At 66.3% G+C, this 57,214-nt stretch carries 50 protein-coding genes (1 of these 50 cut by a window edge); 47 read left to right on the top strand and 3 right to left on the bottom strand.

The features are described from left to right. The 15 genes from AC1DSF_RS27965 to AC1DSF_RS27895 all read left to right on the top strand — a co-directional run. Positions 1 to 694: the 3' portion of an SDR family NAD(P)-dependent oxidoreductase gene (locus tag AC1DSF_RS27965; protein WP_478183846.1), read on the top strand. It extends 35 nt beyond the left edge of the window; 694 of the gene's 729 nt are visible here — the last part of the coding sequence; its start codon lies beyond the left edge, outside the window; it ends in the stop codon at positions 692 to 694. Further along, entirely contained in the window at positions 691 to 1,629 is a 939-nt protein-coding gene (locus AC1DSF_RS27960; protein ID WP_478183845.1) for an alpha/beta hydrolase, read from the top strand. Before AC1DSF_RS27965 ends, AC1DSF_RS27960 begins: the two co-directional genes overlap by 4 nt. A 2-nt stretch (positions 1,630 to 1,631) precedes the next feature. After that, the gene (locus AC1DSF_RS27955; RefSeq protein WP_478183844.1) at positions 1,632 to 3,107 is read left to right on the top strand and encodes a hydroxymethylglutaryl-CoA synthase family protein; all 1,476 of its coding nucleotides are present in this window, start codon (positions 1,632 to 1,634) and stop codon (positions 3,105 to 3,107) included. 3 nt (positions 3,108 to 3,110) lie between these two features. Then, complete coding sequence (locus tag AC1DSF_RS27950; protein WP_478183843.1) at positions 3,111 to 4,313, top strand: acetyl-CoA acetyltransferase; 1,203 nt, start codon at positions 3,111 to 3,113, stop codon at positions 4,311 to 4,313. A gap of 37 nt (positions 4,314 to 4,350) precedes the next feature. Beyond that, positions 4,351 to 5,910, top strand: coding sequence for an acyl-CoA synthetase (locus AC1DSF_RS27945; protein ID WP_478183842.1), 1,560 nt, complete (start codon positions 4,351 to 4,353; stop codon positions 5,908 to 5,910). Positions 5,911 to 5,949: 39 nt separating this feature from the next. Beyond that, positions 5,950 to 6,759 carry an enoyl-CoA hydratase/isomerase family protein gene (locus AC1DSF_RS27940; RefSeq protein WP_478183841.1) on the top strand — a complete coding sequence of 270 codons (810 nt, stop codon included), beginning with the start codon at positions 5,950 to 5,952 and terminating at the stop codon, positions 6,757 to 6,759. Beyond that, positions 6,756 to 7,547 (top strand): enoyl-CoA hydratase-related protein, encoded by a 792-nt coding sequence (locus AC1DSF_RS27935; RefSeq protein WP_478183840.1) that lies wholly within the window; start codon positions 6,756 to 6,758, stop codon positions 7,545 to 7,547. The genes AC1DSF_RS27940 and AC1DSF_RS27935 overlap by 4 nt, the downstream gene beginning before the upstream one ends. A 2-nt stretch (positions 7,548 to 7,549) precedes the next feature. After that, positions 7,550 to 9,061, top strand: a complete 1,512-nt coding sequence (locus tag AC1DSF_RS27930) for a 3-hydroxyacyl-CoA dehydrogenase (protein WP_478183839.1) — start codon at positions 7,550 to 7,552, stop codon at positions 9,059 to 9,061. After that, positions 9,058 to 9,924 (top strand): HTD2 family dehydratase, encoded by an 867-nt coding sequence (locus AC1DSF_RS27925; protein ID WP_478183838.1) that lies wholly within the window; start codon positions 9,058 to 9,060, stop codon positions 9,922 to 9,924. Before AC1DSF_RS27930 ends, AC1DSF_RS27925 begins: the two co-directional genes overlap by 4 nt. 1 nt (position 9,925) lies before the next feature. Next, positions 9,926 to 10,858, top strand: a complete 933-nt coding sequence (locus AC1DSF_RS27920; RefSeq protein ID WP_478183837.1) for an HpcH/HpaI aldolase/citrate lyase family protein — start codon at positions 9,926 to 9,928, stop codon at positions 10,856 to 10,858. Then, positions 10,855 to 12,168: a phytoene desaturase family protein gene (locus AC1DSF_RS27915; protein WP_478183836.1), complete on the top strand. Its 1,314-nt coding sequence runs from the start codon at positions 10,855 to 10,857 to the stop codon at positions 12,166 to 12,168. Before AC1DSF_RS27920 ends, AC1DSF_RS27915 begins: the two co-directional genes overlap by 4 nt. A gap of 11 nt (positions 12,169 to 12,179) precedes the next feature. Continuing rightward, positions 12,180 to 13,883 (top strand): acyl-CoA dehydrogenase family protein, encoded by a 1,704-nt coding sequence (locus AC1DSF_RS27910; protein WP_478183835.1) that lies wholly within the window; start codon positions 12,180 to 12,182, stop codon positions 13,881 to 13,883. Positions 13,884 to 13,894: 11 nt separating this feature from the next. Further along, on the top strand, positions 13,895 to 15,109 hold the full coding sequence (locus AC1DSF_RS27905) for a CoA transferase (protein ID WP_478183834.1): 1,215 nt from the start codon (positions 13,895 to 13,897) through the stop codon (positions 15,107 to 15,109). Positions 15,110 to 15,239: 130 nt separating this feature from the next. Then, the gene (locus AC1DSF_RS27900) at positions 15,240 to 16,463 is read left to right on the top strand and encodes an enoyl-CoA hydratase-related protein (protein WP_478183833.1); all 1,224 of its coding nucleotides are present in this window, start codon (positions 15,240 to 15,242) and stop codon (positions 16,461 to 16,463) included. After that, positions 16,453 to 17,340, top strand: coding sequence for an acyl-CoA thioesterase (locus AC1DSF_RS27895; RefSeq protein ID WP_478183832.1), 888 nt, complete (start codon positions 16,453 to 16,455; stop codon positions 17,338 to 17,340). The genes AC1DSF_RS27900 and AC1DSF_RS27895 overlap by 11 nt, the downstream gene beginning before the upstream one ends. Positions 17,341 to 17,382: 42 nt before the next feature. On the opposite strand, the gene AC1DSF_RS27890 is transcribed toward AC1DSF_RS27895, so the two are convergent. Next, positions 17,383 to 17,985 carry a TetR/AcrR family transcriptional regulator gene (locus AC1DSF_RS27890; RefSeq protein ID WP_478183831.1) on the bottom strand — a complete coding sequence of 201 codons (603 nt, stop codon included), beginning with the start codon at positions 17,983 to 17,985 and terminating at the stop codon, positions 17,383 to 17,385. A 161-nt stretch (positions 17,986 to 18,146) separates the two neighbouring features. On the opposite strand from AC1DSF_RS27890, the gene AC1DSF_RS27885 reads away from it, so the two are divergent. The 19 genes from AC1DSF_RS27885 (at position 18,147) to AC1DSF_RS27795 (ending at position 41,003) form a co-directional block, all read left to right on the top strand. Next, entirely contained in the window at positions 18,147 to 19,403 is a 1,257-nt protein-coding gene (locus AC1DSF_RS27885; RefSeq protein WP_478183830.1) for an NAD(P)/FAD-dependent oxidoreductase, read from the top strand. A 175-nt stretch (positions 19,404 to 19,578) separates the two neighbouring features. Continuing rightward, entirely contained in the window at positions 19,579 to 20,448 is an 870-nt protein-coding gene (locus AC1DSF_RS27880; protein ID WP_478183829.1) for an ABC transporter ATP-binding protein, read from the top strand. Beyond that, positions 20,445 to 21,224, top strand: a complete 780-nt coding sequence (locus AC1DSF_RS27875) for an ABC transporter ATP-binding protein (protein WP_478183828.1) — start codon at positions 20,445 to 20,447, stop codon at positions 21,222 to 21,224. Before AC1DSF_RS27880 ends, AC1DSF_RS27875 begins: the two co-directional genes overlap by 4 nt. Then, the gene (locus AC1DSF_RS27870) at positions 21,217 to 23,091 is read left to right on the top strand and encodes an AMP-dependent synthetase/ligase (RefSeq protein ID WP_478183827.1); all 1,875 of its coding nucleotides are present in this window, start codon (positions 21,217 to 21,219) and stop codon (positions 23,089 to 23,091) included. Before AC1DSF_RS27875 ends, AC1DSF_RS27870 begins: the two co-directional genes overlap by 8 nt. After that, positions 23,091 to 23,963 carry a branched-chain amino acid ABC transporter permease gene (locus AC1DSF_RS27865; RefSeq protein ID WP_478183826.1) on the top strand — a complete coding sequence of 291 codons (873 nt, stop codon included), beginning with the start codon at positions 23,091 to 23,093 and terminating at the stop codon, positions 23,961 to 23,963. The genes AC1DSF_RS27870 and AC1DSF_RS27865 overlap by 1 nt, the downstream gene beginning before the upstream one ends. Then, positions 23,963 to 25,009 carry a branched-chain amino acid ABC transporter permease gene (locus AC1DSF_RS27860; RefSeq protein ID WP_478183825.1) on the top strand — a complete coding sequence of 349 codons (1,047 nt, stop codon included), beginning with the start codon at positions 23,963 to 23,965 and terminating at the stop codon, positions 25,007 to 25,009. The genes AC1DSF_RS27865 and AC1DSF_RS27860 overlap by 1 nt, the downstream gene beginning before the upstream one ends. A 36-nt stretch (positions 25,010 to 25,045) precedes the next feature. Further along, positions 25,046 to 26,209: an ABC transporter substrate-binding protein gene (locus AC1DSF_RS27855; RefSeq protein WP_478183824.1), complete on the top strand. Its 1,164-nt coding sequence runs from the start codon at positions 25,046 to 25,048 to the stop codon at positions 26,207 to 26,209. Between the two features lie 261 nt (positions 26,210 to 26,470). Beyond that, the gene (locus AC1DSF_RS27850; RefSeq protein ID WP_478183823.1) at positions 26,471 to 27,343 is read left to right on the top strand and encodes a branched-chain amino acid ABC transporter permease; all 873 of its coding nucleotides are present in this window, start codon (positions 26,471 to 26,473) and stop codon (positions 27,341 to 27,343) included. 1 nt (position 27,344) lies between these two features. After that, complete coding sequence (locus AC1DSF_RS27845) at positions 27,345 to 28,421, top strand: branched-chain amino acid ABC transporter permease (RefSeq protein ID WP_478183822.1); 1,077 nt, start codon at positions 27,345 to 27,347, stop codon at positions 28,419 to 28,421. Further along, a complete protein-coding gene (locus tag AC1DSF_RS27840) occupies positions 28,418 to 29,221 on the top strand; it encodes an ABC transporter ATP-binding protein (protein ID WP_478183821.1) in 804 nt (267 codons plus the stop codon). Before AC1DSF_RS27845 ends, AC1DSF_RS27840 begins: the two co-directional genes overlap by 4 nt. Next, positions 29,218 to 29,991, top strand: coding sequence for an ABC transporter ATP-binding protein (locus AC1DSF_RS27835; protein ID WP_478183820.1), 774 nt, complete (start codon positions 29,218 to 29,220; stop codon positions 29,989 to 29,991). The genes AC1DSF_RS27840 and AC1DSF_RS27835 overlap by 4 nt, the downstream gene beginning before the upstream one ends. 2 nt (positions 29,992 to 29,993) lie before the next feature. Continuing rightward, complete coding sequence (locus AC1DSF_RS27830; RefSeq protein WP_478183819.1) at positions 29,994 to 31,850, top strand: AMP-dependent synthetase/ligase; 1,857 nt, start codon at positions 29,994 to 29,996, stop codon at positions 31,848 to 31,850. Next, positions 31,847 to 32,956, top strand: coding sequence for a phosphotransferase family protein (locus tag AC1DSF_RS27825; RefSeq protein ID WP_478183818.1), 1,110 nt, complete (start codon positions 31,847 to 31,849; stop codon positions 32,954 to 32,956). The genes AC1DSF_RS27830 and AC1DSF_RS27825 overlap by 4 nt, the downstream gene beginning before the upstream one ends. Beyond that, entirely contained in the window at positions 32,953 to 33,402 is a 450-nt protein-coding gene (locus AC1DSF_RS27820) for a hypothetical protein (RefSeq protein WP_478183817.1), read from the top strand. The genes AC1DSF_RS27825 and AC1DSF_RS27820 overlap by 4 nt, the downstream gene beginning before the upstream one ends. Before the next feature lie 26 nt (positions 33,403 to 33,428). After that, complete coding sequence (locus tag AC1DSF_RS27815) at positions 33,429 to 34,562, top strand: Rv3169 family protein (RefSeq protein WP_478183816.1); 1,134 nt, start codon at positions 33,429 to 33,431, stop codon at positions 34,560 to 34,562. A 44-nt stretch (positions 34,563 to 34,606) separates the two neighbouring features. Beyond that, on the top strand, positions 34,607 to 35,776 hold the full coding sequence (locus AC1DSF_RS27810) for an ABC transporter substrate-binding protein (protein WP_478183872.1): 1,170 nt from the start codon (positions 34,607 to 34,609) through the stop codon (positions 35,774 to 35,776). Positions 35,777 to 35,831: 55 nt separating this feature from the next. After that, on the top strand, positions 35,832 to 37,010 hold the full coding sequence (locus tag AC1DSF_RS27805) for an ABC transporter substrate-binding protein (RefSeq protein WP_478183815.1): 1,179 nt from the start codon (positions 35,832 to 35,834) through the stop codon (positions 37,008 to 37,010). Then, on the top strand, positions 37,007 to 38,191 hold the full coding sequence (locus AC1DSF_RS27800) for a lipid-transfer protein (protein ID WP_478183814.1): 1,185 nt from the start codon (positions 37,007 to 37,009) through the stop codon (positions 38,189 to 38,191). Before AC1DSF_RS27805 ends, AC1DSF_RS27800 begins: the two co-directional genes overlap by 4 nt. Positions 38,192 to 38,237: 46 nt before the next feature. After that, on the top strand, positions 38,238 to 41,003 hold the full coding sequence (locus tag AC1DSF_RS27795; protein WP_478183813.1) for a winged helix-turn-helix domain-containing protein: 2,766 nt from the start codon (positions 38,238 to 38,240) through the stop codon (positions 41,001 to 41,003). Positions 41,004 to 41,015: 12 nt separating this feature from the next. Here AC1DSF_RS27795 and AC1DSF_RS27790 read toward each other — a convergent pair whose 3' ends face one another. Continuing rightward, positions 41,016 to 41,468, bottom strand: a complete 453-nt coding sequence (locus AC1DSF_RS27790) for an ester cyclase (protein WP_478183812.1) — start codon at positions 41,466 to 41,468, stop codon at positions 41,016 to 41,018. Between the two features lie 148 nt (positions 41,469 to 41,616). Between AC1DSF_RS27790 and AC1DSF_RS27785 the strand changes: the two genes are divergently transcribed. Then, positions 41,617 to 43,173 carry a long-chain-fatty-acid--CoA ligase gene (locus AC1DSF_RS27785; RefSeq protein ID WP_478183811.1) on the top strand — a complete coding sequence of 519 codons (1,557 nt, stop codon included), beginning with the start codon at positions 41,617 to 41,619 and terminating at the stop codon, positions 43,171 to 43,173. 10 nt (positions 43,174 to 43,183) lie between these two features. Next, positions 43,184 to 44,317, top strand: a complete 1,134-nt coding sequence (locus tag AC1DSF_RS27780) for an acyl-CoA dehydrogenase family protein (protein WP_478183810.1) — start codon at positions 43,184 to 43,186, stop codon at positions 44,315 to 44,317. Positions 44,318 to 44,342: 25 nt separating this feature from the next. On the opposite strand, the gene AC1DSF_RS27775 is transcribed toward AC1DSF_RS27780, so the two are convergent. Next, entirely contained in the window at positions 44,343 to 44,936 is a 594-nt protein-coding gene (locus tag AC1DSF_RS27775; RefSeq protein ID WP_478183809.1) for a TetR/AcrR family transcriptional regulator, read from the bottom strand. 153 nt (positions 44,937 to 45,089) lie between these two features. Between AC1DSF_RS27775 and AC1DSF_RS27770 the strand changes: the two genes are divergently transcribed. The 11 genes from AC1DSF_RS27770 (at position 45,090) to AC1DSF_RS27720 (ending at position 56,794) form a co-directional block, all read left to right on the top strand. Continuing rightward, entirely contained in the window at positions 45,090 to 46,250 is a 1,161-nt protein-coding gene (locus AC1DSF_RS27770) for an acyl-CoA dehydrogenase family protein (protein WP_478183808.1), read from the top strand. A gap of 58 nt (positions 46,251 to 46,308) precedes the next feature. After that, positions 46,309 to 47,094, top strand: a complete 786-nt coding sequence (locus AC1DSF_RS27765) for an enoyl-CoA hydratase (protein WP_478183807.1) — start codon at positions 46,309 to 46,311, stop codon at positions 47,092 to 47,094. Between the two features lie 50 nt (positions 47,095 to 47,144). After that, positions 47,145 to 47,954, top strand: a complete 810-nt coding sequence (locus AC1DSF_RS27760) for an enoyl-CoA hydratase/isomerase family protein (protein ID WP_478183806.1) — start codon at positions 47,145 to 47,147, stop codon at positions 47,952 to 47,954. A 40-nt stretch (positions 47,955 to 47,994) separates the two neighbouring features. Further along, entirely contained in the window at positions 47,995 to 49,203 is a 1,209-nt protein-coding gene (locus AC1DSF_RS27755) for an acetyl-CoA C-acetyltransferase (protein ID WP_478183805.1), read from the top strand. Between the two features lie 34 nt (positions 49,204 to 49,237). After that, complete coding sequence (locus AC1DSF_RS27750) at positions 49,238 to 51,364, top strand: 3-hydroxyacyl-CoA dehydrogenase NAD-binding domain-containing protein (protein ID WP_478183804.1); 2,127 nt, start codon at positions 49,238 to 49,240, stop codon at positions 51,362 to 51,364. Between the two features lies 1 nt (position 51,365). Next, a complete protein-coding gene (locus tag AC1DSF_RS27745) occupies positions 51,366 to 52,538 on the top strand; it encodes a CaiB/BaiF CoA transferase family protein (RefSeq protein ID WP_478183803.1) in 1,173 nt (390 codons plus the stop codon). A gap of 30 nt (positions 52,539 to 52,568) precedes the next feature. Next, positions 52,569 to 53,186 (top strand): DUF2889 domain-containing protein, encoded by a 618-nt coding sequence (locus AC1DSF_RS27740; protein WP_478183802.1) that lies wholly within the window; start codon positions 52,569 to 52,571, stop codon positions 53,184 to 53,186. Next, entirely contained in the window at positions 53,179 to 53,991 is an 813-nt protein-coding gene (locus AC1DSF_RS27735; protein ID WP_478183801.1) for an enoyl-CoA hydratase-related protein, read from the top strand. Before AC1DSF_RS27740 ends, AC1DSF_RS27735 begins: the two co-directional genes overlap by 8 nt. A gap of 37 nt (positions 53,992 to 54,028) precedes the next feature. Then, positions 54,029 to 54,778 (top strand): electron transfer flavoprotein subunit beta/FixA family protein, encoded by a 750-nt coding sequence (locus AC1DSF_RS27730; RefSeq protein WP_478183800.1) that lies wholly within the window; start codon positions 54,029 to 54,031, stop codon positions 54,776 to 54,778. A gap of 13 nt (positions 54,779 to 54,791) precedes the next feature. Beyond that, complete coding sequence (locus AC1DSF_RS27725) at positions 54,792 to 55,736, top strand: electron transfer flavoprotein subunit alpha/FixB family protein (RefSeq protein ID WP_478183799.1); 945 nt, start codon at positions 54,792 to 54,794, stop codon at positions 55,734 to 55,736. A gap of 77 nt (positions 55,737 to 55,813) precedes the next feature. Continuing rightward, the gene (locus tag AC1DSF_RS27720) at positions 55,814 to 56,794 is read left to right on the top strand and encodes an NAD(P)H-dependent flavin oxidoreductase (RefSeq protein ID WP_478183798.1); all 981 of its coding nucleotides are present in this window, start codon (positions 55,814 to 55,816) and stop codon (positions 56,792 to 56,794) included. Positions 56,795 to 57,214 lie beyond the last annotated feature (420 nt).

Below are 57,214 nucleotides of genomic sequence, written 5' to 3'. Positions count from 1 at the left end.
CGCCAAGGGCATCGGCGCTGCTATTGCGCGGCGGCTGGCGGCCGACGGCGCGCGTGTGATCATTGCCGACCTGGACATCGCGAGCGCGCAGGCTCTGGCTGCTGAGATCGGGGCCATCGCAGTCCAACTTGACGTGGCGGACCTTGAGCGTGTGCAGCGCACGGTGCTCGACACCGGGCCGCATCAGGTCCTGGTGAACAACGCGGGCATCGACCAGCATGCCTACTTCACCAAGACCGCAATCGCCGACTGGCGCCGGCTGCTGGCCGTCAATCTCGAATCGGTGTTCGCCACCACGCACGCGGCCTTGCCCGCGATGCAGGCGGCGGGCTTCGGCCGCATCGTCAATATCGCCTCGGAGGCCGGCCGCATGGGTTCGCGCGGCGCGGCGGTGTATGCCGCGGCCAAAGGCGGCGTGATCGCCTTCACGCGTTCCATCGCGCGCGAGAACGGCCGCAAGGGCATCACTGCCAACGTGATCGCGCCGGGGCCGATCGACACGCCGCTGCTGCGCGAAGCCGTGGCCGCTGGAGGCGACAAGCTGCTGGACGCCATGAAGGGCGCCACGCTGGCGGGCCGGCTCGGCACGCCCGAAGAAGTAGCCGCCGCGGTCGCCTTCCTGGCCTCCGACGCTGCGGCATTCATCACCGGCGAGACCTTGGGTGTTTCCGGCGGCATGGGGTGCGGCCAATGAGCGAGCGCAGGATCACCGCTTCCGACGAACAGCTCGACGGCGTCATCCGCCGCGTGCTGTCGGTCTACCGAAGCTGGGGCCGCAACACCACGGTGGCGCAGATGCGCGCCGATTGGGACGCGCTCTTCGGCGGCCAGCCCGTGGAGGCTGCGGTGCAGCCTGTGACCATCGACGGCCTAAACGCAGAGTGGATCGCCGCAGCAGAGGCGAATCCACAGCGCGTGGTGCTCTACTTTCATGGCGGCGGCTTCCAGGTCGGGTCGGTGCATTCGCACCGCGAGCTGATGGCGGGAATTTCCGAAGCCACGGGCTGCCGCGTACTGGGCTTGGACTACCGGCTCGCGCCCGAGCATCGACATCCGGCGGCGCTCGATGACGCCTGCGCCGCCTACGACTGGCTGATTGCACAGGGCACGCAGCCCGCCGACATCGTCTTCGCAGGTGACTCTGCGGGTGGCAGTCTTGTGCTGACTGCATTGATCAAGCTGCGCGACGCAGGCCGCGCACTGCCCACGGGCGCGGTGTTGATGTCCGCCTGGACCGACATGACGGCCTCGGGCGAGAGCTACGTCTCGCGAGCCCAGAACGACCCGATCCACCAGCGCCCAATGATCCTCGCCATGGCTCGCAATGCCCTCGGCGCCGAGGGCGATCCCCGGCATCCGTGGGTGTCGCCGCTGTTCGCCGAACTGCACGGACTGCCGCCACTGCTGATCCAGGTCGGCGACCGCGAGACGGTGCGCAGCGACTCGGTCGACTTCGCCGCGAAGGCGAAGGCGGCCGGCGTCGATGTGCGTCTGGAGGTGTGGGACCGAATGATCCACGTCTTCCAGCAATTCCCTGATGACCTGCCCGAAGCGCGCGACGCCCGGCGCGCCATTGGCGCCTTCGTTCGAAGCCTTTTTTCAAACCCTTCCATCACGAGAAAGTCCTGACCATGTTCGGAATCGTCGGATACGGCGGCTACGTGCCCCGCCTGCGGCTTGTTCGCCGCGCGGCGGCCGAGGCCAACGCCTGGTACGCCCCTCAGTTCGTCCACGCTGCCAAGGGCACCCGTGCCTTTGCCAACTGGGACGAAGACAGCATCACGATGGCGGTGGCCGCGGCGCGCGACTGCCTCGGCACTGCGGACGACCGCTCGCGCATCGCCAGCGTGCTGCTGGCGTCGGGCACGCTGCCCTTTGCCGAGCGGCTGAACGCCGGCGTGGTGTGCGAAGCGCTCACCCTGCGCGACGACGTGCAGGCGGCCGATGTCACTGGCTCGCAGCGCGCGGGCCTGTCGGCACTGGCGCAGGCCGTGGCGCAGGTGCGCAGCGGCGGCGGCGATGTGCTGGTGCTGGCATCGGACAACCGCAAGACGCGCGCAGCCAGTTCGCAGGAACTGGACTTCGGCGATGGCGCCGCCGCGCTCCAGGTGGGCCGCGACAAGGTGCTGGCCGAGTACCTGGGCGCTGGCACGGTCACGGTCGATTTCGTCGACCATTTCCGCGCCGCGGGAGAAGACATCGACTACGCTTGGGAAGAGCGCTGGGTGCGCGACGAGGGCATCACCAAGCTGGTGCCGCGGGCCGTGAAGGCCGCGCTGGCCGAGGCGAAGATCGAGGCCGCTCAGATCGACCACTTCATCTTCCCGACCACCTTCCAGAAGATGGACCAGCAACTGGCCAAGGCCTGCGGCGTGCGCGCCGAGGCGGTGGTCGATTCGCTGGCTTCGCGCGTGGGCGACACCGGCCTGCCGCACGGCATGCTGCTACTGGCCCATGTGCTTGAGCGCGCCGTGCCCGGCCAGCTCATCCTTTTGGCCCAGTTCGGCAGCGGGGCGCAGGCGATGGTGTTCCGAGTCACCGACGAGGTGCACAACTTCCGCCCGGCCAAGGGCGTGAGCGAGTGGATCCGCCGCGGCGTCGAAGAAGCGGCGTATACGCGCTTCCTGTCCTTCAAGGAGCAGCTGGACCTCGAGCGCGGCATGCGCGGCGAGCAGGACCGCAAGACCGCACTGTCCACCGCCTACCGCCATCGAGGCGCGATCCTGGGGCTGGTCGCCGGCCGTTGCGAGGTGACCGGCGGCGTGCACTTCCCGCCGTCGCGCATCTCGTACGACCAGGGCAAGCCGCTGCAGGACACGCAGAAGCCCTACAAGCTGGCCGAGCGCCGTGGCACCGTGCTTAGCTGGTCGGCGGAGTTCCTGTCGTTCCACCGCTCGCCGCCGCACCGCTACGGCCAAGTCGACTTCGACGGCGGTGGCCGCGTGCTGATGGAGTTCACCGACACCGGCGACGGCGAGATCGACGCCGGCAGCGCGGTCGAGATGACGTTTCGCATCAAGGACATCGACGACCGCCGCGGCTACACCCGCTATTTCTGGAAAGCCACCCCGGTGCGCGCCGCCGCACCGGAAAAAGGATCGGAGTAAATCATGGCCGCAGGTATCAAGGACAAGGTCGCCATCCTCGGGATGGGTTGCAGCAAGTTCGGCGAGCGCTGGGACGCGAGCCCCGAGGACCTCATGGTCGAGGCCTACAACGAGGCCATGGCCGATGCCGGCATTGCGCCCGAGCAGCTCGACGCCGCGTGGTTCTCGACCCACATGGACGACGTCGGAACCGGCCGCGGCGGCACGCCGATGGGCATTGCCCTGCGCCTGCCCAACATCGGCGTGACGCGCGTGGAGAACTTCTGCGCCGGCGGCTCCGAGGCCATCCGCGCCGCGGTGTACGCGGTCGCGGCCGGGGCCTGCGACATCGCGATCGCGCTGGGCGTGGAAAAGCTCAAGGACACCGGCTACGGCGGCCTGCCGGTGGCCACGGTCGGCACCTACATTCCGCAGTGGTATCCCAATGCGGTGGCGCCGGCCAACTTCGCGCAGCTGGCGTCGGCCTACCGCAGCAAGCATGGCGTCGATGCGGCGCTGCTCAAGCGGGCGATTGCGCATGTCTCGGTCAAGAGCCATGCCAACGGCGCGAAGAACCCCAAGGCACACTTCCAGAAGGCAGTCAGCGAAGAGACGGTGCTGAAGGCGCCGATCATCGCCGAGCCGCTGGGCCTGTTCGACTGTGCGGGCGTGTCCGATGGCGCCGCCGCCGTGATCGTTACTCGGCCCGACATTGCGCGCAGCCTGGGCAAGCGCGACCTCGTGACCTTCAAGGCGCTGCAGATCGTGACGTCCAACGGCTGGGAGCTGCAGTCCAACGAATGGGACGGCAGCTACGTGCACACCGCGCGCATCGCGGCGCAGCGTGCCTATGCCGAGGCCGGCATCACGCGGCCGCGCGAGCAGATCAGCATGACCGAGGTGCACGACTGCTTCTCGATCACCGAGCTGGTGACGATGGAAGACCTGGGCCTGTCCGATGTCGGCGGCGGCGTGAAGGACGTGCTCGACGGCATGTTCGATGCCGACGGCAAGATCCCCTGCCAGATCGACGGCGGCCTCAAGTGCTTCGGCCACCCGATCGGCGCCAGCGGCATCCGCATGCTCTACGAAATGTACCTGCAGCTGCAGGGCAGGGCGGGTCCGCGCCAGTTGAGCAATCCCTCGGTGGGCCTGACCCACAACCTCGGTGGCCAGCCTTCGCAGAACGTCTGTTCGGTTTCCATCGTCGGCCTCGAAGGCGCCTGAGCACCCGCCGTTCGCCCACCTCGTCCACGCGCAGATCATGACCGTCAGCATCACCCAATCCATCCACCGTGCCCTGCAGCAGAACCCGCAGCGCATCGCGACGATCGCCTATGGGCGCCGTCAGACCTACGCCGAGTTTGTCGGCCGTGTCCAGCGCCTGGCCGGCGGCCTGCGCAGCCTCGGCGTCAAGAAGGGCGACCGAGTCGGCATCCTGTCGCTCAATTCGGACCGCTACCTTGAAGTCTTCATGGCGGTGTTCTGGCTCGGCGCGGCGATCAATCCGGCCAACACACGCTGGAGCGCGAAGGAGCTCGCCTTCTCGTTCAACGACTGCGAGACCACGCAGCTCTTCGTGGACGACGCCCATCTGCCGCTGATGGACGAGGTGCGGGCCGAGTCGCGCACGCTGCGCGACATCATCTATCTCGGCAATGACGCATGCCCCGCGGGCATGATCGACTACGAGCAGTTGATGGCGCAGTCCGAGCCCGTGGACGACGTGGGCGCCGGCGGCGCCGATCTGGCCGCCGTGTTCTACACCGGCGGTACCACCGGCTTCCCCAAGGGCGTGATGGCCTCCCACGACAGCCTGATGGGCGCGGCTTTGAACCGGCTGGCCATGGGCTACCCCGTGGGACCGGTGTACCTGCACGCCGCGCCCGTCTTCCATCTCGCGGGCGCCATGGGCGTCTGGTGGCAGTTCATTGCCGGCGGCACGCATGTGCTGCTGCCTACCTTCAATGCGCTGCAGTTCATGGAGACGGTGCAGAACGAGCGGGTGACCGACACGCTGCTCGTGCCGACCATGATCCAGATGGTGCTGGACCACCCCGAGTTCAGCAAGTTCGATCTGAACAGCCTGAAGTTCATGGTGTACGGCGCGTCGCCCATCGCCGAAACGCTGCTCGATCGCCTGACCGTCGCCTTCCCGCAGCTGGCACTGATGCAGGGTTACGGCATGACCGAGCTCTCCGGCTGCGTGAGCTACCTGCCGCCCTACTACCACACGGCCGAGGGGCGAGCCCTGGGCAAGCTGCGTTCGGCCGGGCGTGCGGCCGCGCTGGCCGAGATCAGAATCGTGGCCGCCGACGGCAAGGAACTGCCACGCGGCGTGGTGGGCGAGATTGCCGCACGCGGCATGTCCGCCATGACGGGTTACTGGAATCGTCCGGCAGACGACGCCAGCACCCTGCGCGACGGCTGGGTGCATTCCGGCGACGGCGCCTACATGGACGACGAAGGCTTCATCTTCATCGTGGACCGCATGAAGGACATGGTGGTCAGCGGCGGCGAGAACGTCTACTCGGCCGAGGTCGAGAACGCCGTCCTCAAGCACCCGGCCATCGCGGCGTGCGCCGTGATCGGCGTCCCGAGCGAGAAGTGGGGCGAGAGCGTGCATGCGGTCGTGGTGCTCAAGCCGGGCCAGAGCGTGTCGGAAGCGGACCTGATCGCCCATTGCAAGACGCTGATCGCTGGCTACAAGTGCCCGCGCAGCGTCGAGGTGCGCGCGGAGCTTCCGCTGTCGGGCGCAGGAAAAATCCAGAAGAACAAGCTGCGCGAGTCGCACTGGGCCGGCCGCGGCCGCCAGATCGCCTGACCGGGCGCGCCGATCCTTTCATTTGAAACGCCAAGGCATATGACTGTCCCTGCGAATCCGAATCCGGTGGTGTTGCTGGACCGGCCGGCCCCCCACGTGGCGCGCCTCCTGATCAACCGCCCCGACAAGCGCAACGCGATCGATCATGACGTGCGGCAGGCGCTCACCGCTACGATCGCCGGCATCCGGGACGACGCCAGCGTGCGCGCGCTGGTGTTCGGTGGAACGGCGGGCGTGTTCTCGGCCGGCGGCGATGTGCCGAGCATGCTGGGCCTGGACGAGGCTGGCGCGCGGGCACGCATGCAGCACGTCGCGGTGCTGTGCCGCATGGTCGCGGCCTTGCGCATCCCCGTGGTCAGTGCCGTCGAAGGCATCGGCGCCGGTGCGGCCGTCGGCCTGGCGCTGCTCGGCGACCACATCGTCGTGGGGGCGGGCACCCGCATCCTGTTTCCCTTCCTCCAGCTCGGACTGGTGCCGGACTGGGGGCAGATGCTCACGCTGCCGCGCCGTGTCGGCGTGCGTGAAGCCAGGCGCATCCTCACGGCGGGCGAGCCTGTGCGCGGCGAGGAAGCGCTGCGCATCGGCCTGGCCGACGTTCTGGTGGCCGACGACCAGGTGATGGCCAGTGCCGTCGCGAAGGCGAGTGAACTCGCGCGGCTTCCGATGGGGGCCTTCGCGCGGATGAAGGACCGGCTCACGCGTGTGTCCTCCTCGCTTGACTTCGAGTTGCAACGCGAGGAAGACGATCAGGCGGTGAGCCTGACCGGCGACGAATTTCGCGAGGGCTATGATGCCTTCAAGAACAAGCGGCCCGTCGATTTCATCGCGATGCCGGGAGTGAATGCATGACGGGCGGCGGCATCGGGCCGGCACCGGAGGGCGTGCGGGTCGAGCGCGACGGCGCCGTCGGCATCGTCGTACTGAATCGGCCGGAGAAGCGCAATGCGCTCGACATCGCCATGCGCCGCGCGATTGCCGAGGCGGTCATGGCCTTGGACCATGACGACGCGATCCGGGCCATCGTCATCACCGGCGGCACCGTGTTCGCGGCCGGCGCCGACCTGAACCTGTTGGTCGACAAGGGCGCGCAGCAGGTGGCCCGCATCGACCTGGGCCAGTACTGGGCGCCGGTGGCACAGTGCGGCAAGCCGACCATTGCGGCGGTCGCCGGTTTCGCGCTCGGCGCGGGCTGCGAGCTGGCCATGATGTGCGACTTCATCGTGGCGGACCCGACGGCGCGCTTCGGCCAGCCGGAACTGGCGGTGGGCATCATGCCCGGCGCCGGCGGCACCCAGCGCTTGCTGCGTGCCGTGGGCCGGCCGGTGGCCGCGATGCTTTTGCTGACCGGCGAGCAACTGACGGCCGAACGTGCCTTCCAGCTCGGCCTCGTGGCCGAACTGGCCGAAGAGGGGCAGGCACTGGAGCGCGCGACGGCGTTGGCCCGGAAGGCGGCGCGCATGCCGCCCAAGGCGGTCGCCGCCACGCGCCGGATGCTGCGCCAGGGCCCCGACCTGCCGCTCGACGCGGCCCTCGCATTGGAGAACCGCGAGTTCCTGCTGCTCTTCGACACCCCCGACAAGACCGAGGGCATGCGTGCCTTCCTCGACAAGCGACGCCCGGAATTCACTGGCGAATGACCATGACAGACACACTCAAGATCGCCGTCATCGGCGCCGGGACCATGGGTCGCGGCATTGTTCAGCTCTTCGCCCAGGCCGGGCACCGGGTGCATTGCTTCGACAGCTTCGAAGGCGCTGCGGACAAGGCGGTGGAATTTGTCGTCGGCATGATCGGTCGCGGTGTCGCGAAGGGCCGCATCGATGCCGATGAATTCGAGCGCATCCGCGGCCGGATCCATGCCGCGGCGTCGATGGAGGATCTGGCGGATTGCGACGTCCTGATCGAAGCCATCGTGGAGGACCTGGAGGCCAAGCGCGCGCTGTTCCGCAGTCTCGAGGCGGTCGTGTCGCCCCAGGCGATCCTGGCGAGCAACACCTCGTCGCTCGTCGTGGCCGAGATCGCGGCCGCGTGCGCGCATCCGCAGCGGGTGGCAGGACTTCATTTTTTCAATCCGGTGCTGCTCATGAAGGTGGCCGAAGTGATTGCCGCGGTGCGCACCGCACCGGCGGTGGTGGCCACCTTGCGCGGCCTGGTCGCGGGGGCGGGCCATCGCGCGGTGGTTGCGGCGGACCAGCCGGGGTTCCTCGTGAACCATGCGGGTCGCGGCCTGTACACGGAAGGGCTTCGCCTGCTCGAGGAGCAGTCGGCCAGCGTGGACCAGATCGACCAGGTCCTGCGCGAGGCGGCCGGCTTTCGCATGGGCCCTTTTGAATTGCTCGACCTCACGGGCCTGGACGTGTCGAGCAAGGTCATGAGTTCGATCTACGAGCAGTTCCAGCAGGAGCCGCGCTTTCGTCCTTCGTCGCTGGTGCCGCCGCGGGTGGCGGCAGGGTTGTTCGGTCGCAAGACAGGCCAGGGCTGGTATGCCTACGACGGCGATGCGCGACAGGTTCCGGCCGCACAGCCAGTGCCGGCGCTGCCGGCCGGCCTCCAGGTCTGGGTGGCGCCAGAGGCCACGGAGCGCGACGCCTTGAAGGCGCTGGTGGAGGCCGCCGGCGCGCAATGGGTCGAACACCCGACGCCCGACGCGCTTCTGATCGTCCAGCCCTGGGGCGGGGACGCCACCGGCGAAGCGGTGGCTCTCGGGCTCGATGCGACGCGTTGCGTCGCGATCGACCCGCTGCCCGGCCTGGGGCGCCATCGCACCCTCATGCTCACCGTGGTCACTGCCCCGGCCATGCGCGACGCCGCGCACGCGCTGTGCGCACACGACGGGGTCGGCGTCACGGTGATCAACGACAGCCCCGGCTTCATCGTGCAACGCGTGCTGGCGACGATCGTCAACATCGCGGCGCAGATCGCGCAGCGCGGCATCGCGTCGGTGGACGACATCGAAGACGCGGTGAAGCTGGGGCTCGGTTATCCGCAAGGCCCGCTGTCCTGGGGCGACCGCATCGGCGGTGCACAGGTGCTCGCGATCCTGCGGCGCATGCTGGCGGTGACTGGCGATCCGCGCTACCGGCCCAGCCCCTGGCTCGAGCGGCGCGTGGCGCTGGGCCTGTCCCTGTGCACGGCGGAGGCGGCACGTTGACGACCGCTGTGCCGGAGATAGCCATCGCTCACCTGCGCGAGTGGGTCGGGCGGCGGCAGGAAGCCGAACAGCGCATCGATCCATTCCCGGCGCGCGCCCTGGCCGGCCTGCTCGATCGCGCAGAGGCGCCGGCGGTTGGCGATGCGCTCCCCTTGCCCTGGCACTGGCTCTATTTCCTGGAGATGCCGGCGCGTGCAGCCGTCGGCGTCGACGGCCATCCGGAGCGTGGCGGCTTCTTGCCGCCGGTGCCGTTGCCCCGGCGCATGTGGGCCTCGGGTGAGATCGAGGTCGAGGCCCCTCTTCGGATCGGCGACGACGCACGCAAGGTGTCCACTGTGCAGTCGGTGGAACTCAAGCAAGGGCAGAGCGGTCCGCTGGTGTTCGTCACCGTCGAGCACCTGTTGTCCCAGCAGGGCCGCACCTGCCTGCGGGAACTGCAGCACATCGTCTACCGCGAGGCGCCGACCGGCGCCGCGCCGCTGCCGCCGGGCACGCCGGCGAAAGACACGGCGACATGGCGAAGCAACTGGAAGGCCGATCCGGCGACGCTGTTTCGCTACTCGGCGCTCACCTACAACGGGCACCGCATCCACTACGACCGGGACCATGCGACGCAGCAGGAGCACTACCCGGCGCTGGTCGTGCACGGCCCTCTGCTGGCAACGCTGCTGCTCGATCTGGTTCAGCGCGAAGCGCCGGCATTGCGCATCGCCCGTTTCGACTTCCGCGCGCTGCGCCCCGCGTTCGACACGGACGCGCTGACCCTGAACGGCAGTCCCACGGAAGAGGGCCAGGGGGCTCGCCTGTGGACGGCAGACAGCCACGGCGCGCTGGGCATGCGTGCCAACGTGAGCTGGAGCTGACATGGACGCAACCCCATCCCTCGGCGAGCTCGCGCGACCGATCTGGCGCTCGATGCTTTTCGTGCCCGCGCATGTCGACAAGTTTGTCGCGCGCGCCCATGAACGCGGCGCCGATGCCGTGATCCTCGACCTCGAAGACAGCGTGCCGCTGGCGCAGAAGGTGCAGGCGCGCGAAGCGCTTGCTGTCCGCGCGGCCGCCGTGGCCGGCCACGGCACGGCGGTGCTGGTGCGCGTGAATGCGGAGGCCGGGATGGCGATGCAGGACATCGACGCCGCGGTCGGGCCTTCCGTGCGCGCTATCGTGCTGCCCAAGGTCGATACGCCGCAGCAGGTGCTCGCGGCTGCGCGGCAAGCGGAGGCCTGCGAGCAGAAGCTGAGCTTGCAGCCAGGCCATACCTGGCTGATCGCGCAGATCGAAGACGTGTCGGCGCTGCCGCACCTCGACGCCATTGCCACCAGTTCCCCGCGCCTGCTCGGCATGATTCTCGGGTCCGAGGATTTCTGCGCGAGCGCGGGCATGGTGCCGACGCCGGCCACCTTGTTCACGCCCAACCAGATGGTGGCCTTTGCGTGCCGCCGTGCCGGCATCCTGCCGCTGGGCTTTCCTTCTTCCATCGCGGAGTTCTCGGACCTCCAGGCCTTTGCGGCGCAGGTCGGCCTGGCCCGCGACCTGAGCTTCGTGGGCGCCTTCTGCATCCATCCGGCACAGGTGCCTGTGCTCAACGAAGGCTTCTCGCCTTCGACCCGCGAGCTGGCGCACGCCGAAGGCGTCGTCACGGCCTTCGACACCGCGCAGCGCGAGGGCCGGGGCGCCATCGAGTTCGCCGGAAAGATGGTCGATCTACCCGTGGCGCTGCGCGCGCGCGAATTGCTGCGCCGCGCCGCCGCCATGCCCCACCCAACGATTCCATCCACAGGAGAAAAATCATCATGAGCGAGACCGTGATTCACCCCATCAGTTACGACGCCGTCGTGATCGGCGCCGGCGCTGGAGGCCTCAGTGTGGCCGCGCGCCTCGTGGCCGCAGGCAAGAAGGTGCTGGTGGCCGAGAGCCTGAGCCGCGTTGGCGGCCGCGCCTCGAGCGAACAGATCGACGGCTTCACCGTCAACATCGGCGCCATCGCGATCGAGAAGGGGTCCACCTTCGAAGAAACTTTCGCGTTGCTCGACGTCGAACTCGACCTGCGCGAGCCCAACCCCGCGACCGTCTTCCTGATCGACGGCAAGATCATCAACGTCGCCAAGGGCGGCTGGGGCATGCTGCTGGGCGGGTTCACCAAGCAGGCGGCGAAGATCGGCGCCAAGTTCGCGGATGCGCGCGGCGGAGACCTGCCCGAGGCCAAGCTCACCACCAAGGAGTGGTTGTCGCAGTACACCAGGAACGAGACGGTGCATGCGATCTTCCGCAACCTGTGCGCGGCCATCTTCGCGGCCAACTCGGATGAACTGCCCGCGCGGGCCTTCCTGACCTACTTCGCAGTCAAGGGCGCGTTCAAGCGCTTCGGCTTCTGCCCGCGCGGCACGGTCGGGCTGTGGAACGACCTGACCGATGCGATCCGCCGCCGCGGCGGCGAGGTCTGGCTCGATGCGCCGGTGGCGGCGCTGAACATCGAGAACGGCCGCGCGACGGGCGTCGACCTGGTCAAGGACGGCGTGACGCTGCGCGTCAATGCGCGCGCCGTGATCAGCAACATCGGCCCGCACGCCACGGCCCTGCTGCCGGGCGCTGAAGCCTTCGGCGGCGAGTACATCGCGCTGGCGACCACCGGGCCGAAGCCGGCCGCCAACATCGTCATCAACTTCGCGACGCGCGAGCGCCTCTACGATGCGCCGGGCCTGGTCACCTTCGGGCGCACGCGCCGCCTGTGCAACATCGGTGAGCTGACCGCCACCTGCCCCGAGCTGGCGCCCGCAGGCTGGCACCAGTACGTGGCCTATGCCGTGCCGCACCCCGCGCTGGGCGACTTCGACAACGACGCCGAGGTCGAAGCCTCGCTGCAGGACCTGCGCGATCTTTTCCCCGGCTTCGCGAACGCGAAGATGCTGTCGGTGCGCGTCATGCGCGACGGCTGGCCCGCCCAGCGGTCTTGCGGCGGCTACGACCTGCCGCAGACCACGCCACTGCCGAACGTCTGGCATGTGGGCGATGCGGTCAAGCCCTACGGCGATGGCGGCACGCAAGCCTGCGCGGACACGGGCCGTTCCGTGGCCAAGCTGGCGCTCGATGCGCTGGCCGCGGCTTGAGGCGCCACGCCATGGCCCCGAACCAAGATATCCCGGCCTGCGCATCGCTGCTGGCGCGCTTGCGCCCGCTCTTCGAGCAGGCGATGCAGGCGCTGGCGCAATCCTGCGCCGAAGATGGGGTCTTCAGTGGGCGTCGCTTCGATGCGCAGCAGGTCGCCAGCTATGAACTGGCCTGGGCCAGCGCCGATCTGCTCGCGGCCGAGACGGCCATCCAGGGCGCCGGCAGCGCCGCGAACCCGCTCGAGACCGGGTTGGCGCTGGTCTTCGGCGTCGATGCCATCGGTTCGGTGCTGGCGCGCACGGAAATGCTCTTCCTCGAACTCGGACTCGACATCGCGCCCGTCCAGGCCTTTGCATCGGATGCCGCATGGGCGGCCTTGCGCCGTTCAGCCGGCAGTGCGGCCGCGCTGCAGGCGACCGGCCGGGCGTTGGCCAATGCCGAAGGCGAGGTCGGGGGCGTGGTGCTCGACGAGGCCCATGCGATGGCGCAGGATGCCTTCCGTCGTTTTGCCGCCGATGTGGTGGCGCCGCAGGCGGAAGCACTGCACCGCCACGACCTCACGGTGCCCGAGAGCCTGCTGCAGCCGCTGCGGGAGATGGGCGTGTTTGGCCTTTCCGTACCCGAGCGCTTCGGCGGTCACGCGCCGAACGACCGTGACGACACGCTGCTGATGGTGCTGGTCACCGAGGCTCTCTCTGAAGCGTCGCTGGCGGGCGCCGGCAGCCTGATCACGCGGCCCGAGATCCTGAGCCGCGCGCTGATGGCCGGCGGCACCGAGGAACAGAAATCGCATTGGCTGCCGCGCATTGCAGCGGGCGATCCGCTGTGCGCGATCGCGATCACCGAGCCGGACTACGGCTCGGATGTCGCCAGCCTGATGCTGCGCGGCACGCGTGTCGAAGGCGGGTGGCGCCTGGACGGTGCCAAGACCTGGTGCACCTTCGCCGGCAAGGCAGGGCTGCTGATGGTGGTGGTGCGCACCGACCCCGATCGATCGGCCGGCCATCGCGGGCTGAGCCTGATGCTGGTGGAAAAGCCTTCTGACGACGGCCATGCCTTCGCCTATCGCCAGAGTGAAGCGCAGGGTGGCGGGGGACTGACCGGCAAGGCCATCGCGACCATCGGCTATCGCGGGATGCATTCGTTCGAGTTGTCGTTCGACAACCTGTTCGTGCCGGACAGCCATGTGATCGGCGGCGCAGCGGGTCTGGGCAAGGGTTTCTATTTCACGATGGCCGGCATGATGGGCGGGCGCATGCAGACCGCAGGGCGGGCGTCGGGCGTTATGCGCGCTGCCATCCGCGCGGCCTTGCGCTACACCGAGGATCGCAAGGTCTTCGGCGCGCCGTTGCTCGACTGTCCGCTGACGCTCGCCAAGCTGGCGCGCATGGGCGCCCGCTTTGCCGCATGCCAGCGGCTGGCTTACGCCGTGGCGCGAACGCTCGACGAAGGCGGCGGCCGCATGGAGGCCAGCCTGGTCAAGCTGCTGGCCTGCCGCTCGGCCGAGTGGGTGACCCGTGAGGCACTGCAATTGCATGGCGGTAATGGCTATGCGGAAGAGAGCCCGGTGAGCCGCTACTTCGTCGACGCGCGTGTGCTCTCGATCTTCGAGGGCGCGGAGGAGACGCTGGCGCTCAAGGTCATCGCACGCAGCCTGCTCGAGCAGGCGCTGGCCGACGCCACCCCCGCCCGAGCGGTCGCCCCCGTGCATTGAGGATCGGCGCGATGGACAACGCCAACCTGCTGGAGGGCATGCGCGTGATCGAGGCCGCCGCCTTTGTGGCGGCGCCGCTCGGCGGCATGACGCTGGCCCAAATGGGAGCGGAGGTGATCCGCATCGATGCGCTGGGCGGCGGCCTGGACTACCGGCGCTGGCCGGTCACCCAGGACGGCACCAGCTTGTTCTGGGCCGGGCTCAACAAGGGCAAGAAATCCGTCACGCTCGACCTCGGCTCGCCCGAGGGCCGGGAGTTCGCGATGGCACTCATTGCTGCCCCCGGCGAGGATGCGGGCGTGCTGCTCACCAACTTCCCGCCGCGCGGCTGGCTGGACCACGAGCGCCTTCGCGAGCGGCGCAGCGACCTGATCCAGCTGACGGTGCAGGGCGACCGCCATGGTGGTTCGGCCGTGGACTACACGATCAACCCCCGCATGGGGCTGCCTTACCTCACTGGCAGTGGAGCGGCCGAAACGGCCGTCAACCATGTACTGCCGGCCTGGGATCTCGTGACGGGACAGATGGCGGCCGCAGGGTTGCTGGCGGCGGAGCGGCATCGGCGGCGCCGGGGCGTGGGGCAGCACGTAAAGCTGGCGCTCGAAGACGTGGCGCTTGCAGCCGTAGGCAGCCTGGGCTTTCTGGCGGAGGCGCAACTGGGGCAGGCGAGGGGCCGCCACGGTAACCATCTTTTCGGTGCGTTCGGCCTCGACTTTACGACCTCAGACGGCGTGCGTGTGATGGTGGTCGGCCTCACAGGAAAGCAATGGCGTTCGCTCTGCGGCGCGCTGGCGATGGGAGACGAGATGGCCGCGATCGCGCAGCGCACCGGGCTCGATCTTGCGCGCGAGGGCAACCGTTTTATCGCGCGCGAAGAGATCGCGGCCGTGGTCGCACGCTGGATGGGCGCACGGCTGTTCGCGGACGTGGCCGCGCAGCTCGATCGCCACGGCGTCTGCTGGGGCAAGTACCAGACTGTGACCCAGCTCGTGGAGGGGGACGAATCCTGTTCATTGGCCAACCCGATGTTCGGCGAGCTCGAGCAGCCCGGGGTGGGCCGCTTGGTTGCGCCAGGCCTGCCGCTGGATTTCTCGGCCGTGCCGCGACGTCCCGTGCGGCCGGCCCCGCGGCTGGGTGCAGACACGGAGCAGGTGCTGTGTTCGGTGCTCGGCTTGGGCAGCGCCGAGTTTGGCCGGCTGCACGACAAGGGCGTGGTCGGCGGTTGATGCTCGCAGTCAACGACGCGCCGCATGGCGCCGACCTGAAAATTAAGTACTGTTTTAATAAACCGACTAGACGGTCTATATACTGATGCCCATCGGACCTCGATGGCCGGTCGATTTTTGGAGTGAACACATGCAACAACACATGGACGACGCCGCCCGCATTGAACGCGCACACCAGTTGTACCAAGCCTTGGCCAAGGGTGACCGCGAAGCTCTGGATGCGCTCTTGCATCCCGAATTCACGGGCCGGACCACCGAGGGGCTGCCGTTCGGCCTTGGTGGAACCTACCAAGGCGCGAATGCGATGCGCCGGGAATTCTGGGGTCAGATCGCGAAGAATTTCATTGCGCAGGCCCGACCGACGAGCTTTCATGGGCTCGACGATGGGCGCCTCCTGGTGCAGGGCAGGTACACCGGCGAAGCCCGCAATGGAGGCGGAAGGCTCGACGCCGAGTTCATCCACATCCTGAGCTTCGCCGACCGGAAGATCAAGGGACTGAGCCAACTCACGGACAGCGAACGATGGGTTCAGGCTTCGGTGAGCGGCGCACCGCCGTTGCCGCAGGCCTTGCGTACCTTGACGTTCGACGTGCAGGATGGGCTCGCGACGATCTGCTTGAACAGGCCGGATGCCCACAACGCGATCAATGCACACATGGCGGACGAACTGCGCATCGTGGCCGAGCGATGCGCCAACGACCTGTCGATCCGGGCCGTGCTGCTGCTTGGCAACGGAAAATCATTCACGGTGGGAGGCGACCTCGCCTTTCTGTCGAAAGCCAAGGACGGCGAACTGCCGGGCCTGCTGCGTGCAATGACCGGCCCGTACCACGAGGCCTTGCGCACCTTCAGCCGCCTGCATGTGCCCATCGTGGCTGCCGTGCATGGCGCGACCGCCGGCGGCGGCCTGGGGCTGATGTACTGCGCCGACATCGTGGTGGCCGCGGAGAACACGAAGATTGCGCTGGGCTTCGGCGCACTCGGGCTGTCCATGGATGGCTCGAATTCCTGGTTCCTTCCTCGGCTGGTGGGCATGCGAAGGGCGGCGGAGCTGTACCTGGAAGGCCGAGTTCTCAGCGCGGCCGAGGCGCTGGACTGGGGCCTGGTCAATCGGGTGGTGCCGTTGGCCGATCTGCTGCGCGACGCACGTGCCACCGCGGAACGCCTCGCAGAGGGACCGACGCAAGCCTATGGAGAGGTGCGCCGCCTGTATCGGGAATCCCTGGGAGCCACCTTGTCCGAACAGCTCGGCGCTGAAACGGAGGCCCTGCACCGGACCGCCGCCACCACGGATGCGACCGATGCCATCGCGAGCTTCATCGGCAAGCGCAAGCCTGTGTTCCATGGTCGATAGGCTGCAGCCCTGGAACGAGGCCGACCTGCCGGCGCTGCTGACGTTGACGCAAGCGGGCGACGAGCAACGGCACTATCGCAACTGCCATGGGGATGCGAACCTCCACGGCCGGTCTTTCGGCGGGCAAAGTTTGGGGCAGGCGTTGATGGCGGCATCGCTGAGCGCGCCAGCTGACCGCCAAGCGACAGCGATGCAGTTCATGTTTCTGCAGGGCAGCGTGCCAGACCAGCCCATCGACTTCGAAGTCACGGCCTTGCAGGACGGAAAGCGCTTCACGTCGCGCCACGTTCGTGGCACGCAGGACGGTCGCCTGTTGTTCGATGCGCAGGTCACCTTCGGACTACCACTGGACGCGCCTGAGCATCAGACGTCGATGCAGATGCTGGCATCGAACCCCGACGAGTTGCCTCCACTTCCCGACGTGCCGCTGCCTTGGGAGCGAATCCTGCATGGGCCAGGCGGCTACCCTCTTCGGGGCAAGGCATGCATTGACTTCCGCGTGCCCGATCTGGAAGCGCAGCTGGCGCTCGCTACGCCGACCCCGCGTCTACGATACTGGATCAAGGCGCGCCATCTTCTACCCGCGAACCATGTCATGCATGCCGCCGCCCTCGCTTATCTGTCGGATTGGTGGCTCACCCTGAGCAGCCTCGGCTCGCGCGTGCGAGACCTCGACAGTGATCGGCAGCTGTACGTCGCAAGTCTCAATCATTCCATCTGGTTTCATCGTCCGTTCACCGCCGATGACTGGTTGCACTTCGACAGCTACAGTCCTTGCGCTGCGGCGGGACGTGGCCTATCAATTGGCAGCGTCCACGATCGTAACGGCGTCCTGGTGGCTTCGGTGACCCAGGAATGCCTGATGAGTTACGCCTGAATCCAGGTCGAACGCCAGCAGCCGTTCGACCAATTAAACGGCCTATGGAAAATTGCCATCCTTGAAACCATGCACGAACAGGTGGGAGATGCGTGCGGCGAGTTCGTTGGGAGCAATCGCGCCACTCTTCTGGTACCAGGTCAGGGTCCAGATGATCATGCCAAACAGGAGCATGGCATAGGGGGCCTGCACCTTGTCCGGCAGCATCAGCTTGGGGTTTATTTCCTTGAGCAGTCCGATCATCAGGTCGACCAGTTGCGTCTCGAGCTTTCGCACCTGCTTGCGATGCGGCGAGGGCAGGAACTTGAGGTCGTTCATCAGCACCAAGTGCTCGTCGCGCGACTGTGCAGCCCGCCTGACAAACGCATCCACATAGCGCTGGAACCGCTCTTCCGCGGACAGTGGCATCGCCACAATGTCGGTGAGTTCGCTTGCCTGGCCGGCAATGTGCTCACGCACGATTTCGAACAGTAGGTTTTCCTTGCCGGGGAAGTAGTGATACAGGTGCGACTTGGACGTGCCGCACGCGGTGGCCACATCCACCATGGTTGTCAGTTCGAATCCCTTGCGGGCGAACAGCGCGGCCGCACGGTTGAGGATGGATTGCTTCTTGTCGCCGTAGTCGTCAGCTCGTACTCGTGTCATGCCATGGCTGGTTGGTTGCGAATGCGCCTCGTATCTGGAATCGACCATCGTTGACGGCAAGCAGGCGCATCCCCGCTTGCATCAAAGTCCTTGCCTCTTTATGCTTAGACCGACCAGTCGGACTATATACCTTGCAACGTACCGAGATCCTAGGGACAACCATGCAATCAACCGATACCTTGTTGATCATCGGCGCCGGCAGCGCCGGATCGGAACTCGCCATCAGCGCTCGGCAACTTGGCTGGCCAGGACCGATCGTGCTGCTCGGTGAGGAGTCCTGCCTGCCCTATCACCGGCCGCCCCTGTCCAAGGCTTTCCTCCATGGCACGGCGACACCGGAGTCAATGACGATGCGACCGCAGGAGGCTTACGAGAAGGCGCACATTGACGTGCGACTGGGCACCCGGATCGCGTCGATCGACCGGGCCGCGAAGGCGGTGCGGCTGCAGGACGGCTCGACGCTGGCCTACGCCAAGCTCGCGTTGTGCACCGGCGGCCGCCCGCGTCAGCTGACGGTCGACGGCCTCGTAGCGGATGTGACGCCCGCCAACCTGCATGTCCTGCGCACGCAGGCCGACGCGAACGCGATTCGCGAGGCGTTGACCGAAGGCACCCGCCTGGTGGTGATCGGCGGCGGCTACGTGGGCCTGGAGGTCGCCGCCTCGGCGCGCAAGCTGGGTGCCCACGTTACGGTGCTGGAGGCCCAGCCGCGCGTGCTGGCCCGCGTGACGGGTGAGACGTTGTCCACGTTCTACACCGAGGTGCACCGCGAGGCGGGCGTCGACATCCGGGTTGGCGTCGTCGTGCAGGGTATCGAATGCGATGAGCAAGGGCGTGTGCGGGCGGTGATCTGCGGCGACGGCCTGCGGCTGGTGGCCGACTGCGTCGTGGCGGGTGTGGGCATGCTGCCCAATGCCGAGCTGGCAGCGGATGCCGGACTGGCCGTCGACGGTGGCATCGTGGTGGATGCGCTCGGCGTTACCTCCGACCCTGAAATCGTCGCGGCCGGTGACTGTACGGTGCACGACCATGCGCTCTACGGCCGGCGCGTGCGGCTGGAGTCGGTGCCCAATGCGCTCGAGCAGGCGCGTGCGGCGGCCTCGGCCCTGTGCGGCAAGCCGAAGCCCAACCATGCCGTGCCCTGGTTCTGGTCCGATCAGTACGACCTGAAGCTCCAAATGGTCGGCCTGTCGGCTGGCTTCGAGCAGTGCGTACTGCGCGGCACGCCGCAGGAGCGCAGCTTCATCGCCTTCTACCTGCGCGACGGCTGCGTGATCGCCGCCGATGCAGTCAATCGGCCGGCCGACTTCATGGTGGCCAAGCGGCTCGTGGCGGCGGCGTCCCGCATCGATCCGGCCCAGTTGTCCGATGTGTCGCTGCCACTCAAGCAACACTTGGCGGCGCCGCTTTCCGCCTAGCGATTTTCATTGCAGCGCTGGTGCAATCTCGATCCCTCCGACTCGGGTAAGCACTAGTACCGACCGTCACGTACCACGACACAATCGGCACATTAAAAGACCGACCAGACGGTCTAACAAAAAAGAAAGCGAAGTGTTTCGCTTGCCGCCCACATAGCAAATGGACTTAACGCCCATGACACTTCATCCCGCAACGCCGGGCCCGCTTTCATTACGGTCGCCGAGCCCCGCATCGCATGCGACGCCGACACCGATGCTGGCTATCCGCAACATCCAGGTGGTCTACGGTGGTGCCATCGAGGCGGTGCGCGATGTGTCGCTCGAAGTGCCTGCGGGACGTATCGTGGCCTTGCTCGGCTCGAACGGCGCCGGCAAGTCCACCGTGCTCAAGGCCGTCTCGGCCGTGCTAGATGCCGAGGACGGAAAGATCGAAAAGGGTTCGATCCAATTGCTGGGTCAGTCGATCGAAAGTGCCTCGGCACACGGCATCGTGGGCCTCGGCCTGGTGCAGGTTCCAGAAGGTCGACGGCTGTTCGCCACGCTGACGGTCGAGGAAAACCTGATCGTCGGCGCACACCTGCAGGACCGAAGCAGCCTTGTCGAAGCGCGCGATTACGTGTTCGGCCTGTTCCCGCGACTGGTTGAGAAACGGAACCAGATTGCTGGGTACCTGTCGGGCGGCGAACAGCAGATGGTCGCCATCGGCCGCGCGCTGATGAGCCGCCCGAAGATGCTGGCGCTCGACGAGCCTTCACTCGGTTTGGCCCCGCTGGTGGTGTCGGAGATCTTCGAGGCGATTCAGACCCTTCGTGACCGCAGCGGGCTGACCATCCTGCTGGTCGAGCAGAACGCCAGCCGCGCCCTGGCCATCGCCGACTACGCCTACATCATGGAGAACGGTCGTGTGGTGCTCGACGGTACATCCGAGGCTCTGGGCCGCAACGCCGATGTACGCGAGTTCTACCTCGGCCTGAGCACGCAGCAGGGCCACACCAGCATGCGGGACGTGAAGCACTACAAGCGTCGAAAGAGGTGGTTGTCATGAGCGGACCCGTCCTCGATGTGCGTGGCGCATCCCGCTCCTTCGGCGGGGTGAAGGCAGTCAACGACGTCAGCCTTCACGTCATGCCCGGCGAGATCGTGAGCCTGATCGGACCCAACGGCGCCGGTAAGACCACCACCTTCAACTTGATCAGCGGCGTGCTGCCGCTATCGGCGGGGCAAATTCTCTTCAAGGGCGAAGACACGGCGCGGCTGAAGTCGTCGGACTATGCGGCTGCGGGCATCGGTCGCACCTTCCAGAACCTGGCGTTGTTTCGCCACGGCACGGTGGTCGAGAACCTCCTGATCGGCCGTCACGTGCACTTCGACTACAGCGTGCTGGAATCACTGCTGTACTGGGGCCGCCCGCGCAATGCCGAGATCGCCGCGCGCCGCAAGGTGGAGCAGATCATCGAATTTCTGGAGATCGAGGAACTGCGCGACAAGCCGGTGTCACAGTTGGCCTACGGGCAGCAGAAGCGGGTGGAACTAGGCCGCGCGCTGGCCTGCGAACCGGCGCTGCTGCTGCTCGACGAGATCGTGGCCGGCATGAACCGCGAGGAGAAGGAGGACATCGCCCGCTTCACGCTCGACATCCGCGACGAGTTCGGCGTGTCGGTGTTGATGATCGAGCACGACATGCAGGTGGTGATGGACCTGTCCGACCGCATCTACGTGCTCGACTTCGGCAGCTTGATCGCCGAAGGCACACCACAGCAGGTGGCGGCTGATCCGCGTGTGCTGGCGGCCTATCTCGGAGGAGAACCGACCCATGCCTGATTTCATGATTTCGGACGAACGGCTCGCGCGCGGCGAGGCCACGCTACCGCAGCTGCTGCAGACCCATGCCCGCACGCGAGGCGACCAGGTCGCCCTGCGCGAGAAGAACCACGGCATCTGGCAGGGCACGACCTGGGCCGGCTATGAAGCCGCGGCCCGACATGTGGCGCTGGGCCTGATGAAACTGGGCCTCGTGCGCGGCGACCGCATCATCATTGCGGCGGAAGACGTGCCGGCTTGGTTCTTCGCCGACCTCGGGGCGCAGATGCTCGGCGTGCAGGTGGTTGGCATCTACCCGACCAACCCCTGGCCCGAGGTGCAGTACATCGCGCGCCATTGCCAGGCGAAGGTCGCCATCACCGGCGACCAGGAACAGACCGACAAGGTGCTCGATGCGATGAAGCAGGGCGATGGCCTGCCTTTCCTCGAACACGTGTTCTGCGTCGACATGAAGGGCCTGCGCCGCTACGAACCTGGCAGGCCGCGCAGCTTCGAGGCACTGATCGAATTCGGCCGGTTGCTGGCGGCGGAAGACCCGCTGGCCGCGCAGCGGCTGGACGCGTCGATCGCGTCGCTGCAGCCGGACGACGTCAACATCTTGGTCTACACCTCGGGCACCACCGGGCCGCCCAAGGGCGCCATGCTGACGCACCGCAACTTCGTCTACGGCGCCCATGCCTATGCAGCCGCGCGCGGGATGTTGGGCAAGCGCTTCGAGTCGGTTTGCTATCTGCCACTGTGCCATGTGGCCGAGCGCAGCTATTCGACGGTCATGCACCTGATGACGGGCGGCTGCGTGAACTTTGCGGAATCGGTCGATACGGTGTCGGCGAACATCCGTGAGATCGCGCCGTCGTTCTTTCTCGGCGTCCCGCGCATTTGGGAAAAGCTGCAGCAGAACTTCGAGTTCCGCATGAAGGACAGCGGGCGCATTCCGCACGCAATCTTCCGCAAGGGCATGCAGCGCGGGCGCTTGCTGTCGGACCGAAGAGCCGCCGCAGGCGGGCGCGTTGGGCCGGCCGACCGGCTGGAGTTCGGCCTCTGGTATGCGCTGCTCTTTCGCAACATGCAGCGCCACATGGGGTTGAACCGCAGCCACACGCGCATGTGCGGCGGCGCCTCGGTGTCACCTGAGACGCTGCGCTTTTTTGACATCATCGGCCTACCGGTGGGCCAGGGCTACGGCCTGACCGAGTGCGGCGGACTCGCCTTCGTGCAACTGCCCGACCGGCCCAACGTCGCCGGCAGCTGCGGCGTGCCGCTGCCCGGAACCGAATGGAAGCTGGGACCCGACAACGAAGTGTTCGTGCGCTCGCCGGGCGTGTTCAAGGGCTACCTGTTCGACGACAAGGGAACGCAGGATGTGCTGGACGCCCAAGGCTGGCTCGCGACCGGCGACATCGTCGAGGTGCGGCCCGACGGCGAGATCGCGGTGGTGGACCGCAAGAAGGCCATCATCATCACCAGCGGCGGCAAGAACATCGCGCCGTCCGAGATCGAGAACGCGCTCAAGGACAGCCCCTTCGTGCGCGAGGCCATCGTCGTGGGCGAGGGTAAGAAGTTCCTCGGCGGGCTGATCCAGATCGACTTCGACAGTGTGGGTCGCTGGGCCGGCGAGCGCGACCTGCAATACACGACCTACAAGTCGCTCGCCAGCCTGCCGGAGGTGCGCGAACTCGTGCAGGGCGTGGTCGACGCGGTGAACGCGCGTTTCGCGCGGGTCGAGAACGTGCGCCGCTTCGTGATCTTCGATAAAGAACTCGACCACGACGACGGTGAACTCACGGCCACGCAGAAAGTCCGACGTGGGCTCATCAACCAGAAGTTCGCACGCGAACTCGAGCAGATCTATGGAGGGGCTGCCTGATGGGTTATTTTTCTGAACTGGTGATCTCGGGGCTAGTGATCGGTGCCATCTACGGACTGATCGCGATGGCCTTCTCGGTCATCTATAAGGCCACCGGCCTGGTCAACTTTGCGCAGGGTGAGGTGGGCATGCTGATCGCGTACCTGTCGTGGTCATTCAACACCACCTTCGGCACCGGCGCGCTCGGTGTGGTCGCGATGGCCGTCGTTGGGGGCATTGCGGTCGGGCTGCTGATCGAGCGCATCGTGATGCGGCCGATGCTGGGCGAGCCGGTGTTCTCGGCGGTGCTTGTCACTATCGGCCTGGCCGTGGTGCTGCGCTCGCTCGTCATCCTGGTCTGGGGCGCCTCGCCGCAGAAGCTGGACGGGGGCGCGGCCGATGCGGTGCTGCGCTTCGGTGGGATCGGCATGCGCAGCAGCCAGATCGGCGTGGTGGGGGTGCTGCTGCTGTGCGTACTGGGCGTGTGGTTCTTCTTCCAGCGCAGCCGCTTTGGCATCGCGATGCGGGCGGTGGCGGCTGACGAGAAGACGGCGCGACTGATGGGCGTGTCGACGGCGCAGGTTCAGGCGGTGGCCTGGGCGGCCTCGTCGGTCTTCGCCGGGCTCGCAGGCGTGTTCTTCGCCGTCATCTACAACCTGTCGCCCGAGTTGTTCGCGCTGGGCCTGAAGGCCTTCCCCGCCACTGTGCTCGGCGGACTCGACGCGGTGATCGGCTCCGGCATCAGCGGCTTGGTGATCGGCGTGGCGGAGAACCTGGTCGGCGGCTATGTGTTGTCGACGCTTAAGGAGGTGGCGGGCTTCCTGCTGATCCTCGTGGTGTTGATGGTCCGACCCTTCGGCCTGTTCGGTGAACGTGAGATCGAGAGGGTCTGATGCGCAGTGGTTTCTTCAAACAGGACTTCAGCGCGTTGGTCGCGCTGACGGATTCCCGCCTGGTCAAGACCTGGGTGGCGATCATGCTGGCCGCGCTGGTCGTGCTGCCGTGGGTGGCAAATGCCTACGTGCTGTCGCACGTGACGGTGATCCTTTTCAGTTTGGTTGCAGTGCTGGGGCTCAACGTGCTGACGGGCTTCACCGGGCTGATCTCGCTCGGCCATGTTGCTTTCCTGATGCTCGGGGCCTACGGCTATGCCATCGCGGTGAGCCGGCTCGGCTGGCATCCGCTGCTGGCTTTCGGCATGGCGGGCGTGGTGCCGGCCGTTGCAGGGCTGGTGGTGGGGGTGCCTTCGCTGCGGCTCAAGGGGCTGTACCTGGCGATCACCACGCTCGCGTTCTCTTTCATCGTGAGCGCGGTGATCCTGGCGGGCGGCAAGTTCACCGGCGCGGCGCGCGGCATCCAGGTGCCCAGGCCGACGCTCTTCGGCGTCAGCTTGGCCGACGACAAGGCGCTCTACGGCCTGTGCCTGGCCGTTGCCGTGCTCACCGTCCTGGTCGTGCTGAACATCCGCCGCACGCGGCTCGGCCGCGCCTTCGTCGCGATCCGCGACAACGACATCGCCGCGCGCGCCATGGGCATCAACCTGTGGCGCTACAAGCTGGTCGCCTTCGTCATCAGCGCCTTCATCACCGGCATTGGCGGCGCTCTCATGGCGATTTACATCAACTTCGTGACGGTGGAGGGCTTCCCCTTCCTGCTGAGCATCGAGGCGCTTGCGATCATCGTGGTGGGTGGGGTTGGCTCGGTGCTGGGCGCCGTGTTGGGCACGGTCTTCATCGTCACGCTGCCCGAAGTGGTCGCATCGCTGTTCGGACTGCTCGGCGGCCGCTATGCCGAGGTGCTGACCACCAGCGCGCACGAGGTCAAGAGCATGTTGTACGGCATCGCCATCATCGCCTTCCTGCGCTTCGATTCACGCGGGTTGCTGGGCATGTGGCATGACCTGCGGCATCGCTGGATTCACTGGCCGCTGCGCTACTGAAGGCGCAGCCTTTTTCGAACCACAACGGAGACACCCATGAGATTCAAGAAGACCGCCATTGCCGCCCTCTGCCTTGCCTGCACTGGCTGGGCGCTCCCCGCGATCGCGCAGCAGCAAGGCGTAACCGACACCGAGATCGTGGTCGGCGACATCCTGCCGCTGACCGGGCCACCTGCGCTGTTGGGCGTGGCGCACAACATCGGCGTGAAGCTCGCCGTGGCCGAGGTCAATTCCGCCGGCGGCATCAACGGTCGCAAGCTGAGGCTGATCTCCGAAGACGACGGCTATGTGGTCTCACGCACTATCCAGGGCGTGCGTAAGCTGGTGACGGTCGACAAGGTGTTCGCGCTGACCTCGCTGTCGGGCAGCGGGCAAGGCCAGGCCGCGCTGCCGCTGGTCAAGGAGCTGGGCGTGCCGGCCATCAGCACCATCAGCTTCTCGGACGACCTGCACACGCCGGTGGTCAAGAACGTGTTCGTATTCGGCACCAAGCATCCGCTGGTGGCCGAGCAGTTGACCGAGGCGCTGGCCTCCCGCTACCCGGGAAAGAAGTGGGCGGTGGTGACGCAGGACGACGAGTACGGCGACCTGTCGCGTCAGGGCTTTGAGGCAGCGCAGAAGGCGAAGAAGCTCAGTGTCGTCTCGACCGCGGTCTACAAGAAAGGCCAGGTCGACTTCTCGTCCGAGATGCTGCGCACCAAAGAGGCGGGTGCCGAGGTGCTGTATGCCGGCGGCGTGGTCGGCGAGAACGTCGCCATGGCCAAGGAACTGGAGCGCCTGGGCCTGAAGATTCCGATGGGCATCTCGTACGTGTCGCGTGTGCCGGTCGCGCTCAAGCTGATGGGCGCGGCGGGCGATAACGTCTACGTGCTCGACTACGTGGTGGCGGAAGAGAGCGACAAGGGCAAGGCCTTCCTGGCAAAGGCCAAGGCGTTGCTGAGTTCGGACGACTTCGCCAAGGTCAACCGTTTCACCTTCACTGGCTACGCAGGCGCCAAGACGATGTTCGAGGCCTTCAACCGCTGCGGCAAGGCATTGACCTGGGCTTGCACCGTGACGCAGCTCGATGGGCTCAAGGAGTACGACACCGGCGTGATGTCATCGCCGGTGTCCTTCAGCCCGAGCAACCATCTCTCCCTGCAGAAGCTGGTGCTGCTGAAGGCGAACCCCGGCACGCTGTCCTTCAAATCTGTCGATTGACGCTGACGACGTGCCATGTGCACGGTCCGTCGAAGTCAGGCAAATGCAGTCTGTCGCCGCAAGGCGCCAGGCTGTTTTTACTTGGGATTCGACTACGGGAATACGTGCATGCACGCAGGCCATGGATCGTCGGATCGGACGATATCGGGCACTCCTCGAAACCTTAACTTAAGGTGGTCTGCATGGCGTCCGTCGTGCAGCACCCAAAACGACAGCCAGTGCTCCTCGAAGTCGCCGGCGCATCTTGAAGGAGACATCCGTTTGCTGCTGCAAATCATCGTCGCAGGACTGGCGCAGGGGTGCGTCTACGGGCTTATCGCGCTCGGGTTCGTGCTGATCTACAAGGCCACCGAGACGGTCAATTTCGCGCAGGGCGAGTTGATGATGCTTGGCGCGTTCGCCGGCTTCGCCTGCATGAGCGTCTTCCATATGCCGTTTTGGCTGGCTGCGGTGCTGTCGGTGCTCGCGATGGGTGCCTTCGGTGTGCTCGTCGAGCGGCTCGTCATCCGCCCGGTGCTGGGGCAGCCGGCCTTCTCGATCGTCATGTTGACTTTCGGCATCGGCTACGTCGCACGCGGTGCAATCACCATGCTGCCCGGCGTGGGCACCGACACCCACACGCTATTGGCGCCCTACAAAGGCGTCGCGTTCAGCGCGGGCGGCGTCGTCCTCGCTGGCGAGCAGTTGGTGGTGATTGCTGCCACCGCGCTGTTGTGCGGTGCGCTGTGGCTGCTGTTCCGGTTCACCCGCATCGGCATCGCGATGCAGGCGGCCTCGCAGAACCAGCTCGCGGCGTACTACATGGGCATTCCGGTGCAGCGCCTGAACGGCCTGGTTTGGGGCCTGGCGGCCGCTGTGGCCGCGGCGGCCGGCCTGCTGCTGGCGCCGATCACTTTCGTGCACGTGAACATGGGCTTTATTGGCCTCAAGGCATTTCCCGCAGCCATCGTCGGCGGCTTCGGCAGCTTGCCGGGGGCGATCGTCGGTGGCCTCGTCATCGGTCTGGTCGAGTCGCTGTCGGGTTTTTATCTCCCCGAGGGATTCAAGGACGTGATGCCTTATGCAGTGGTGCTGCTGATGCTGGCGGTCAAGCCGACCGGATTGTTCGGCGGCAGCGCCAGAAAGAAGGTCTGACATGCGCTTCCTCTTCAAGACCGGCTACGACCAGGACATCGACCTGGTACGGCACGGCGGCCAGCGTTTCTGGTACGGGCTGCTGATGATCGCGCTGCTTGCCGCGCCATGGGTGCTGCCTGATTACTGGCTCGCGCAGCTGGTGTTCAGCTTCATCTATGCGATCGTCGCCGTTGGCCTGATGCTGCTGGCAGGGTTCACCGGCCAGTTCTCCATCGGCCATGCGGCCTTCATGGGCGTCGGCGCGTACACCGAGGCGTACCTGATCGCCAGGGGCTGGCCGTTTCCGCTGTCGCTGGCCTGTGCGATGGGACTGTCGGCCGCGGTGGGCGTGGTCGTCGGGCTGCCGGCGCTGCGAGTGAAGGGCATGTACCTGGGCATTGCGACCCTGTCCTTCGGTTTCATCGTCGAGGAGGTTCTGGCCCGCTGGGAAAGCGTGACGGGCGGCAACGCCGGCCGCACGGTGCCGAGCCCTTCCATGTTCGGCTGGACGCTCGACGACTCGACCTCGTTCTACTTTCTCTGCCTGGTCTGCATGTTGGGCTGCACGCTGGCAGTGCTGAACCTGCTGCGCTCACCCACCGGGCGCGCCTTTGTGGCGATTCGCGACTCGGAGATCTCGGCGCAGAGCATGGGCATCCAGCTGGCGCGCTACAAGTCGATGTCCTTCGCCATTTCGGCCGCCCTGGCCGGGCTCGGCGGCGCGCTGTATGCGCACAAGATCCAGTTCATCTCGCCCGAGCAGTTCAGCCTGGTGCAGTCGATCGATCTGCTGCTGATGGTCGTCATCGGCGGGCTCGGTTCGATGCACGGTGCTTTCCTGGGCGCGATCTTCCTCATCGTTATGCCGCAGCTCATCGCGCTTGCGAAAGACATGCTGCCGTCGGCGATCGGCGAGGCCACCGGGCTGCAGAGTGTCGTCTACGGCGTAGTGCTGATTGCCTTCGTGATGCTGGAGCCGATGGGGCTGTACGGTCGCTGGCTCAAGGTGCGCACATGGCTGGAGCTTTATCCCTTCTATCGGCGCGGCATGTTCAAGCGCCAGAAGTCTTTCCAGAAATCGGAGCGGCTGAAATGAGTCAGGTCATGCTTTCGGCCCGCGACCTCACCGTGCGATTCGGCGGAGTGCTGGCGGTCAACAAGGTCAGCTTCGATGTGAAGCGCGGCGAGGTGTTCACGCTCATCGGGCCCAACGGCGCTGGCAAGACGACCGTGTTCAACCTGATCAGTCGCATCTACACGCCGAGTGCCGGCCGCATCGAGTTCGAGGGCCGCTCTCTGGCCGACGTGCCGGCCCACGGCGTTGCCGCGCTGGGTATCGCACGCACTTTTCAGAACATCGAGTTGTTCGAGCATGCGACGGTGCTTCAGAACCTGTTGATCGGCCGGCACATCCATCGTTCGACCTCGGTCTGGGGTGATCTTCTCTTCACGCGCAAGGTGCGCAATGCCGAGCGCGAGACGCGCCGCAAGGTGGAGGAGGTGATCGACCTGCTTGATCTGCAGCACTATCGCGATGCACTGGTGGCCGGCCTGCCATACGGCGTGCGCAAGGTGGTGGAGTTGGCGCGGGCGCTCTCGACCGAGCCGAAGCTGCTGCTGCTGGACGAACCCTCGTCCGGCCTGAACGTCGAAGAGACTGGTGACATGGCCTTTTGGATCCAGGACATCCAGCGCGAACTGGGCGTGACCATCCTGATGGTGGAGCACGACATGGGCCTGGTGTCCAAGGTGTCGGACCGCGTGTTGGCGATGAGCCAAGGCGAGGTGCTCGCGCTCGGCGGCCCAGCCGAGGTACAGGCCGACCCGGCGGTGGTCGAGGCCTACCTTGGCACGGTGGAAGACGTGGCGTCGCTGCGGCGGGAGGTGGCGGCATGACCGAAGCGATTCTCACACTGGCGAACGTCGAGAGCGCCTACGGCCCGATCAAAGCCATCCGCGGCGTGAGCCTGACCGTGACCGAAGGCCAGATCGTCACTGTGCTGGGCTCCAACGGTGCCGGCAAGACCACCATTCTCAAGACCATCTCCGGCATCATCGATCCGCGCAAAGGCAGCATCACCTTTCGCGGAGAGGACATCACGGCGCGCGAGCCGAGCGAGGTGGTGCGTCGCGGCCTCAGCCACGTGCCCGAGGGCCGCGAAGTGTTTCCGCTGCTCTCGGTGTACGACAACCTGCTGATGGGTGCCTACACCCGCAAGGACCGGGACGGTGTGGCGCGCGACATGGAGTCGGTCTTCGGTTACTTCCCGATCCTGCACGACCGCGCCCGGCAGAACGCGGGTCTTCTCTCGGGCGGGCAGCAGCAGATGCTCGCCATCGCCCGCGCCATCCTGGCCGGGCCCGCGCTGATCCTCCTGGATGAGCCCAGCCTCGGGCTCAGTCCCAAGCTGACCAAGGAGATCTTCGAAATCGTCGTGCGCGTCAACCGCGAGCGCGGAACCACCATCCTGCTCGTCGAGCAGAACGCGAACATGGCACTCAATGTGGCCGACCACGGCTACGTGCTGGAAAACGGCCGCATCGTGATGGATGACATCTGCGAGCGACTGCGCGAGAAGGACGACATCAAGGAGTTCTATCTCGGCATGAAGGAAGCGGGCGCACGCGGCGACCGGCGGTGGAAAAAGAAGAAGACTTGGCGGTAAACATGGCAAATCTCTGGAATTTCGATCATTTCGAGCCGCGTCACGACATCGTGGTGCCGGGCGAAACGCTCCCCGCGATGTTCTGGAACGCGGTGGCGAAGCGTGGCGACGCAACGCTCATGCGCCAGAAGGACCTCGGCATCTGGCGCGGCTGGAGCTGGAACCAGGTTGGTACCGTGGTGCGCGAACTGGCGATGGGCCTGGCTGCACAGGGACTGCAAGCAGGCGACTGCGTGTCGATCCTTTCCAACACGCGCATCGAATGGGTGTGGTGCGACCTCGCGGTGTTGTCGGCGGGCGGCGTGGCCAATGGCATTTATCCCACCGATTCAGTGGAACAGGTGCAGTTCCTCTGCGAGGATTCTTCGACCGTCGTGGTCGTGGTCGAAGACGAGGAGCAGCTCGACAAGGTGCTGGAAGTCCGCTCGCGCCTGCCCCGGCTGCGCCGCATCGTCGTCATCGACCCGACGGGCTTGAGCGACTTCACCGATCCGATGGTGACGACGCTCGACCTGCTGCAGGTCGAAGGCAAGGCATTCGACAACGCGCATCCGGGCGAGTTCGAGCGCCGCCGCAACTCACGCAGCGCCGGCGATCTTGCGATCCTGATCTACACCTCGGGCACCACCGGCAAGCCCAAGGGCGCGATGCACTCGCACCTCAGCCTGCTGACGGCGGTGCATGGCCAGAACGCAACGCTGCCGCAGGACGAGCGCGACGAGCGCATGTGCTTCCTGCCGCTGTGTCATGTGGCGGAGCGGGTGACGGGACTGTACGCATCGCTCTACACGGGCACGCGAATGAATTTCGTGGAGAACCCGGACACGGTGCCCGAGAACGTGCGCGAGATCGCGCCGACGGTGTTCGGCGGCGTGCCGCGGTTGTGGGAGAAGTTCTACTCGGCCGTCACCATTTCGGTCAAGGAAGCGGGGGCGGTCCAGCAAGCCTTGTATGCGTGGTCTCTGTCGGTCGGCCACAAGGTCAGCGACAAGGTGCTCAAGGGCGAGACGGTCGGCCCGTGGCTGCGTCTCAAATACCGCATGGCGGGCATCGCGTCGCTCAACAACGTACGGCGCTTCATCGGCATCCACCGGTGCCGCTTTCTTGCGACCGGTGCCGCGCCGATCGCACCTGACCTCATTCGTTGGTACCTCGCGCTCGGCATTCCGATGCTGGAAGCATGGGGGCAGACCGAGTCGTGCGGCATCTCGACCGCAATGCCGCCGCGTGGCATGCGGCTTGGCAGCATCGGCATCGCCAGCAGCTACAACGAGGTTCGCGTCGACGAGCGCACCGGCGAGTTGCTGATCCGAGGACCGAACGTCTTCATGGGCTACCTGAATCAACCGGAAAAGACGGCCGAGACAATCGACGCCGACGGGTGGCTGCACACAGGCGACGTCGGTGTGGCCGATGCGGACGGCTACTTCCGCATCACCGATCGGATGAAGGACATCATCATCACCGCCGGCGGGAAGAACGTCACGCCCAGCGAATGGGAGAACGAGCTGAAGTTTTCGCCTTACGTGACGGACGCGGTCGTCATCGGCGACCGGCGCGCTTACCTCACCGCGATCGTGATGATCGAGCAGGAGAACGTCGAGAAGTACGCACAGGATCACGACATTCCCTTCTCCAATTACGCCAGCCTGACGCGCGCATCAGAGGTGCTGGCGCTGATCCACGCGGAGATCGACAAGGTCAACAAGAAGTTCGCCCGTGTCGAGCAGATCAAGAAGTTCTTCCTGCTGGAGACCCAGCTCGGCGCCGAGGACGAAGAGCTCACGCCGACCATGAAGCTCAAGCGCAAGCTCGTGCAGACCAAATATGCCCAGAGCATCGAGGCGATGTACCGATGAACACGGAAACCGCCACCACCCAGACTGCCGCCTCTGTATCGGCAGCCGCATCCGAATCGTCGGGAGCGCGCCTGCCCGCGGCCGCAGACTGTCGAGCCGACCTCGGTGACGCTGCGATTGCTGCGCGGCTGACCGAATTCCTTGCCCGGCATCTGGAATGCGATGTCCGACTCGACGACGTCGTGCGACTGACCGGCGGGTTGTCGTGGATCACGGTGATGTTCATCGTCCGCGCAGCGTGCGCCCCAGTATTCGATGGCAGGGCACTGGTCGTCAAGATCGGTTCGCCTCAGGGGCTGATGGCGCCATATAGCGCGCTGCCTCAGGCCGGTGCGCTCGAGGCCTGTGACGGCAGCGACGTGCCGGTGCCGAAGCTGCTCTGGTACAGCGACGATCCGAGCATTCTGGGCGCGCCTTTTCTCATCACGGACAAGGTGGCGGGCCGCGAACTCAACCCCTTCGTCCGTGACTATGGGATGCCTGAAGGTGCTGCGCTCGGCGAGATCGGCACACACTTCGCCGATGCGCTGGCCGCGTTGCACAGCCTCCCGCCTGAGCGACTGGCGTTGCCCGACAGCGGCATCGATGCATTGACCCGCGCGGGCGGCGCAACGCAGGTGGAGTTTTGGCGCGGCTGTCGCGAGCGCTGGGCTCGCCGGCCCTATCCGCTGGTCGCGCTCGCCGAAGCCTGGCTGCTACGGCACAGTCCGGAGCCGGTACGCAAGGTGATCGTGCATGGCGACTATCGGGTCGGCAACTTCCTGGTGTGCGACACGCGGATCACGGCCATCCTCGATTGGGAGATGGCGCATCCGGGCGACCCGCACGAGGACCTGTGCTGGGTGCTGCTGCCCGAGCTGCGGTTGCGTGGCCTGATTTCTCCGACCGACTTCCTCGCGCGCTACCAGGCGCGCAGCGGTATCGAAGTGCAGGCCGAAGCGATGCGCTACTACGGAATATTCACGCTCTACAAGATGGCGGTCATCAACATGGGTGGCACCGCCGGGCTGGAATCGGGCAGCAAGGATCTGCGCATGGCCTGCCTGGGCTTCAACGTACCGATGTACCTCGATCACCTCGGTAAGGCGCTGGAGGAGGCACTGTGAGCCGGTCTCTCGATCATTTGCTGAACGGCGCCACCGCGACCTTGCGCGAGGCCGTTCTTCCGCAGCTCACCGATTCGAATGCGCGCGCCAACCTGTTCGCCGTCTTGCAGGTGCTCGACCTGCTGGTGTTGCAGGTGGACTGGGCCGAAGCACCGCTACAGGCCCAGCTGAACGTGCGTCGACAGGCGCTGGCCGAAATGCCGAGCGCAGCGGCAACGTTGTGTTCCGCGCAAGTTGACGGCGGGGGCGCGCTCCTCGACGCCATCGATGCTCTGGATGTACGGGTGGTCGAGCTGGTTGACAGACTGGCCAACACGCTGGACATCGAGCCGACACAACGTGGCGAGATCGAGCGCTGGACGCTGGCGTATGGCATGGCAGCCAACGCGGAAGAGCTCCGACGCATACCGCGCAGCCGGATCGGCCAGCTGACCAGCACCACTTAACAACCGACGCCATTGAAAGCCCGCTCATGCTGACACCCCAAGACGACCTGTTCGGTCATGTGACCAGCGACACCCGCGATGCCAGCGTCGGCGCCGAGCCGATGGGCGATGTGGCGCCGGCGATCTTCACGGAGCGCTTCTGGTACATGGGCGCGACGGTGCCGACGTCCGACATCGTCTTCAACATCGGCATGGCGTGCTACCCCCACCGTGGCGTGCTCGACGGCTACGCGGGGGTGAGCATCGCAGGCGTGCAACATGACTTCCGAGCGTCGCGCCACGCGGGCGACGCACCGCTAGACAGCCGCATCGGCCCGCTGCACATCGAGGTGCTCGAAGGTCTGGCCACCCATCGCATTCGCCTGGAACCCAATGACTCGTCCATCGCGCTCGATCTGACGTTCTCCGGCCGGACGGCCCCCAACGAAGAGGGCAAGGAAGTCATACGTGTGAAGGGCAGGGTTCTCTCCGACCTCAATCGCTTCGTCCAGATGGGCCGCTACGCCGGCTGGATCGAGGTGGCCGGCCAGCGGCACCAGGTCGACGAGGCTCATTGCTGGGGTGCGCGCGATCGGTCCTGGGGCCTGCGCATCGAGGCGCGCAGCGACGAAAGCACGCCGCCCGTGACGGCTTTCTCGCCCATGCTGTGGGCCTTCGTCTGCGCCCAGTTCGAAGATCGCGCGGTGCATTTCTTCCTCAAGGAGCGGGCGCCGGGCGCGCACCGCTTTCTGGGTGGCAGCGAGACCGCTGCAATCGGTGCAGATGCGCCGGCCCGAACGATCGTACAGGTCGACCACGACCTGCAGTGGGAGCCGGGCCCGCACAGCCAGGTGCTCGCGGGCGGCGAATTCCGGCTGCAGTTCGAGGACGGCCGGCAGAGCACGCTCGAAATGCGGGCGTTGCCCAACCGGTATCACCTCAAGGGCGGCCTCTATGGTGGCCTGCAGGGATGGTTCCAGGGCGACGACCGAGGCCCGCTGCACACCGATCACGGCACCTGGAACCTCGCGGACCCGGCGCATCGCCGCCTGCTGCGCACGGTGGCGGACCAGCCGATGGAGTTCCGCTGCGACGGCGTGGTCGGCTACGGCACGGTGCAGGCGGGCGTGAGCGCCGGGTACGCGCGCTACGGCAGCGTGCAGCACCTGCCGCCCCTGTGAGTCCTGATCAAACCAACAACCAACGAGGCACTTCGATGAGCGATATGACAAGGCAATGGATTTTTATGCGGCCCGGTGCCGTCTGTGTCGCGGCCATGCTGCTTGCGCCGGCGTTGGCCGCCGCGCAGACGCCGGGCGTCTCGCCGACCGAGATCAGGCTCGGTACCTTGCAGGATTTGTCGGGGCCGCTGGCGGGTCCGGGCAAGCAGGCGCTCAACGGCATGCGCATGCGCGTGCAGGAAATCAATGCCGAAGGCGGGATCGCCGGGCGTCAGATCAAGCTGCTGGTCGAAGACCATGCATACGATCCTAAAAAGGCCGTGCTGGCCACGCAGAAGCTGGTGGACCGCGACGGCATCCTGCTGATGATCGGCACACTCGGCACGGCCACCACCTTGGCGACGGTGCCGCTGCTGACGCAGAAGAACATCATCAACTTCTTTCCACTGACGTCGGCACGTGAGGCATACGATCCGCCGACGCCGCTGAAGTACGCGTTCGTTTCCCCCTATTTCGGGCAGATGCGAACAGAAATCCCTCGACTGGCGAAGGAGAAAAGCATCAGGAAGCCGTGCTCGGTCTACCAGGACGACGAGTTTGGCCTGGAGATCCTGCGTGGCGCCGAAGCGGGCCTGAAGGACGACGGCAAGGAACTGATCGAGAAGACCAGCTACAAGCGCGGTGCCACCGACTTCTCGTCGCAGGTCGCGCGGCTGTCGGCGGCGGGCTGTGACTTCGTGGTGCTAGGGACGACGGTCCGGGAGACGGTGGGCGTGATGACCGATTCGCGCAAGATCGGCTTCAATCCGGTCTTCGTCGGCACCGCAGGCGCCTACAGCAGCGCGGTGCCGCAACTCGGTGGCAAGGATGTTGAAGGACTCTACGCAACCATGTCGGTCGAGCAGCCGTATCTGGACATCGGCCCGCCCGAACTGCGCAAGTGGGCAGCGCGTTACAAGGAAAAGTACGGCGAAGATGCGACGGTCTTCTCGTCTTACGGCTATGTCGTGGTCGACCACTTCGTGCGGGTTGCCCGCAAGGTCGGCCCGCAGCTTTCCACCGAGAGCTTCGGCAAGACCCTCGATGGCATGACCTTGCCCGCGACCTACTTCGGCTCCGGCGAACTCACTTTCTCGGCGACCAAGCGGCTCGGTTCCGAGGTGGCGCGGCTTTCCCAGATTCGCGACGGGCGCTGGCGTGTCGTCGATCGGTGAAGCGCGGCCATCGTTCATGCATTCATTCACGCATCTCGACACAAGGAGAGACTCCATGAAAAAATTTCGAAGAATCGCGCTCGTGCTCGGCAGCTGCGTGTTGTTCGGCCAGGCGGCGACGGCCCAACAACAGGGCGTGACCAAGGACGAAATCCTGGTCGGCACCATCCTCGACCTTTCGGGGCCGCTCGCCTCCTACGGCAAGGACCTGCGCAACGGCATGAACCTGCGGATCGCCGAGGCCAACGAGCAGGGCGGCGTCAACGGCCGCAAGGTCAAGCTGCTCATCGAGGACAACGGCTACGACCCGAAGCGCGCGGTGCTGGCCACGCAGAAGCTGGTGACGCAGGACAAGGTCTTCGTCATGGCTGGCCTGCTCGGCACCGCGAGCAACAACGCCGCGTTGCCGGTGCTGATGCAGCGCGGCGTCATCAACTTCTTTCCGATGGCGCTGGCACGCGACATGTACGAGCCGGTCAGCAAATACAAGTTTGCGTTCATTTCGTCCTATGTCGAGCAGATGGTGAAGGCCGTGCCCAAGCTCTATCGCGAGACGAAGGCGACCAAGGCCTGCACGATCTACCAGGACGACGAGTTCGGCCTGGAAGTGATGCGCGGCGCCGAGCTCGGACTGAAGTCGATCAACGTTGAGTTTGCCGAACGCACGACCTACAAACGCGGTGCCACCGATTTTTCTTCGCAGGTCGCGCGCATGAAGGCCGCGAACTGCGACTTCATCGTCATGGGCACGCTGATCCGCGAGTCCGTCGGCACCATCGCCGAGGCGCGCAAGCTGGGCTACAACCCGACCATGGTCGCCTCGGTATCTGCCTATACCGACTTGATCCCCAAACTCGGCGGCAAGGCGATGGACGGCTTCTACACCACCATGACCGCGCAGCAACCCTACGAGGACGATGCCTCCGCACCGCTGCGTTTCTGGGCCAACAAGTACAAGACCAGTTTCACCGATTCGCCATCGGTGTTTTCGGTTTACGGCTATGTGATCCTCGACCGTCTTATCGGCGCCATGCAGAAGACGGGGCCGAACCTCACGACCGACAGCCTTGCAAAGACCGTGGAGTCTATGCGGGTGCCGTCCGACATCTTCGGCATGCCCGAGATGAGTTGGTCGCCGACCAACCACCTGGCCTCCAGCGAATCGCGCCTGTCGCAATTGCAGGACGGCCGCTGGAAGGTGGTGCTCGACTACGCACAGATGAGCGCCAAATGAGCCGGGCCGTGCACGTGGCCGGCGTCGGCATGATCCCCTTCGCAAAGCCGGGCGCCAGCGACCCGTACCCACTGCTCGGCGCGCGTGCGGCGAAGGCGGCGCTGGCGGATGCGGGCGTTGACTACCAGCGCATCGAACAGGTCTACGCGGGCTATGTGTACGGAGATTCCTGCAGCGGCCAGGCGGCGGTCTACCACCTGGGCCTAACCAGCGTCCCGGTGATCAACGTCAACAACAACTGCGCCACCGGCTCGACCGCGCTCTACCTGGCGCGACAGGCGATCGCCAGCGGGGCGGCCGAATGCGTGCTGGCGCTCGGTTTCGAGCAGATGCAGCGCGGCGCTCTCGGCACGCATTTCGCCGATCGGCCGGACCCGTCGCAGCGGCTGCTCGATGCGATGCAGGCCACGCAGGGCACCGATCCGCAGGCGCCGATCGCAGCACAGCTCTTTGGGGGCGCGGGCCGCATGCACATGCAACTCTACGGCACGCTGCCCGAGACCTTCGCTCGCATCGCCGTCAAGGCGCGCCGGCATGCGCAGCACAACCCTAACGCCATCTTTCGCGAACCGCTCACACTCGATGAGGTGATGACGTCGCCAATGGTGTTCGACCCGCTCACGCGGCTGCAGTGCTGCCCGCCGACTTGCGGCGGCGCGGCGGCGGTGCTGTGCTCCGAGGACTTCGCGAAGCGGCACCGGCTTGACCGCAGCGTGGTCATCCGCGCTCAGGCGATGACTACTGATGGCAACAGTAGCTTTGACGAAAGCGACATGCGCAAGCTGGTCGGCTACGACATGGCGCGCAGCGCCGCGCGGCAGGTGTACGAAGCGGCCGGCATCGGGCCGGAGGACATTCCGGTGGCGGAACTGCACGACTGCTTCACTGCCAACGAACTGATCACCTACGAAGCGCTGGGTTTCGCACCCGAGGGCGGTGCGGAGAAGTTCATCGCCGATGGCGACAACACCTATGGGGGCAAGGTGGTGACGAATCCGTCGGGCGGCTTGCTCTCGAAGGGTCATCCGCTGGGTGCGACCGGGATCGCACAGTGCGCCGAGTTGGTGTGGCAACTGCGCGGGCAGGCAGGCGCGCGGCAGGTGGAAGGCGCGCGTTGGGCGCTGCAGCACAACCTCGGGCTTGGAGGTGCCTGCGTGGTGACGCTCTATGCGCGCACCTAGGGATGGCCCAGTGCCGGTTTGTAACGGCCGCGCGTAAGCTCTTACCATGGCCGAGCCAGTCCCCCTTCCCCTCTTCGAACCGCTGATGTCGCGGCGTGAGACCGGTTCGGCGTCACCGCTCGCATCCAAGCTCAACGCGCCGCAGCCGACGCCTTTCGAGGTGGCCCGCACCGAGATCTGCGAGGCCATCTTCAATGCGGGCGCGGCCAAGCTGGTGTTGCTGCGCGCACCCGCCGGCTTCGGCAAGACCACCGTCATGTTGCAGGTGCGGCGCCGCTTCGACGAGGCGGGCGTGCCCACCGCGTGGCTCACGCTCGATCGCGCTGACAACGACGTAGGCCGCTTTCTCGCCGTGCTGGCCTCGGCACTCGATCCGCTGGTGCCCGGGCTCGCCCAAGCTGCTTCCGCCACAGCGGGCGCGGGGCCGGACGGCATGGCCTTTGCGCTGATCGACCGCGTGGCCGCGCATCCGACGCCTTTCGTGCTGTTCCTCGACGACTTCGAGGTGCTGCAGAGCCCGGCGGTTGTCGGGCTCGTCAACGAACTGATCGACCAGCTGCCGCGCGGCGTGCAGGTGGCGGTCGGCTCGCGCGGCGTCCCCGAACTCAGCCTCGGCCGCCTGCGCGCGCGCGGCCGGCTGCTGGAAGTGCAGCCGAAGCAGCTGCGTTTCTCGGTGGCCGAAACCGATGGCTTCCTGCGCCAACGCCGCGGCCTGGTGCTGGCGCAGGAAGACGTGGTGCGCCTGCATCGCAGCACCGACGGCTGGGCGGCGGCGCTGTGGCTGGCGTCGGTGTCGCTCGAACACCGCGAGCAGCCTGGCCGCTTCATCGCCGGTTTCTCGGGCTCGAACGCGGCGGTGGTCGATTACCTGGTTGAAGACGTACTTTCGCGCCAGACCGAGGACGTGCGCGGCTTCCTGCTGCGCACCAGCATCTTGAGCGACTTGAACGCCACGCTGTGCAACGTGATCTGCGCCCGAAGCGACAGCGCCGTTATGCTCCACGCGCTTGATGAGGCCAACCTGTTCCTGATTCCGCTGCAGGCCGATGGCGGCGGCTACCGCTACCACGCGATGTTCGCGGAGTTCCTGCGCGCCGAGTTGCTGCGCCAGCATCCGCAGGAAATTCCGGCGCTGCATCGCGCCGCCTCGCAATGGTTCCTCGACCAGGGGCGTCCCGTCCCGGCGATCGAGCACGCGCTCGCCGCGCAGGACCTGTCGCTCGCGATGCCGCTGCTCGCGGTCCATGCGCAGGGCCTGCTCGACCAGGGCCGGGTTCGGCTGCTGTCGCGCTGGCTCGACCCGCTGCTCGAACGCGGCCAGCTCGATGCGCATCCGATGCTGCAGGTGGTGCATGCCTGGGCCGTGTGCTTCGCGCGCGGGCCGCGCGCCGCCGCCATGCTGCTCGATCGGCTCGAAGCGCGTGCCGACCGGTCGGCGGAGGTGCGTGCGCACCGCGATGCCATGCGCCCGCTGTTCATGGTGTTGACCGACCGCACCGACGAGGCGATGCCGCTGGCCACAGCGCTGCTCGACGGCCTGCCGCAGAGCGTGGCCTTCGTCCGCGGCTTTCTCCAGGTCATTCTGGCCAACCTGGCGATGATCGCCGGGCGCTACCACGAGGCGCTGCGCTTCGCTGACGCCGTGCGCAGCCATCAGCCGGAGCACAGCAGCAGCTTCAACTTCACGCTGTCGGACGCGGTCGAAGGCGCGGTGGACCTCACGCAGGGCCGACTGCGCAAGGCGATTCCGCGGCTGCGGCTGGCGGTGAGCGCCGGCACGGTCGATGCGTCGCGTGCCACCAACGGCAACGCGATGGCCGGCGTGCTGCTGGCCGAAGCGCTGTACGAAGCCGACCAGTGCGCGCAGGCCGAGCGCCTGCTCGCGGTCTACATCCCGCTGATCCGACGCGTGGGCATTCCGGACCAACTGATCATCGCGCACGTCGTGATGGCCCGCATCGCCCACAGCCGTGGCGACGGCGACCGCGCGCAGCAATTGCTGACCGAACTCGAGCACATCGGACACCGCGACAGCTTGCCGCGGGTGGTGGCGTCGGCACGGCTGGAGCGCGTGCGCATGCTGGTGGTGGAAGGCCGTCTTGCGCGGGCACGCACCGAGCTCGACCGTTGCGGCGACAAACTGTTGTGGACGCGCGTGTCGCAGCTGTCGCTGCGCGCCAACGAGGTCGAGACACACGAGCTGGCGGTGGCGCGCTGGTCGGTGCAGAGCGGCCATGCTGCCGAGGTGGTGCACAGCCTGCGCAGCGAACTTGACGCGGCCGAGCGGGCGCAGCGCGAGCGCCGCGTGCTGACCCTGCGCCTGCTGCTGGCGCAGGCGCTCTACCGCGACGAACAGCGCAACAAGGCGATGCGGGTGCTGGCCAAGGCGGTGCGCTTCGCGGCGGCGGAAGGCTATGTGCGTGCTTTTCTGGACGAGGGGCGTCTGCTGCTCGCGATGCTGCGCGAACTGCGCGCCGTACCGACGGTGCTGCTGGAGGAGGGCGGCGATGCGGCGACCGCCTTTGTCGACCAATTGCTGCGAAATGCCGCGCCCGACGGTGCGCAGCCCGCCGCCAATACGCCGGTGCGCCAGCCTGCGACCACGGCCAGCGCCAGCGAGTTGCTGACCCGCAAGGAAGTGCAGGTGCTAGGGCTGGTGGCCGAGGGCCTGTCCAACGACCAGATGGCCGAACGCCTTTTCGTCGCCGAGACCACGGTGCGCACCCATCTGCGCAACATCAACGTCAAGCTCGACGTGCGCAACCGCATGGAGGCGATTGCGGTTGCGCGCCGCCGTGGCATGCTGGTCTGAAACGCTGCCAACTCAGCTGGCCGCCATCGCAATCCCCAGTTGCCGCACCAGCGTGAGCAGGTCGTAGTAGTCGCGGTGGTAAGTGATCTCGCCTTGCGCGTTCGCACGGCAGAACGCCGCGCCGGGAATTTCGTAGCGCTTATGGGCCGCCGGGTAGACCACGCCGTCGATGCGGATCGGGCCGTCGGCCAGCCCGCTCCAGACCCATTCGAGCGCGAAGCCGTCAGCGGTGCCGCATTCGCTCACATATTCGATCTTCACGCCGCTTGAGAACGCATGCATGAACTTCGAAAAGCGCATGATTTCCCCGCGCCCGTCGTAGCTGTGCTGGTAACTCGATTCGACGTAGCGGCCGTCTTCGCTGAAATAGGTGCCGAGCAGCGCGGCATCGCCGCTGCTCCACACGTCGCCGTATGCAGCCAGGAAGCCGGGCTGGCCGTAGGGGATCATCTTGGGGGTCTGCATGGACTCGTCTCCAATTTTGGGTTGAGGGCGTCGGTTCGACCCATCGATTCTTGCAAGCCCGCTGCGCCGCAATGTCGTCGGATGCGACGATATGGCGAGGCGCTTTGGCGTAGAAACTGTGTTCTCGCACAGAAAGAGAGACATCCCCATGCACCTGACACAGGCCCTGCACAAGGCACGCCGCGAACATCCCGGCCGCACCGCCCTGGTGTGCGCGCAGCGTCGCACCAGCTATGCCGAACTCGGTGGCCGCGTCGAGCGACTCGCCGGCGCGCTGCAATCGCTTGGCGTGCAGCCGGGCGACCGGGTTGCCTTTCTCGGTTCCAACAGCGATTTCGCCGTCGAAGCGTTCTACGCAAGCTGGTGGGCCGGTGCCGTGCTGGCACCCGTCAACTGCCGATGGAGCATTGAAGAGGTGGCCTTCTCGCTGGTCGACTGCAGCGCGCGCGTGTTGGTCGTCGACGAACCGTTCGCTCCCCTGGTGGAGCCGCTGCGGGCCCGCGTGCCGACGCTGGAGACCGTGGTCGGCGTCGGCACCACGCACGCGTTCAACGGCGCCATGTCTTGTGAGTCGCTGATCGCCGGTGCCGCGCCCGTGGCCGATGCGCGGCGCCATGGCGACGATGCCGCGGTGCTGTTCTACACGGGCGGCACCACCGGCCGTTCGAAGGGGGTGCTGCTGTCGCACGGCGGCCTCTACATCAGCACGCTGGCGTCGATCTCCATCGGGCAGCGCGCGCCGGGCGTCGCCTGCCTGCATGCCTTGCCGATGTTCCACGTGGCTGGCTTGGCGATGATGCTGCAGGCCATGGTAGCGCAGGACACGCAGATCCTGCTGCCGGCTTTCGACCCGGCCGCCTTCATCGAGGCGATTGAATGCGAACGCGTGGTGGAGGCCGCCCTGGTGCCCACCATGATCCGCCGCCTGATCGACCATCCGGCACTCGCCGGCCGCACGCTCGACAACCTGGAGCGACTCTACTACGGTGGCTCGTCGATCGACGGCACGCTGTTGGAGCAGACCGTCGCGCGGCTGCCGCACGTCGCGCTGACGCAGTTCTACGGCATGACCGAGACCTCCGGTATCGCGGTCGCGCTGCCGGCCTGGTGCCATGGCGAGGATAGCCGCGCCCAGGGGCGGCACCTGGCGGCTGGGCTGCCGACCGCCTGCATGGAGGTCCGCATCGCGAGGCCGGACGGCAGCGAATGTGCACGGGGCGAAGTCGGGGAGGTCTGGCTGCGCGGCCCCGGCGTGATGCTGGGCTACTGGAATCTGCCCGAGGCCACGGCACAGGTGCTGCAGGACGGCTGGATGCGCACCGGCGACGGCGGCCGTGTCGACGCCGAGGGGATGCTCTACATCGTCGATCGGCTCAAGGACATGATCATCACCGGCGGCGAGAACGTCTACTCTACGGAGGTGGAGAACGCCGTGCTGTCGTTGCCCGGCGTGGCGCAGTGCGCAGTGCTGGGCGTGCCCGACGAGGACTGGGGGGAGCGGGTGCATGCCGTGCTGGTGCTGCAGCCGGGCGCGGCGGTCGATGCGGCGGCCGTCGTCGCGCACTGCAAGCAACTGATCGCTGGATACAAGTGCCCGCGCAGCATCGAGTTCCGCGCGGAACTCCCGGTTTCGGGCGCTGGAAAGCTGCTCAAGTACAAGCTGCGCGAGGCCTATTGGACAGGTCGCGAGCGCCAAGTCGCATGAAGAAGACACCATGAAGCGCCAAATCTACACCCCCGAGCACGAACTCTTTCGCGACAACGTGCGCCGTTTCCTGCAGCGTGAAGTGGCACCACACATCGAGCGTTGGGAGGCACGCGGCGGCTTCGAACACGGTCTGTTCGCAGCCGCGGGCGAGGCCGGGCTGCTGTGCCCCTCGGTGCCGGAAAACTACGGCGGGCCGGGCGCCGACCTGCTCTATTCGGCGATCGTGCTGGAGGAGGGCGCAGCGCACAGCAACTTCGGGCTGTCGCTGGCCATGCATTCAGAGATCGTCACCAACTACCTGTTGCATTTCGGCAGCGAGCATCTGAAGACAAGCTATCTGCCGAAGATGGTGAGTGGACTTGCGGTCGGTGCACTGGCGATGACTGAGCCGGGCACCGGCTCCGACGTGAAGGCGGTGCGAACCACCGCCGTGCGCGAGGGTGATCACTACGTGCTGTCGGGCGCCAAGACCTTCATTTCCAATGGCACCGTGTGCGACCTGGTCATCGTTGTCGCCAAGACCGATCCCTCGGCCGGCGCCAAAGGCGTCAGCCTGCTGGTCGTCGATGCGGGCTTGCCGGGCTTCACCAAGGGCGCGCCGCTCAAGAAGATGGGGTTGAAGTCGCAAGACACCGGCGAGCTGTTCTTCGATCGGGTGCGGGTGCCGATGGAAAATCTGCTGGGCGAAGAGAACAAGGGCTTCTCTTACCTGATGGCCGAACTGCCCTGGGAGCGCCTGCAGATCGCCATCTCGGCCGTGGCGGCCGCCGAATCGGCCTATCGCCTGACGGTTGACTACGTGCGCGAACGCCGTGCCTTCGGCCAAGCCGTGATGGACTTCCAGAACACCCGTTTCGTGCTGGCCGAACTCAAGACCGGGATCGCGATCGGCCAGACCTTCGTCGACCGCTGCATCGAGCTCTTGTTGCGGGGCGAACTCGATGCTCAGGCGGCTTCGATGGCCAAGTACTGGTGCACCGACATGCAAGGAAAAGTGGTCGACGCCTGCGTGCAACTGCACGGTGGCTACGGCTTCATGGCCGAATACCCGGTTGCCCGGGCCTACGTGGATGCGCGCGCGCAGCGCATCTATGGCGGCACCAACGAGATCATGAAGGAGCTGATCGGGCGCGACTTGTAGCGGCCGCGCTCTGGCGGTCAGCCCGTCATCTCTTCTCAGCGAGAAAGCCGGTCAGGAACAGCCTGGAGATCCGGTCGCACAGTTCCTGCGGCTTCATGGTGCCGGCAGGCTTGTACCAGGTGTCTGTCCAGTTGAGCATGCCAAGCAGCAGCATGGTGTAGGGCTTGTAGGCGGCTTCGGAAAGCTTGGGATTGAGCTCCCGAAGCAGGCCGGCCGCCAGTTCCGTGACCCGGGTTTCCAGCGCGAGAAGGGGGTTCTGCAGGTTTTTCGGCAAGAACTTGACGTCGTTCATTGCGCTCAGGTGGCGGCGGCGCGACTGCGCTGACTTCTGGACATAGACCTCCACGAAGGCGGCGAAGCGTTGCTGTGCGGTTCCAGCCTGCGCCACGATCTCCTCGATGCTGGCGATCAGATTCTCCAGATGCTCTTCCAGCATGGCGAACAACAGGTCGTCCTTGGCCGGGAAGTAGTGGTAGAGCATCGACTTCGTGGCACCGCAGGCTTTGGCGATGTCCTGCATCTTGGCGTTCGGATACCCCACCTTCGCGAACAGGCTGGCGGCGCTGTCCAGGATCGATTGGGTCTTCGCATCGTAGTCATCGGCGCGAATGCGTGGCATGTGCTTTTCTCATGGAGGTCTTCGAGGTGCGGGCAGGTGCAAGGCGACAGATGGTAACTGCTGGTTCTGCCATTCGCACGAGCCACCGATCAGCAAGTTAAACATAACCCGACGCGTCGGTCTATAATAAAATATTGAACCTCAGGATGCTCCATGAACGATTTCGAATTCAACGAACCCGATCTCCTCGATGAAGACATGCGCATGGTTCGCGCCCAGGTGCGCCGCTATGTGGAAGAAGTGATCATGCCGCAGGCTGACGCCTGGGAGCAGGCCGGCGAGATTCCCCGCAAGGCTTTCCGCGACTTCGGCGAGCTCGGCTTCCTGGGCATGCGTCACCCGGTCGAGTACGGCGGCGGCGGGCTGGGGGCGATGAGCTCGGTGATCCTTGGCGAAGAGCTTTCCCGTTGCACCTTCGGCGGGGTGGCAAGCGCCTTCACCGTTCACAGCGACATGTCGATCGGCCACATCGCGCACCGCGGCACGCACGAGCAGAAGCAGCGCTACCTGCCGGCCGCCTGTGCGGGCGAGAAGATCGGCGCGGTTTGCGTGACCGAGGCGCATGCGGGAAGCGATGTGGCGGGCATCAAGACGCGAGCCGTACGCACCGCCGACGGATGGACGATCAACGGCTCCAAGACTTACATCACAAACGGCGTGTACGGCGACATCTACATTGTCGCCGCGCGCACCGAGCCGGCCGCCAAGGGCAGCCGCGGCATTTCGCTGTTCATCGTCGAGAAGGGCAATCCCGGCCTGAAGGTCACACGCAAGTTCGACAAGCATGGCTGGCGCGCGTCCGACACGGCGGAGCTGTTCCTCGACGACCTCAAGCTGCCCGAGGACGCGCTGCTGGGGGAGGAGGGCAAGGGCTTCTACTACATCATGAGCACCTTCCAGAACGAGCGGCTGGTGGCAGGTGCGATGAGCGTGGGCCAGATGGTCAAGGGTATCGAGCTGACGCTCGACTACGTCAGGCAGCGGCAGGCTTTCGGCAAGTCGCTGTGGGAACAACCGGTGGTGCGGAACAAGCTGGCCTCGATGGCATCGAAGACCTTTGCCTGCCGCAGCATGGTCTATTCCTGCGCGCAGATGATCGACGAGGGCAAGGACGTCGTCCGTGAGGTCTCGATGGTCAAGGCGTTCGTGTGCGAGAGCCTGCAGGAGGTGCTGTACGGCTGCCTGCAGTTGCATGGCGGCACGGGTTACATCACGGGCACGCCGATCGAGCGGATGGCGCGGGACGCACGCATCCTGACCATCGGCGGCGGCGCCACCGAGGTCATGCTCGAGGAAGTGGCCAAGCGCATGTGAACCCGGTCGGCTTGCCCGACTGCGGCTCACGAAAGGACAAGCACAAAGGAGTTGATCCATGGCCCGCTATCCGCTGCAGGGCGACAGCCTGCGCGTCGAAGTCGCTGAAGGCATCGCCACCATCACGCTCAATCGGCCGAGCCAGCATAACGCGCTCTCGCGCGAGTTGCGCGTCAACCTGCTGACGGCACTTCGCGCCTTGCAGGACGACGACGAGGTCGGCGTCGTCATCCTCACCGGCGCGGGTGACAAGTCCTTCTCGGTTGGCGCGGACCTGAAGGAAATGCAGGTCGCCCAGCTCGGTGCTGACGAGCTGGGGCCAGCCGCGCCCATGATGCAGGCTTTCGCTGCGTTGACGAAGCCGACGATCAACGGCTTTGCGATCACCGGTGGCTTCGAACTGGCCATTCACTGCGACATCCTTGTGGCTTCCACGCGGGCGCAGTTTGCCGACACGCATGCCCGCGTCGGGCTGGTATCAGCCTGGGGCCTGTCGCAGTATCTGCGCGAACTCATCGGGCCGGTTCGTGCGCGCTACCTGAGCTTCACCGGCAACTACCTGGATGCCGCCACCGCCAAGGCGTGGGGCCTGGTGTTCGACGTGGTCCCGCCCGAGGAGCTGATGCCGTTCTGCCACCGCATTGCGCAAGACATCCTGGAATGCGACTCGGCAACCGTTCGCGACCTGAAACGCGCCATCGATGGCGGCCTGCACGGTACGCTGGACGAAGGTCTTGCGCTGGAAGGCGAGCTGGCGCGGGCCTGCCTTTCGCGGTTCGACGCGGGCGGCTTCGGCGAGCGCCGTGCCATGGTGATGCGCCGCGGCAAGCGTCAGGCCACTTGAAGGATTCGTCGGATGCGACGATACCTCCCGCAGCCGCCGCAGCGACAGTCATGGCCATGACAGAAACATCGCATCAAGCCAGCGCAGCCGTCGCCAAAGCCGGCATCGAGCTGCATCGGGACGGCGACGTCGCCACCCTGCTGTTGGACCTGGCGCAACCCAAGAACAGCTTTCGCGCGCCCGACGTCGAGCGTCTCGACGCGATGCTCGACGAGGCGGTGAAATCCGGGGCGCGCTGTCTGGTGATCCGCGGCGCGGGCGGCGTCTTTTCCGCCGGGTGGGACATCGGCTCGATCGATCCGGCCGCCGACGACCCGATGGCGGTGATCGCCAACGTCGTCGGTCCCTTCTGCCGCAAGCTGCGTGAGCTGCCGGTGCCCACTATCGCCGCGGTGGCCGGCCCGGCGCTCGGCTTCGGGCTTGGTCTGGCGCTGTGTTGCGACCTTTGCCTGGCCGACGACGATGCGCTCTTCGGCAGCCCGTTCCGTCACATCGGCATGGTGCCGGACACCGGGGCCCATTACTTCCTGCTGAGCCGCCTCGGCTATCCGATGGCTGCGGAGCTGATCTACACCGGCCGCATGGTCGGCGGGGAGGAGGCGGCCCGGCTGGGGCTGATCAACCGCGCCGTCGCCAATGGCGGGGTCGCCGCAGAGGCGCATGCGCTGGCACAGAACATCGCCAGCGGGCCGACCGAGGCGTTCCGATTGTCCAAGGAGATCCTCCTGCAGCGGGGGGACTTCGAGGAAATGGTTGCCCACGAAGGGCGCCAACTTCGCAAGGTGTTCGCGACCGCTGACCTGCATGAAGGCATCGCCGCCTTCCAGCAGCGTCGCAAACCCCGTTTCACTGGCGCCTGATGGCGCCGCACCGCATTCCCAACCCAAAGGCAAATTCCAGATGACAGAAGCCTACATTCTCGACGCCGTGCGCACGCCACGCGGGCGTGGCCGCGCCAGCGGCAGCCTGCACGAAGTGGCGCCCGTGCGTCTGGCGGCTGGCGTGCTTCAGGCGCTGCGCGAGCGCAACGGACTCGACACGTCCAAAGTGAACGACGTGATCCTCGGCTGCGCCGGGCCGGTGATGGAGCAGGCGGCCGACATCGGCAAGGCCGCGGTGTTCGCTGCCGGCTACGACGAGGCCGTGCCGGGAATCCAGATCAACCGCTTTTGCGGCTCGGGCCTGGAAGCCTGCAACTTCGCGTCGGCGCTGGTCAAGGCGGGGCAGGCCGAGCTCGCCATCGGCGGTGGCGTCGAGAGCATGTCGCGCGTGCCTATGGCGGCCGCCGGTGGTCCATGGATCACCGACCCGCAGATCACCATCGCGAACCGCATCGTCCCGCAGGGCGTGTCGGCCGACCTGATCGCCACGCTCTACGGCTACAGCCGCGAGGACGTCGACCGCTATGCGGTCGAGAGCCAGCGCCGCGCCGCCGCCGCCTGGGCCGAAGGCTACTTCGCGAAGTCGGTCGCGCCGGTGCGGGACATCAACGGGCTGCTGATCCTGGGCCATGACGAGCACGTTCGGGGCGACACCACGTTGGCATCGCTCGCCCAGCTCGAACCGTCTTTCGGCACCCTGGGCGAGAAGATGGGCTTCGATGCCATGGCTCTGCACCGCTATCCTCAGCTCGGCGGCATCGCGCACGTCCACCATGCCGGCAATTCATCCGGCGTTGTGGATGGCGCCTCCGCAGTGCTGATCGGCACGAAGGAAGGTGCCGCGCAGCAGGGCATGCGGCCGCGCGCGCGGGTGCTGTCCTTCGGTACGGTCGGCTCCGAACCGACCATCATGCTGACCGGCCCGGCGCCCGCGGCCGAGGCGGCGCTCAAGCGCGCCGGCATGTCCGCCAAGGACATCGACCTGTTCGAGTGCAACGAGGCCTTCGCGGCCGTGGTGCTGCGCTTCATGGAAGCACTCGACGTGCCGCACGGCAAGGTGAACGTGAACGGCGGCGCCATCGCCATGGGCCACCCCCTGGGCGCGAGCGGCGGCATGCTGCTGGCCACCCTGCTCGACGAACTCGAGCGGCGCGACTTGTCGACCGGTTTGGTCACCATGTGCGTCGGCGGCGGCATGGGTTCGGTGATGGTCATCGAGCGCGTCTGATGACCGTGCACCTCATCTGCAGGAAAGAAATTCAATGATTGATTACCAGACTGACGCCGACGGCATCGCCACGCTCACGTGGAATGTGGCCGACCGTCCCATGAACGTGTTGAACCTGGCGTCCATCGCCGCCTTCGACGAGGCGGTCCGCAAGGCCATCGCCGACTCGCAGGTCAAGGGCGTGATCGTCACCTCGTCCCGCCCCGAGTTCGTGGCCGGCGGCGACCTCGGGCTGATCCGCGACATCCGCACGGCGGAAGAGTCGATGGCGAGTTCCGGCCCCTTCAGCCGCACGTTGCGCCTGCTGGAGACCTCCGGCAAGCCCTTCGTGGCCGCCATCAACGGCACCGCGCTGGGCGGCGGCCTGGAGATCTGCCTGGCCTGCCATCGCCGCATCGCAGTGGACGATCCGAAGGCACAGCTCGGCGTGCCCGAAGTGACGCTGGGCCTGCTGCCCGCGGCCGGTGGCACGCAGCGGCTGCCGCGCATGATCGGCATCAAGGCGGCGTTGCCCTTCCTGCTCGAAGGCCGCAAGGTCGCACCCGCGCAGGCGTTGGCGGCGGGCATCGTCGACGAGGTGGTGCCTGCGGCGCAACTGCTCTCGCGCGCGAAGGCGTGGCTGCTGGCCGACGGCCCGTCGGCCGTCGTCAAGCCCTGGGACGCAAAGAACTTCAGGTTCCCGGGCGGCACGCCGCAGGAGCCCGGCGCTTCGCAGATCTTCTTCGGCGTCTCCGCCCATCTGCTGGGCAAGACCCAGGCGCTGTATCCGGCGCCCGAGGCGATCCTGGCCTGCGTGTACGACGGTTGCCAGATCGACATCGACAACGGCCTGAAGATCGAGCAGCGCCAGTTCGCACGGCTGGCGACTTCTGCGCAGACCAAGAACATGATCCGCACGCTGTTCTATTCGATGGGCGATGCGAACCGGCTGGCCGACCGGCCCAAGGACGCGCCGACCCGCAAGTTCACGAAGGTGGCCGTGCTGGGCGCCGGCATGATGGGTGCGGGGCTGGCCTACGTGAGCGCGCAGGCCGGGCTGCAGGTCGTGCTGCTCGACACCACGCTCGAAGCGGCCGACAAGGGCAAGGCCTACGGCGCGAAGCTGCTCGATGCGCAGGTTGCAAAAGGTCGCCTGTCGGCCGAGCGCCGTGACCAGGCGCTAGCCCTGGTCACGCCGAGCACCGACTATGCATTACTGGCCGGCTGCGAGATCGTCATCGAGGCGGTCTTCGAGAGCCGCGAGGTGAAGGCCGATGTCACCCGCCGTGCCGAGACGGCGATGGACCCCGACGCGATCTTCGCGACGAACACTTCCACGCTGCCGATCACAGGGTTGGCCGAAGTGTCGGTGCGGCCCGGTCTCTTCGTCGGGCTGCATTTCTTCTCGCCGGTCGAGAAGATGCCGCTGGTCGAGGTAATCCGCGGCAAGAAGACATCCGACGCCACGATCGGCCAGGCGATGGACTTCGTCAAGCGCATCCGCAAGACGCCGATCGTGGTGAACGACTGCCCCTCCTTCTATGCCAACCGCGCTTTCGCAATGTTGCCCTACGAGGCGATGACCATGCTGCGCGAAGGCGTCGAGCCGAACCTGATCGAGAACGCAGCGCGCCTGGCCGGCATGCCGATGCCGCCGCTTGCGCTCATCGACGAAGTCACCGTCGAGCTGCTCTACAAGGCGCTGAAGCAGGCCAAGCTGGACTTGGGCGATGCCTACCGCGAGCAGCCGCAGGATGCGGTCATGAAGGCCATGGTGGAGGATTTCGAGCGCATCGGGCGGAAGACGGGCAAGGGCTTCTACGACTATCCGGCCGACGGCAAGAAGCGCCTGTGGCCAGGCCTGGCCGAGCACTATCCGCTAGCAAAGAAGCAGCCCACGCTCGACACGGTGCGCAACCGCCTGATGTATTCGCAGTCGCTCGAAGCCGCACGCTGCGTTGCCGAGGGCATCGTGAGCGTCAAGGACGCAGACGTCGGCTCGCTGCTCGGCTGGGGCTTCCCGGCGGTGCTCGGCGGAGCGATCAGCTACATCGACATGATCGGCGCGGCCCGCTTCGTCGAGGAATGCGATGCGCTGGCCAAGTCTCACGGCGAACGCTTCACGGTGCCGGCCTCGCTGCGCGAGATGGCCGAATCCCGCCAGCGCTACTACGCGGTCTGACGTGGCAGGCCCTCTTCAAGGCGTCACTGTCATCGAACTCGCCGGCATCGGCCCCGGGCCTTTCGCCGGGATGATGCTGGCCGACATGGGCGCACGGGTGATCCGCATCGACCGCATTCCGTCACCAGGCAATGGCAGTGCGCTCGAAGGCCTGATGCGCAACGACAGCATCGTAGACCGTGGCCGTGAGTCGATCGCGGTCAACATGAAGGACCCGCGTGGCATCGAGACCGTGCTCGCGCTGATCGAGCGCGCGGACATCCTGATCGAAGGCTTCCGGCCCGGTGTGACCGAGAAGCTGGGCCTCGGCCCCGATGCCTGCCGCGCCCGCAACCCCAGGCTGGTGTACGGCCGCATGACCGGCTGGGGCCAGACGGGCCCGCTGGCGCACGCGGCCGGGCACGACCTGAACTACATCGCGCTGTCTGGTGCGGTGCATTCGATGGGGCCGCAGGACCGGCCACCCGCGCCGCCGCTCAACCTGGTCGGCGACTACGGCGGTGGCGGCATGTTGCTGGCGCTCGGCGTGGTCGCGGCGCTGGTGGACGCGCGCAGCTCGGGGCAGGGCCAGGTCGTCGATGCGGCCATGACCGATGGCGCGGCCGTGCTGATGGCGGCCCAGTACGGCCTCATGGCCAAAGGCTATTGGGGCGACACGCGCGAAAGCAACTTCCTGGACGGCGCGGCGCACTTCTACGGCAACTACGAATGCGCCGACGGCCACTTCGTCTCCATCGGCTCGATCGAGCCGCAGTTCTACCGGCAGCTGCTCGACAAGTGTGAGATTACCGATTCGCACTTCCTCCAGCAGTGGGAGCGTGGCGAGTGGCCGGCCCTGAAGGCCAAGCTGGCTGCGTTGTTCCGCACGCGCAGCCGCGATGCCTGGTGTAGCCTGCTCGAGGGCAGCGATGTCTGCTTCGCGCCGGTGCTGGCCATGAGCGAGGCGCCACAACATCCGCACAACCTCGCCCGCGGCACCTTCGTGGCGCCCGACGGTGTGGTGCAGCCCGCGCCCGCGCCACGCTTTGGCCGCACGCCGAGCGAACTGCCGGCGCCCGCACCTGTGATCGGGCGTGACAGCACGGCGTTGCTTCGCTCGCTGGGCCTGGCCGATGGCGACATCGCGGCGCTGTGCGAGTCCGGCACCGTGTATCGACCTCCTGGTGCGCGCTGACATGTCGGTTCCAATGCCGCAGCGGTGCCCATGAACGACGCTGCGCGCCCCATACCCGCGGTGGGCCGACGCCCGGTGCACGCGCGCCGGGTCGTCTGCGAGGGCTTCGCGCGCGACGACGGGCTGTTCGACATCGAAGGCACGCTGATCGACACCAAGCCCTTCGAGCTCGCCTTGCCCGAGCGCGCTGTCGAAGCCGGACAGCCGATCCACCAGATGACGGTGCGGCTGGCCATCGACCGCGACTTTGTCATCCACGAAGCCGAGGCACGGACGCTGCATGCGCCGTACGCGGTCTGCGGCGACATCACCGACAGCTACCGGCAACTCGTCGGCCTGCGCATCCAGCCAGGATTCACGCAGGCTGTGAAGCGCCGCTTTCGCGGCGTGCTCGGCTGCTCGCACATGACAGAACTGCTGCCTCCAATGGCGACCACCGCCTTCCAGATCCTGTGGTCGAAGCCCGATGGCTTCGGCGGCGCCGATGCGCAGGACAGTCCGCTGCGCAGTTCGCCGCTGGGCGGATGCCACGCGCTGCGGCTCGACGGCGAGGTGGTGCTGCGGCACTTCCCGCATCTTCTCTGCGCGTCCCAACCTAGCTCTGGGTCCCAACCTTATGAACGCCCATTCAGCCATGAAAATGAATGAGTCAGCCGTCCTGTTCGAGGTGAGCAACGGCATCGCGACCCTGACCCTCAACCAAGGCACCCGCATGAACCCGCTGACCGCGGCGCTCCAGCAGGGATTGCTCGATGGCCTTCAGCGCGTCGTTGCCGATGTATCGATCCGGGCCCTTGTCCTGACCGCGGTCGGCAAGGGATTCTGCACAGGTGCCGATCTGGCGATCCTGGCGCAGAACGGCAGCATCGAGCCCGGCGCGCCCAGCCTCGGCGAGCAGATTCACGACCTGATGGAGAAGACCGGAAACCCCATCATCGAAAGCTTGATGAATCTGCCGGTGCCCGTCGTCTGTGCCGTCAACGGTGCGGCAGTCGGCGCTGGCGTGGGCCTGGCGCTGGCGGCCGATGTTGTCATCGCTGCACGGTCCGCCTACTTCTACCTGCCATTCGTGCCGGCACTGGGATTGGTGCCCGACCTGGGCATCAGCTGGTTCTTGCCGCGGCTGGTCGGGCGGGCGCGCGCGTCCGGCCTCACGCTGCTGGGAGAACGGGTGAGCGCGGAACGGGCAGCGGGAATGGGGCTGGTCTGGGCGTGCGTCGACGACGAAAACCTCATGGCCGAGGGCCTTGGGATCGCCGCTCGACTCGCGGCACTGCCAGCGGGCGCCGCACAGGAGACTCGCGCCTTGTTCCAGGCCTCCGAACAGCAAAGCCTGTCGAACCAATTGGTCTATGAGCGCACCAGGCAGCGCGAACTGATCGACAGCGAATCGTTCGCCGAAGGCCTGCGAGCGCTCGCCGCCAAGAGACCGCCGGCATTTCCGGGTCGCTAGTGCGGTCGCATTCTTCTACAAATCCAGGAGTTGATTCATGAAGGTTCTAGTGCCTGTCAAACGGGTCGTCGATTACAACGTGAAGGTGCGCGTGAAGAGCGACGGCACCGGGGTGGACATTGCCAACGTCAAGATGAGCATGAACCCCTTCGACGAGATCGCCGTGGAAGAAGCGGTGCGCCTGAAAGAAAAGGGCGTCGTGACCGAAGTCATCGCCGTCTCCTGCGGCGACGCCAAGTGCCAGGAAACCCTGCGCACCGCCATGGCCATCGGTGCCGACCGCGGCATCCTGGTGGAAACCACCGAAGAGCTGCAACCCCTGGCCGTGGCCAAGCTGCTGAAGGCCCTGGTCGACAAGGAACAGCCCCAGCTCGTCATCCTGGGCAAGCAGGCCATCGACGACGACGCCAACCAGACCGGCCAGATGCTCGCCGCGCTGGCCGACCTGCCGCAAGCCACCTTCGCCTCCAAGGTCGAAGTGGCCGACGGCAAGGCCACCGTCACGCGCGAAGTCGACGGCGGCCTGGAAACCATCACGCTGAGCCTGCCGGCCGTCATCACCACCGACCTGCGCCTGAACGAGCCGCGCTACGTCACCCTGCCCAACATGATGAAGGCCAAGAAGAAGCAGCTCGACGTCTTCAAGCCCGAAGACCTGGGCGTGGACGTCAAGCCCCGCCTGAAGACCCTCAAGGTCAGCGAGCCGCCCAAGCGCGGCGCCGGCATCAAGGTGCCCGACGTCGCCACCCTGGTGGACAAGCTCAAGAACGAAGCCAAAGTGATCTGAGGAAGACAACGACATGACCGCACTAGTTATTGCCGAACACGACCACGCGACCGTCAAGCCCGCGACCCTCAACACCGTGACCGCGGCGCTCGCCTGCGGCGGCGACGTGCACGTGCTCGTGGCCGGTGCCAACGCCGCCGAAGCCGGCAAGGCCGCCGCGCAGATCGCCGGCGTCAGCAAAGTCATCGTGGCCGACAGCCCGTGGCTCGCAGAAAACCTGGCCGAGAACGTCGCCGCCCAGGTGCTCGCCATCGCGGCCAACTACAGCCACATCCTGTTCCCCTCGACCGCCAACGGCAAGAACGTCGCGCCGCGCGTGGCCGCCAAGCTCGACGTGGCGCAGATCTCCGACATCACGCTGGTGGTCAGCCCCGACACCTTCGAGCGCCCGATCTACGCCGGCAACGCGATTGCCACCATGCAGAGCAGCGATGCCACCAAGGTGATCACCGTGCGCACGACCGGCTTCGACGCCGCAGCAGCCACTGGCGGCAGCGCGGCGGTTGAAAACGCCGAAGGCGTTGCCGACAGCGGCAAGTCCAGCTTCGTGGGCCGTGAAGTCACCAAGAGCGAGCGCCCCGAACTCACCGCCGCGAAGATCATCGTCTCGGGTGGCCGGGCGCTGGGCAGCGCAGAGAAGTTCACCGAAGTGATGGCGCCTCTGGCCGACAAGCTCAATGCAGGCCTCGGTGCCAGCCGCGCCGCTGTGGATGCGGGCTACGCGCCGAACGACTGGCAGGTGGGCCAGACGGGCAAGATCGTGGCGCCACAGCTCTACATCGCAGCGGGCATCTCCGGTGCGATCCAGCATCTGGCCGGCATGAAGGACTCCAAGGTGATCGTCGCGATCAACAAGGACGAAGAAGCGCCGATCTTCTCGGTGGCCGACTACGGCCTCGTCGCCGACTTGTTCACTGCCGTGCCGGAGTTGACCCAGGCACTGTCGAATCATTCCTGATGCGTGCCTCCCGAGTGTTCTGTCCGGCCGGAAGGTGGTGGCAGGCCCTTTCATTTCGCGATTGACAAAGTCTATCCATGTCGCTGCCTGCCCCAATCCGCGCTGCCCTCAAACTGCCGGCCGTGTGCGCGCCGATGTTTCTCGTCAGCGGCCCGGCGCTCGTGCGCGAGGCCTGTCTGGCTGGCCTGGTCGGTGGTCTCCCTCGGCAGAACGCGCACACGTTGAGCGAGTTCGAGTCATGGCTGGCCGAGATCAGTTCGGCGACGGAGCGCTTCGAAGGCGAGACCGGCACGGCAGCGGGGCCACTGGCGGTGAACCTGGCGACGCGCGTGCGCGATGACGAACTGATCCAGAACTTCGATCTGTGCGCCCGATACGGCGTGAAGATCGTAATCACCGTTGGCGGAGACCCGACCGACCTGATTCACCGGGCGCACGATGTCGGACTGCTCGTTTTTCATGACGTGACCAGCCTGCGCTTCGCAGAGAAGGCCATCGCGGCGGGCGCCGACGGACTCAACTGCATTGGCGCGGGCGGAGGAGGGCACTCAGGAACGCTCAGTCACCTTGCCATGATCCCCAAGATACGCTCGATCTTCGATGGCGTGATCGTCATGGGTGGCGCCGTGTCAAACGGCGCGACCATTCGCGCCGCCGAAGTTCTGGGTGCCGACCTTGCCTACCTCGGCACCCGGTTCATCGCTACCCGGGAGTCGATGGCGCCGCAGGCCTACAAGGACATGCTGGTGTCGCAAGGCTCAAGCGATCTGGCCTACACGGACCGCATCGCTGGTGTCGCTGCCAACTGGCTGGTGGAATCGATGCGCATGGTGGGCCTGGATCCGGCTGACCTGCCCGCGCCGACAGGTCGTGGCATGCGACACGACCACCTGCCGGCGCAGGCAGAACCCTGGAAGAACATATGGAGTGCCGGGCAAGGCATCGACCTGATCGACGATGTGCCCACGGTGCGCGATCTGGTCCTGCGGCTGCGCGCAGAATACCTGGCCGCATGCCGCGTGCCCGACATGAGTGAACAGGCCCGTCCGGTTGCCTGACCGCGCAGGTTTGCCCAGGAACTGTGCATGGCCGGCGGAACGAGCTGGCGCCCCTGGCAGGCAGATCCACGTGATTGCCGCGCATCTTCTTACGCAGCGAGCAGTTGCTCGAGACGATCTAGTCGTACTTCTGCTCGATCGAGCGGCGAAGCAATCTTGGAACTCGGTGGCCTTGTATCGAGAGTTCGACACGTGCAGTCGCATGTAATTGTCCGCGCCGGCGCGGGATTGTGCCTTTCTAGAACTTACTCTGATCTTCGAATTCCGCTGGTCAAGCGCGAGTTGAAGAGAATGCCGTCGATATCGGGCATATCAGCGTGTACCGCTTCCGACAGCGCCTGCCCCGAGGCGTGAGAGCGTGCACGGCTGGCATCCGTATCGATCCCAACTTCATAGACGGCGGCACGCGGCACCTCGCAG

It is taken from the genome of Variovorax sp. 01N429 (genome assembly GCF_056399425.1).
This window is presented reverse-complemented; position numbering and strand designations above follow the sequence as displayed.

Excerpts from the sequence above, each read along its gene's own strand:
- AC1DSF_RS27920 (WP_478183837.1), top strand. The coding sequence starts at position 9,926 with ATGGACGCAACCCCATCCCTCGGCGAGCTCGCGCGACCGATCTGGCGC.
- AC1DSF_RS27730 (WP_478183800.1), top strand. The coding sequence starts at position 54,029 with ATGAAGGTTCTAGTGCCTGTCAAACGGGTCGTCGATTACAACGTGAAG.
- AC1DSF_RS27755 (WP_478183805.1), top strand. The coding sequence starts at position 47,995 with ATGACAGAAGCCTACATTCTCGACGCCGTGCGCACGCCACGCGGGCGT.
- AC1DSF_RS27795 (WP_478183813.1), top strand. The coding sequence starts at position 38,238 with ATGGCCGAGCCAGTCCCCCTTCCCCTCTTCGAACCGCTGATGTCGCGG.
- AC1DSF_RS27890 (WP_478183831.1), bottom strand. The coding sequence starts at position 17,985 with ATGACACGAGTACGAGCTGACGACTACGGCGACAAGAAGCAATCCATC.
- AC1DSF_RS27760 (WP_478183806.1), top strand. The coding sequence starts at position 47,145 with ATGGCCATGACAGAAACATCGCATCAAGCCAGCGCAGCCGTCGCCAAA.
- AC1DSF_RS27815 (WP_478183816.1), top strand. The coding sequence starts at position 33,429 with ATGCTGACACCCCAAGACGACCTGTTCGGTCATGTGACCAGCGACACC.
- AC1DSF_RS27735 (WP_478183801.1), top strand. The coding sequence starts at position 53,179 with ATGAATGAGTCAGCCGTCCTGTTCGAGGTGAGCAACGGCATCGCGACC.
- AC1DSF_RS27780 (WP_478183810.1), top strand. The coding sequence starts at position 43,184 with ATGAAGCGCCAAATCTACACCCCCGAGCACGAACTCTTTCGCGACAAC.
- AC1DSF_RS27935 (WP_478183840.1), top strand. The coding sequence starts at position 6,756 with ATGACGGGCGGCGGCATCGGGCCGGCACCGGAGGGCGTGCGGGTCGAG.
- AC1DSF_RS27835 (WP_478183820.1), top strand. The coding sequence starts at position 29,218 with ATGACCGAAGCGATTCTCACACTGGCGAACGTCGAGAGCGCCTACGGC.
- AC1DSF_RS27860 (WP_478183825.1), top strand. The coding sequence starts at position 23,963 with ATGCGCAGTGGTTTCTTCAAACAGGACTTCAGCGCGTTGGTCGCGCTG.
- AC1DSF_RS27845 (WP_478183822.1), top strand. The coding sequence starts at position 27,345 with ATGCGCTTCCTCTTCAAGACCGGCTACGACCAGGACATCGACCTGGTA.
- AC1DSF_RS27840 (WP_478183821.1), top strand. The coding sequence starts at position 28,418 with ATGAGTCAGGTCATGCTTTCGGCCCGCGACCTCACCGTGCGATTCGGC.
- AC1DSF_RS27915 (WP_478183836.1), top strand. The coding sequence starts at position 10,855 with ATGAGCGAGACCGTGATTCACCCCATCAGTTACGACGCCGTCGTGATC.
- AC1DSF_RS27855 (WP_478183824.1), top strand. The coding sequence starts at position 25,046 with ATGAGATTCAAGAAGACCGCCATTGCCGCCCTCTGCCTTGCCTGCACT.
- AC1DSF_RS27880 (WP_478183829.1), top strand. The coding sequence starts at position 19,579 with ATGACACTTCATCCCGCAACGCCGGGCCCGCTTTCATTACGGTCGCCG.
- AC1DSF_RS27870 (WP_478183827.1), top strand. The coding sequence starts at position 21,217 with ATGCCTGATTTCATGATTTCGGACGAACGGCTCGCGCGCGGCGAGGCC.
- AC1DSF_RS27960 (WP_478183845.1), top strand. The coding sequence starts at position 691 with ATGAGCGAGCGCAGGATCACCGCTTCCGACGAACAGCTCGACGGCGTC.
- AC1DSF_RS27790 (WP_478183812.1), bottom strand. The coding sequence starts at position 41,468 with ATGCAGACCCCCAAGATGATCCCCTACGGCCAGCCCGGCTTCCTGGCT.
- AC1DSF_RS27725 (WP_478183799.1), top strand. The coding sequence starts at position 54,792 with ATGACCGCACTAGTTATTGCCGAACACGACCACGCGACCGTCAAGCCC.
- AC1DSF_RS27875 (WP_478183828.1), top strand. The coding sequence starts at position 20,445 with ATGAGCGGACCCGTCCTCGATGTGCGTGGCGCATCCCGCTCCTTCGGC.
- AC1DSF_RS27885 (WP_478183830.1), top strand. The coding sequence starts at position 18,147 with ATGCAATCAACCGATACCTTGTTGATCATCGGCGCCGGCAGCGCCGGA.
- AC1DSF_RS27800 (WP_478183814.1), top strand. The coding sequence starts at position 37,007 with ATGAGCCGGGCCGTGCACGTGGCCGGCGTCGGCATGATCCCCTTCGCA.
- AC1DSF_RS27895 (WP_478183832.1), top strand. The coding sequence starts at position 16,453 with ATGGTCGATAGGCTGCAGCCCTGGAACGAGGCCGACCTGCCGGCGCTG.
- AC1DSF_RS27830 (WP_478183819.1), top strand. The coding sequence starts at position 29,994 with ATGGCAAATCTCTGGAATTTCGATCATTTCGAGCCGCGTCACGACATC.
- AC1DSF_RS27945 (WP_478183842.1), top strand. The coding sequence starts at position 4,351 with ATGACCGTCAGCATCACCCAATCCATCCACCGTGCCCTGCAGCAGAAC.
- AC1DSF_RS27825 (WP_478183818.1), top strand. The coding sequence starts at position 31,847 with ATGAACACGGAAACCGCCACCACCCAGACTGCCGCCTCTGTATCGGCA.
- AC1DSF_RS27775 (WP_478183809.1), bottom strand. The coding sequence starts at position 44,936 with ATGCCACGCATTCGCGCCGATGACTACGATGCGAAGACCCAATCGATC.
- AC1DSF_RS27930 (WP_478183839.1), top strand. The coding sequence starts at position 7,550 with ATGACAGACACACTCAAGATCGCCGTCATCGGCGCCGGGACCATGGGT.
- AC1DSF_RS27750 (WP_478183804.1), top strand. The coding sequence starts at position 49,238 with ATGATTGATTACCAGACTGACGCCGACGGCATCGCCACGCTCACGTGG.
- AC1DSF_RS27910 (WP_478183835.1), top strand. The coding sequence starts at position 12,180 with ATGGCCCCGAACCAAGATATCCCGGCCTGCGCATCGCTGCTGGCGCGC.
- AC1DSF_RS27785 (WP_478183811.1), top strand. The coding sequence starts at position 41,617 with ATGCACCTGACACAGGCCCTGCACAAGGCACGCCGCGAACATCCCGGC.
- AC1DSF_RS27810 (WP_478183872.1), top strand. The coding sequence starts at position 34,607 with ATGACAAGGCAATGGATTTTTATGCGGCCCGGTGCCGTCTGTGTCGCG.
- AC1DSF_RS27955 (WP_478183844.1), top strand. The coding sequence starts at position 1,632 with ATGTTCGGAATCGTCGGATACGGCGGCTACGTGCCCCGCCTGCGGCTT.
- AC1DSF_RS27940 (WP_478183841.1), top strand. The coding sequence starts at position 5,950 with ATGACTGTCCCTGCGAATCCGAATCCGGTGGTGTTGCTGGACCGGCCG.
- AC1DSF_RS27805 (WP_478183815.1), top strand. The coding sequence starts at position 35,832 with ATGAAAAAATTTCGAAGAATCGCGCTCGTGCTCGGCAGCTGCGTGTTG.
- AC1DSF_RS27900 (WP_478183833.1), top strand. The coding sequence starts at position 15,240 with ATGCAACAACACATGGACGACGCCGCCCGCATTGAACGCGCACACCAG.
- AC1DSF_RS27740 (WP_478183802.1), top strand. The coding sequence starts at position 52,569 with ATGAACGACGCTGCGCGCCCCATACCCGCGGTGGGCCGACGCCCGGTG.
- AC1DSF_RS27865 (WP_478183826.1), top strand. The coding sequence starts at position 23,091 with ATGGGTTATTTTTCTGAACTGGTGATCTCGGGGCTAGTGATCGGTGCC.
- AC1DSF_RS27950 (WP_478183843.1), top strand. The coding sequence starts at position 3,111 with ATGGCCGCAGGTATCAAGGACAAGGTCGCCATCCTCGGGATGGGTTGC.
- AC1DSF_RS27765 (WP_478183807.1), top strand. The coding sequence starts at position 46,309 with ATGGCCCGCTATCCGCTGCAGGGCGACAGCCTGCGCGTCGAAGTCGCT.
- AC1DSF_RS27720 (WP_478183798.1), top strand. The coding sequence starts at position 55,814 with ATGTCGCTGCCTGCCCCAATCCGCGCTGCCCTCAAACTGCCGGCCGTG.
- AC1DSF_RS27770 (WP_478183808.1), top strand. The coding sequence starts at position 45,090 with ATGAACGATTTCGAATTCAACGAACCCGATCTCCTCGATGAAGACATG.
- AC1DSF_RS27905 (WP_478183834.1), top strand. The coding sequence starts at position 13,895 with ATGGACAACGCCAACCTGCTGGAGGGCATGCGCGTGATCGAGGCCGCC.